This is a genomic window from Zeimonas sediminis (assembly GCF_023721795.1).
Taxonomy (GTDB): domain Bacteria; phylum Pseudomonadota; class Gammaproteobacteria; order Burkholderiales; family Burkholderiaceae_E; genus Zeimonas; species Zeimonas sediminis.
Map to the genome: position 1 here is coordinate 501366 of NZ_JAMQYE010000001.1, position 57671 is coordinate 559036.

47 protein-coding genes and 2 tRNA genes (1 of these 49 only partly in view) are annotated in these 57671 nt (G+C 71.0%); 13 read left to right on the forward strand and 36 right to left on the reverse strand.

The annotated features are described in order from the left end of the window. Positions 1-23: 23 nt before the first annotated feature. From infC to M6I34_RS02365, 4 genes are all read right to left on the reverse strand, one after another. Positions 24-545: a translation initiation factor IF-3 gene (infC, locus tag M6I34_RS02350; protein WP_272486580.1), complete on the reverse strand. Its 522-nt coding sequence runs from the start codon at positions 543-545 to the stop codon at positions 24-26. Positions 546-593: 48 nt separating this feature from the next. Next, positions 594-2513 (reverse strand): threonine--tRNA ligase, encoded by a 1920-nt coding sequence (gene thrS / locus M6I34_RS02355; protein ID WP_272484113.1) that lies wholly within the window; start codon positions 2511-2513, stop codon positions 594-596. 115 nt (positions 2514-2628) lie between these two features. After that, positions 2629-2705 (reverse strand) — tRNA-Val (locus M6I34_RS02360). 61 nt (positions 2706-2766) lie between these two features. Continuing rightward, entirely contained in the window at positions 2767-4419 is a 1653-nt protein-coding gene (locus tag M6I34_RS02365) for an ABC transporter permease (protein ID WP_336254361.1), read from the reverse strand. A 37-nt stretch (positions 4420-4456) separates the two neighbouring features. Here M6I34_RS02365 and M6I34_RS02370 point away from each other — a divergent pair, with 37 nt between their 5' ends. Further along, positions 4457-5605 carry an ABC transporter ATP-binding protein gene (locus M6I34_RS02370; protein ID WP_472926566.1) on the forward strand — a complete coding sequence of 383 codons (1149 nt, stop codon included), beginning with the start codon at positions 4457-4459 and terminating at the stop codon, positions 5603-5605. Between the two features lie 67 nt (positions 5606-5672). Here the strand turns inward: M6I34_RS02370 and M6I34_RS02375 are convergent, their stop codons facing one another. Beyond that, positions 5673-7955 carry a DUF1631 family protein gene (locus M6I34_RS02375; protein WP_272484114.1) on the reverse strand — a complete coding sequence of 761 codons (2283 nt, stop codon included), beginning with the start codon at positions 7953-7955 and terminating at the stop codon, positions 5673-5675. 43 nt (positions 7956-7998) lie between these two features. Further along, entirely contained in the window at positions 7999-9357 is a 1359-nt protein-coding gene (locus M6I34_RS02380; protein WP_272484115.1) for a cyclic 2,3-diphosphoglycerate synthase, read from the reverse strand. A gap of 108 nt (positions 9358-9465) precedes the next feature. Between M6I34_RS02380 and M6I34_RS02385 the strand changes: the two genes are divergently transcribed. From M6I34_RS02385 to katG, 3 genes are all read left to right on the forward strand, one after another. Continuing rightward, positions 9466-9825 carry a diacylglycerol kinase gene (locus tag M6I34_RS02385; protein ID WP_272484116.1) on the forward strand — a complete coding sequence of 120 codons (360 nt, stop codon included), beginning with the start codon at positions 9466-9468 and terminating at the stop codon, positions 9823-9825. A 44-nt stretch (positions 9826-9869) separates the two neighbouring features. Further along, positions 9870-10733 carry an alpha/beta hydrolase gene (locus M6I34_RS02390; RefSeq protein ID WP_272484117.1) on the forward strand — a complete coding sequence of 288 codons (864 nt, stop codon included), beginning with the start codon at positions 9870-9872 and terminating at the stop codon, positions 10731-10733. Positions 10734-10898: 165 nt separating this feature from the next. Continuing rightward, positions 10899-13070 carry a catalase/peroxidase HPI gene (katG, locus tag M6I34_RS02395; RefSeq protein ID WP_272484118.1) on the forward strand — a complete coding sequence of 724 codons (2172 nt, stop codon included), beginning with the start codon at positions 10899-10901 and terminating at the stop codon, positions 13068-13070. Positions 13071-13143: 73 nt separating this feature from the next. Here the strand turns inward: katG and M6I34_RS02400 are convergent, their stop codons facing one another. The 14 genes from M6I34_RS02400 to M6I34_RS02465 form a co-directional block, all read right to left on the reverse strand. Continuing rightward, positions 13144-13866, reverse strand: a complete 723-nt coding sequence (locus M6I34_RS02400; RefSeq protein WP_272484119.1) for a DUF4386 domain-containing protein — start codon at positions 13864-13866, stop codon at positions 13144-13146. Further along, the gene (locus M6I34_RS02405; RefSeq protein ID WP_272484120.1) at positions 13863-14768 is read right to left on the reverse strand and encodes an EamA family transporter; all 906 of its coding nucleotides are present in this window, start codon (positions 14766-14768) and stop codon (positions 13863-13865) included. The genes M6I34_RS02400 and M6I34_RS02405 overlap by 4 nt, the downstream gene beginning before the upstream one ends. Next, positions 14765-15466, reverse strand: coding sequence for a DsbA family oxidoreductase (locus tag M6I34_RS02410; protein ID WP_272484121.1), 702 nt, complete (start codon positions 15464-15466; stop codon positions 14765-14767). Before M6I34_RS02410 ends, M6I34_RS02405 begins: the two co-directional genes overlap by 4 nt. Continuing rightward, positions 15463-16095 carry an NAD(P)H:quinone oxidoreductase gene (gene wrbA / locus M6I34_RS02415; RefSeq protein ID WP_272484122.1) on the reverse strand — a complete coding sequence of 211 codons (633 nt, stop codon included), beginning with the start codon at positions 16093-16095 and terminating at the stop codon, positions 15463-15465. Before wrbA ends, M6I34_RS02410 begins: the two co-directional genes overlap by 4 nt. A gap of 97 nt (positions 16096-16192) precedes the next feature. Further along, a complete protein-coding gene (locus M6I34_RS02420) occupies positions 16193-17095 on the reverse strand; it encodes a LysR family transcriptional regulator (RefSeq protein WP_272484123.1) in 903 nt (300 codons plus the stop codon). Between the two features lie 297 nt (positions 17096-17392). Next, positions 17393-17482, reverse strand: a tRNA-Ser gene (locus M6I34_RS02425). A 120-nt stretch (positions 17483-17602) separates the two neighbouring features. Beyond that, complete coding sequence (serS, locus tag M6I34_RS02430; RefSeq protein ID WP_272484124.1) at positions 17603-18910, reverse strand: serine--tRNA ligase; 1308 nt, start codon at positions 18908-18910, stop codon at positions 17603-17605. Positions 18911-19070: 160 nt separating this feature from the next. Beyond that, positions 19071-20975, reverse strand: a complete 1905-nt coding sequence (locus tag M6I34_RS02435; protein ID WP_272484125.1) for a hypothetical protein — start codon at positions 20973-20975, stop codon at positions 19071-19073. Between the two features lie 208 nt (positions 20976-21183). Then, positions 21184-22590 carry a replication-associated recombination protein A gene (locus M6I34_RS02440; protein WP_272484126.1) on the reverse strand — a complete coding sequence of 469 codons (1407 nt, stop codon included), beginning with the start codon at positions 22588-22590 and terminating at the stop codon, positions 21184-21186. 89 nt (positions 22591-22679) lie between these two features. After that, positions 22680-24008, reverse strand: a complete 1329-nt coding sequence (locus tag M6I34_RS02445; RefSeq protein WP_272484127.1) for an MFS transporter — start codon at positions 24006-24008, stop codon at positions 22680-22682. Between the two features lie 25 nt (positions 24009-24033). Further along, positions 24034-25185: a DSD1 family PLP-dependent enzyme gene (locus M6I34_RS02450; RefSeq protein ID WP_272484128.1), complete on the reverse strand. Its 1152-nt coding sequence runs from the start codon at positions 25183-25185 to the stop codon at positions 24034-24036. Next, positions 25182-25871, reverse strand: coding sequence for an outer membrane lipoprotein chaperone LolA (gene lolA, locus M6I34_RS02455; RefSeq protein WP_272484129.1), 690 nt, complete (start codon positions 25869-25871; stop codon positions 25182-25184). Before lolA ends, M6I34_RS02450 begins: the two co-directional genes overlap by 4 nt. 48 nt (positions 25872-25919) lie before the next feature. After that, positions 25920-28313, reverse strand: a complete 2394-nt coding sequence (locus M6I34_RS02460; protein WP_272484130.1) for a DNA translocase FtsK — start codon at positions 28311-28313, stop codon at positions 25920-25922. A 7-nt stretch (positions 28314-28320) separates the two neighbouring features. Continuing rightward, the gene (locus M6I34_RS02465; RefSeq protein ID WP_272484131.1) at positions 28321-28995 is read right to left on the reverse strand and encodes a Crp/Fnr family transcriptional regulator; all 675 of its coding nucleotides are present in this window, start codon (positions 28993-28995) and stop codon (positions 28321-28323) included. 196 nt (positions 28996-29191) lie between these two features. Here M6I34_RS02465 and trxB point away from each other — a divergent pair, with 196 nt between their 5' ends. Genes trxB through M6I34_RS02480 form a run of 3 tightly spaced genes read left to right on the forward strand, consistent with a single transcriptional unit; the run spans position 29192 to position 31510 of the window. Beyond that, positions 29192-30151, forward strand: coding sequence for a thioredoxin-disulfide reductase (gene trxB, locus M6I34_RS02470; RefSeq protein WP_272484132.1), 960 nt, complete (start codon positions 29192-29194; stop codon positions 30149-30151). A 46-nt stretch (positions 30152-30197) separates the two neighbouring features. Further along, positions 30198-30881 carry a Smr/MutS family protein gene (locus M6I34_RS02475; protein ID WP_272484133.1) on the forward strand — a complete coding sequence of 228 codons (684 nt, stop codon included), beginning with the start codon at positions 30198-30200 and terminating at the stop codon, positions 30879-30881. Between the two features lie 26 nt (positions 30882-30907). Continuing rightward, positions 30908-31510, forward strand: a complete 603-nt coding sequence (locus M6I34_RS02480; protein ID WP_272484134.1) for a DUF4126 domain-containing protein — start codon at positions 30908-30910, stop codon at positions 31508-31510. A gap of 16 nt (positions 31511-31526) precedes the next feature. On the opposite strand, the gene M6I34_RS02485 is transcribed toward M6I34_RS02480, so the two are convergent. Further along, on the reverse strand, positions 31527-31865 hold the full coding sequence (locus M6I34_RS02485; protein ID WP_272484135.1) for a P-II family nitrogen regulator: 339 nt from the start codon (positions 31863-31865) through the stop codon (positions 31527-31529). 20 nt (positions 31866-31885) lie between these two features. After that, positions 31886-33514: an NAD+ synthase gene (locus tag M6I34_RS02490; RefSeq protein ID WP_272484136.1), complete on the reverse strand. Its 1629-nt coding sequence runs from the start codon at positions 33512-33514 to the stop codon at positions 31886-31888. Between the two features lie 12 nt (positions 33515-33526). On the opposite strand from M6I34_RS02490, the gene M6I34_RS02495 reads away from it, so the two are divergent. Further along, positions 33527-34696 (forward strand): GNAT family N-acetyltransferase, encoded by a 1170-nt coding sequence (locus M6I34_RS02495; protein WP_272484137.1) that lies wholly within the window; start codon positions 33527-33529, stop codon positions 34694-34696. On the opposite strand, the gene M6I34_RS02500 is transcribed toward M6I34_RS02495, so the two are convergent. Genes M6I34_RS02500 through M6I34_RS02510 form a run of 3 tightly spaced genes read right to left on the reverse strand, consistent with a single transcriptional unit; the run spans position 34639 to position 40463 of the window. Beyond that, complete coding sequence (locus M6I34_RS02500; protein WP_272484138.1) at positions 34639-36090, reverse strand: efflux transporter outer membrane subunit; 1452 nt, start codon at positions 36088-36090, stop codon at positions 34639-34641. The genes M6I34_RS02495 and M6I34_RS02500 overlap by 58 nt on opposite strands. Further along, a complete protein-coding gene (locus tag M6I34_RS02505) occupies positions 36087-39239 on the reverse strand; it encodes an efflux RND transporter permease subunit (RefSeq protein ID WP_272484139.1) in 3153 nt (1050 codons plus the stop codon). Before M6I34_RS02505 ends, M6I34_RS02500 begins: the two co-directional genes overlap by 4 nt. A gap of 12 nt (positions 39240-39251) precedes the next feature. Further along, positions 39252-40463 carry an efflux RND transporter periplasmic adaptor subunit gene (locus tag M6I34_RS02510; RefSeq protein WP_272484140.1) on the reverse strand — a complete coding sequence of 404 codons (1212 nt, stop codon included), beginning with the start codon at positions 40461-40463 and terminating at the stop codon, positions 39252-39254. 118 nt (positions 40464-40581) lie between these two features. Here M6I34_RS02510 and M6I34_RS02515 point away from each other — a divergent pair, with 118 nt between their 5' ends. Continuing rightward, entirely contained in the window at positions 40582-41262 is a 681-nt protein-coding gene (locus M6I34_RS02515; RefSeq protein WP_272484141.1) for a TetR family transcriptional regulator, read from the forward strand. Here M6I34_RS02515 and ppa read toward each other — a convergent pair. Beyond that, positions 41231-41779 carry an inorganic diphosphatase gene (gene ppa, locus M6I34_RS02520; RefSeq protein WP_272484142.1) on the reverse strand — a complete coding sequence of 183 codons (549 nt, stop codon included), beginning with the start codon at positions 41777-41779 and terminating at the stop codon, positions 41231-41233. The genes M6I34_RS02515 and ppa overlap by 32 nt on opposite strands. Positions 41780-42030: 251 nt before the next feature. Between ppa and M6I34_RS02525 the strand changes: the two genes are divergently transcribed. Then, complete coding sequence (locus M6I34_RS02525; RefSeq protein ID WP_272484143.1) at positions 42031-43506, forward strand: aldehyde dehydrogenase family protein; 1476 nt, start codon at positions 42031-42033, stop codon at positions 43504-43506. Between the two features lie 199 nt (positions 43507-43705). Here M6I34_RS02525 and M6I34_RS02530 read toward each other — a convergent pair whose 3' ends face one another. The 6 genes from M6I34_RS02530 to M6I34_RS02555 are packed head-to-tail and all read right to left on the reverse strand — an operon-like array spanning position 43706 to position 49840. Beyond that, the gene (locus M6I34_RS02530) at positions 43706-44974 is read right to left on the reverse strand and encodes a heme biosynthesis HemY N-terminal domain-containing protein (protein WP_272484144.1); all 1269 of its coding nucleotides are present in this window, start codon (positions 44972-44974) and stop codon (positions 43706-43708) included. Positions 44975-44986: 12 nt separating this feature from the next. Next, on the reverse strand, positions 44987-46222 hold the full coding sequence (locus tag M6I34_RS02535) for a uroporphyrinogen-III C-methyltransferase (RefSeq protein WP_272484145.1): 1236 nt from the start codon (positions 46220-46222) through the stop codon (positions 44987-44989). Beyond that, on the reverse strand, positions 46215-47036 hold the full coding sequence (locus M6I34_RS02540) for a uroporphyrinogen-III synthase (RefSeq protein ID WP_272484146.1): 822 nt from the start codon (positions 47034-47036) through the stop codon (positions 46215-46217). Before M6I34_RS02540 ends, M6I34_RS02535 begins: the two co-directional genes overlap by 8 nt. Next, positions 47018-47968: a hydroxymethylbilane synthase gene (hemC, locus tag M6I34_RS02545; RefSeq protein WP_272486583.1), complete on the reverse strand. Its 951-nt coding sequence runs from the start codon at positions 47966-47968 to the stop codon at positions 47018-47020. The genes M6I34_RS02540 and hemC overlap by 19 nt, the downstream gene beginning before the upstream one ends. Before the next feature lie 5 nt (positions 47969-47973). Continuing rightward, positions 47974-48774 carry a LytR/AlgR family response regulator transcription factor gene (locus M6I34_RS02550; protein ID WP_272484147.1) on the reverse strand — a complete coding sequence of 267 codons (801 nt, stop codon included), beginning with the start codon at positions 48772-48774 and terminating at the stop codon, positions 47974-47976. Continuing rightward, positions 48743-49840 (reverse strand): sensor histidine kinase, encoded by a 1098-nt coding sequence (locus M6I34_RS02555; RefSeq protein WP_272484148.1) that lies wholly within the window; start codon positions 49838-49840, stop codon positions 48743-48745. The genes M6I34_RS02550 and M6I34_RS02555 overlap by 32 nt, the downstream gene beginning before the upstream one ends. A gap of 141 nt (positions 49841-49981) precedes the next feature. Here M6I34_RS02555 and argH point away from each other — a divergent pair, with 141 nt between their 5' ends. The 3 genes from argH to M6I34_RS02570 all read left to right on the forward strand — a co-directional run bounded on the left by argH (position 49982) and on the right by M6I34_RS02570 (position 53205). Further along, a complete protein-coding gene (gene argH, locus M6I34_RS02560; protein ID WP_272484149.1) occupies positions 49982-51385 on the forward strand; it encodes an argininosuccinate lyase in 1404 nt (467 codons plus the stop codon). A gap of 181 nt (positions 51386-51566) precedes the next feature. Beyond that, on the forward strand, positions 51567-52886 hold the full coding sequence (locus M6I34_RS02565) for a hemolysin family protein (protein ID WP_272486584.1): 1320 nt from the start codon (positions 51567-51569) through the stop codon (positions 52884-52886). A gap of 31 nt (positions 52887-52917) precedes the next feature. After that, a complete protein-coding gene (locus tag M6I34_RS02570) occupies positions 52918-53205 on the forward strand; it encodes a DUF6479 family protein (protein ID WP_272484150.1) in 288 nt (95 codons plus the stop codon). A 52-nt stretch (positions 53206-53257) separates the two neighbouring features. On the opposite strand, the gene M6I34_RS02575 is transcribed toward M6I34_RS02570, so the two are convergent. The 4 genes from M6I34_RS02575 to lpdA form a co-directional block, all read right to left on the reverse strand. Continuing rightward, on the reverse strand, positions 53258-54649 hold the full coding sequence (locus M6I34_RS02575; protein WP_272484151.1) for a TRAP transporter large permease: 1392 nt from the start codon (positions 54647-54649) through the stop codon (positions 53258-53260). A 6-nt stretch (positions 54650-54655) separates the two neighbouring features. Continuing rightward, a complete protein-coding gene (locus M6I34_RS02580; RefSeq protein WP_272484152.1) occupies positions 54656-55201 on the reverse strand; it encodes a TRAP transporter small permease subunit in 546 nt (181 codons plus the stop codon). 131 nt (positions 55202-55332) lie between these two features. Next, a complete protein-coding gene (locus M6I34_RS02585; RefSeq protein WP_272484153.1) occupies positions 55333-56427 on the reverse strand; it encodes a TRAP transporter substrate-binding protein in 1095 nt (364 codons plus the stop codon). Positions 56428-56669: 242 nt separating this feature from the next. Next, a protein-coding gene (gene lpdA, locus M6I34_RS02590) for a dihydrolipoyl dehydrogenase (protein WP_272484154.1) crosses the window boundary here: on the reverse strand, positions 56670-57671 show its 3' portion. Its footprint extends 843 nt past the window's final position; the window shows 1002 of its 1845 coding nt (coding positions 844-1845); its start codon lies off the right edge, out of view; the stop codon is at positions 56670-56672.

Sequence of the window (57671 nt, forward strand, 5' to 3'; positions counted from 1 at the left end):
CCTTCATGCCCCGCGCAAGGGGTTCACTTCTTCTTGCGCGGCGCGATGACCATGATCATCTGCCTGCCCTCGAGCTTGGGCATCTGCTCGACGGTGGCGATGTCTTCGACATCCTGACGGACCCGCTCAAGCAGGCGCACCCCGAATTCCTGGTGGGCCATTTCGCGACCCCGGAAACGCAGCGTGATCTTCGCCTTGTCGCCGTCTTCGAGAAAGCGCTTCAGGTTGCGCATCTTGACCTGGTAATCGCCTTCGTCGGTGCCGGGCCGGAACTTGACTTCCTTGACCTGGATGATCTTCTGCTTGGCCTTGGCCTCCGCCTGCCGCTTCTGCTCCTGGTACTTGAACTTTCCGTAGTCCATCAGGCGGCAGACCGGCGGGGCGGCCTGGGGGGCGATCTCGACCAGGTCGAGATCGGCCTCTTCGGCCATGCGCAGGGCTTCCCTCAGGTGGACGATCCCGATCGGTTCGTTGTCGGGGCCGACCAGACGGATCTCCTGCGCGAAGATTTCACCGTTGATGCGATGCGAGCGTTCCGTAGCGATGCTGCGTTCTCCTTGTTCGGTTCGTCGGAAAAGAAGGAGCCGTGCGACTTACTGCGGATTCGATCGCTTGCTGGAGACGTCGTCGGACAGACGCTCGATGAAGCTTTCGACGCCGATGGCGCCGAGATCGATTCCGCCGCGCGCGCGCACGGCCACCTTGCCAGCTTGCCGCTCCTTGTCGCCGACGACGAGCAGGTACGGCACCTTTTGAAGGCTGTTTTCGCGGATTTTATAGTTGATCTTCTCGTTCCGCAAATCGGTTTCTACTCTAAATCCTTGTTTTCTCAACGTTTCTGCAACAGATCGGGCGTAATCGGCCTGCGCGTCGGTGATGTTCATCACGACCGCCTGCACCGGCGCCAGCCACATCGGCATCGCGCCGGCGTGGTTCTCGATCAGGATGCCGATGAAACGCTCGAGCGAACCCACGATCGCCCGGTGCAGCATCACCGGGTGGCGGCGCGAGTTGTCCTCGGCCACGTACTCGGCGCCCAGCCGCTCGGCGGTGTTGAAGTCGACCTGCATCGTGCCGCACTGCCACTGCCGGCCCAGCGCGTCCTTCAGCGTGTACTCGATCTTCGGGCCGTAGAAGGCGCCGTCGCCCTCGGCGATCGTGAACTCGCAACCCGAGCGGCGCAGCGACTCCATGACCGCCGCCTCGGCCTTGTCCCAGAGTTCGTCGGAGCCGACCCGCTTGTCGGGCCGCGTGGCGACCTTGTACAGGATGTCGGTGAAGCCGAAGTCGCGGTAGACCTCCTGCAGCTTCGCGGTGAACGCGACGCACTCGTCGAGGATCTGCTCCTCGGTGCAGAAGGCGTGGCCGTCGTCCTGCGTGAAGCCGCGCACCCGCAGGATGCCGTGCAGCGCGCCCGAGGGCTCGTTGCGGTGGCACTGGCCGAACTCGCCGTAGCGCAGCGGCAGCTCGCGGTAGGAGCGCAGGTCCGACTTGAAGATCTGCACGTGGCCCGGGCAGTTCATCGGCTTGAGCGCGTAGTGCCTGTTCTCCGACTCGGTCGTGAACATGTTCTCGCGGTAGTTCTGCCAGTGCCCGGTGCGTTCCCACAGGCTGCGGTCGAGGATCTGCGGGCCCTTGACCTCCTGGTAGCCGCTGTCGCGGTACACCCGCCGCATGTACTGCTCGACCTGCTGCCAGAGCGCCCAGCCCTTCGGGTGCCAGAACACCAGGCCCGGCGCCTCGTCCTGCATGTGGAACAGGTCGAGTTCGCGGCCGAGCCTGCGGTGGTCGCGCTTCTCGGCCTCTTCCAGCATGTGCAGGTAGGCGTCCTGCTCGTCCTTTTTCGCCCAGGCCGTGCCGTAGATGCGCTGGAGCATCTCGTTCTTCGAGTCGCCGCGCCAGTAGGCGCCCGCGACCTTCATCAGCTTGAAGACCTTCAGGCGGCCGGTGGACGGCACGTGCGGCCCGCGGCACAGGTCGATGAAGTCGCCCTCGCGATACAGCGAGATCTTCTCGTTCGACGGGATCGACCCGATGATCTCGGCCTTGTACTTCTCGCCGATCGACTCGAAGAATTTCACCGCCTCGTCGCGGTCCCATTCCTCGCGGACCACGGTCTCGTCCTGCTTCGCGAGCTCGGCCATCTTCGCCTCGATCGCGGCGAGGTCCTCGGGCGTGAACGGGCGCTTGTACGAGAAGTCGTAGTAGAAGCCGTTGTCGATCACCGGGCCGATCGTGACCTGGGCCTCCGGAAACAGCGACTTGACCGCGTAGGCGAGCAGGTGCGCGGTGGAGTGCCGGATGATCTCGAGGCCGTCGGGGTCGCGCTCGGTGACGATGGCCAGCGAGGCGTCGCGGTCGATCGTGAAGGAGGTGTCGACGAGCTGGCCGTCGACCCGGCCGGCCAGCGCAGCCTTGGCCAGGCCGGCGCCGATCGAGGCCGCGACCTGGGCGACCGTGACCGGGCCGTCGAAGCTGCGTTTCGAGCCGTCGGGCAGCGTAATCTGGATCATGGGCGTCGGGACCTGCACAGCGGAGCCTGTTCCACAGCGGGGCCAGCTCAGATCCGGGCGGCGAAAACAAAAAGGGGCGGTGTGACCGCCCCCCTGCCACCAGCCCGGGGAAGGCTGGTAGGCGCGATTGGACTCGAACCAACGACCCCCACCATGTCAAGGTGGTGCTCTAACCAGCTGAGCTACGCGCCTGAAAAACGAGAGTATACACAAATTTTCGGGGGCCCTTTCGGGGGCCGCCGACCGGCTCGGGTCAGTGTTTCGTTTCGCTCGACGCGACCCGCGACAGGAAGATGACCGGCGCCAGCCCGACCGCCACGATCAGCAGCGACGGCAGCGCGGCCGCGGCCAGGCGCTCGTCCGAGGCGAACTGGTAGGCGACGACCGCCAGCGTGTCGAAGTCGAAGGGCCGGAGCACCAGCGTGGCCGGCAGCTCCTTCAGGCAGTCGATGAAGACCAGCAGCGCGGCCGAGGCCAGGCCGCGGCGCATCAGCGGCCAGTGCACCTCGCGCAGCACCTCGACCGGCCGGCGGCCCAGGCTGCGGGCGCTCTGGTCCATCGACGGGCTGATCCGCTTGAGCGACGCGTCGATGCCCTGCCAGCCCACCGAGAAGAAGCGCACCGAGTACGCGTAGACGACCGCGAGCACGCTGCCGCCGGCCAGCACGGCCGGCATGCCGAGGCCGGCCAGGATCCGGTCGACCTGGCCGGACAGGATCAGCAGGCCGACGCCCAGCACGACGCCCGGCACCGCGTAGCCGCTGTTGGCCAGCGTGATGCCGGCGTGCAGCGCGCGTCCGCCGCCCAGCCGCGCCGCGTAGGCGGCGAACAGCGCGAGCGGCAGCACGGTCGCCGCGCCGGCGGCGGCCAGCAAGGCGGTGTTCAGGATCCAGTCGCCGAGCCGCGGGTCGATGCCCGCGCCGTCGGCCAGCCAGCCCCGCAGCAGCAACAGCGCCGGGAGCAGGAAGCCGAGCAGCGGCGGCAAGGCGCACCATAGCGTGGCCCGCCAGGCGCGCCATCCCTGCAGGGGAACCCTCGGGGCAGGCCGCGCGGCTCGAGCGTGAAAACGCATCCGGCTGCGCGAGCGGCGCTCGATCCACATCAGCGCGCCGACGAAGGCGAGCAGCATCAGCGCCAGTCGCGCCGCGCCGACCCGGTCGCCCATGCCCTGCCAGGCGCGATAGATGCCGGCGGTGAAGCTGTCGACCGCGAAGTAGCTGACCGTGCCGAAGTCGGCCAGCGTTTCCATCAGGGCGAGCGCGGTGCCGGCTGCCACCGCGGGCCGCGCCACCGGCCAGGTGACCCGCCACCAGACGGCGGTGCGGTTCATTCCCAGCGAACGGGCCGCCTCGGAGAGCGAGGGGCTGCGATCGGCGAAGGCGGCGCGCGCGAGCAGGTAGACGTACGGATAGAGCGCCAGGCCGAGGAACAGCCCTGCCCCGTTCGGCGAGTGGATCTCGGGAAACCAGTACTCGCCGACCTCGAGGCCGGTCAGCGCGCGTATCCAGGCCTGCAGCGGACCCCAGGTGGCCAGGAAGTCGGTGTAGGCGTAGGCCATCACGAAGGCCGGCGTGGACAGCGGCAGCACCAGCAGCCAGGCCAGAAGGCCGCGGCCGGGGAACTCGTAGGCGGCGACCAGCCAGCCCGTAGACACCCCGAGCAGCAGGACGATCGCCACGACGACGATCGCCAGGTGCGCGGTCGCCACCGTGTAGCGAGGCAGGACAGTGCCGAGCAGATGCCCGAGAGCCCCGGCGTCGGCAGCGCCCGGCGCGAAGGCCAGCCAGGCCAGCGCCACGATCGGCGCGGCCACCGCCAGCGCGAGCAGCATCGCGCCCAGGCTCAGCGGATCGGCCTTGCGTTCGCGCAAGACCCTGGGGGCGACGGCGTCGGCGGAAATGGACACGGTTCGATACAATGGCAGGAGTGAGAATTATAGTTATTTGCAGGTGAATCCCGATACAGCCAGCGTCAAGGGTGCGTCCTTGCAGGTCGAGGGCCTGACCGTCTCCTTCGGCAGCGGCAGCCAGCGGGTCACCGCGCTCGACGGCCTGGGCTTCTCGCTGCAACCCGGCGAGATCGGCTCGCTGCTCGGCGCGTCGGGATGCGGCAAGACGACCGCCCTGCGAGCGATCGCCGGCTTCGTCCGCCCGGCGCGCGGACGCATCGCGATCGGCGGACGCGAGGTCGTCTCGGCCGAGGCCTGGGTGGCGCCCGAGAAGCGCGGCGTCGGCGTCGTCTTCCAGGACTACGCGCTGTTCCCGCACCTGGACGTCGCGGGCAACGTCGCCTTCGGGTTGCGCGAACTGCCGGGCGCCGAGCGCGCCGAGCGCGTCGCGCGGATGCTCGAGCTGGTCGGCCTGCCCTCGATCGGCAAGCGCTTTCCGCACGAGCTGTCCGGCGGCCAGCAGCAGCGCGTCGCGCTCGCCCGCGCGCTGGCGCCCTCGCCTTCGGTGCTGCTGCTCGACGAACCGTTCTCGAACCTCGACCCCGACCTGCGCGAGCGCCTGGCGCTCGACCTGCGGGCGATCCTGAAGCGGCACGGCACCACGGCGCTGCTGGTCACCCACGACCAGTACGAGGCATTCGCGCTGGCCGACAGCATCGGGGTCATGGATGCCGGCCGCATCGCCCAGTGGGACAGCCCCTACCGGCTGTACCACGAACCGGAGACCCGGCAGGTGGCCGATTTCGTCGGACTGGGCGCCTTCCTGCCCGGCCGTGTCGAGCACCGCGACGGCCGCTCCTTCGTGCAGATCGAGCTGGGCACGCTGCCGATCCAGACCCGGGCCGACCAGGCGATGGCGGGCGCCACCGCCAACGCGCACGGCGAGGTGACCGTGCTGCTGCGCCCCGACGACGTGATCCACGACGACGCCAGCCCGCTGCAGGCCGAGGTCGTCAACAAGGCCTTCCGCGGCGCGGTGTTCCTGTACACGCTGCGGCTGCCGAGCGGCGCGACGCTGCTCGCGCTGGTGCCCAGCCACCACAATCACGCGATCGGCGAACGGATCGGGATCCGCTTCGGCGCCGATCACGTGGTGACCTTCCCTGCGTCCGAGGGCCCCGCGCCGGCGCTGGCCGGGCCCTGAGCGGATCCCGCGCGTAGCCCGATCCGACCCCGAGCGGAGCCTGATCGGATCCTCGAGCGTTCCGGGGCTACAGGCTGGAGGCGATCAGGAAGGCCCGCCCGCGGGCGAAGCGATCCCGCAGCTCCTCCATCCGGATCGAGATCGCGCGCCGGTCGTCGCGACGGACCAGCAGCGCCACGGTGCGGCGCTGGTTGATCCACGCCACCTTCGCGAAGCTCGGCTTGTCGTCGCGGCCGGTCAGCTCGACCCAGTCGCCTCGGCCCAGCTGCTCGAAGGCCTCGGCCGCCTCGAGCGGCAGCCGTCGCGGCTGCGGCGGAAGATCGTCCAGGTCCAGCGTGCCGAGGATCTCCAGCAGGCGGCGGTCCGGCGCCTCGCCGGGCGGGGCGGGTTCGGGCGGACGGGGCGCAACGGCCTGCGCGAGCGCGCGGCGGTGGCCGCGCTGCATCCGTCGCAGGTGGATCAGGAACAGCTCGTCGAAGAAGGCGCGGAACTCGTCGTCCTTCGCACCGATCTCGCTGACCCCCTGGCCGATCAGACGGATCAGCGGCGGGATGCGCTCGGCCAGCTCGCGCCGGCTGCCGCCGTCGCGAACATCGAGGCTCCAGACCAGGTCGTCGACGACCTGCATCGCGACGCGGAAGTCGGTGCTGTCCTCGCCGCTGCGCAGCGCGGCGGTCCGGGCGTGCCTGAGCCAGACCTTGTGCAGGAAGTCGCGGACCGACTCGGGGACCTCGCTGTCCGCCAGCTTCTGCTCGATCAGCTCGCGGATCCGTTCGGTGACCAGGCGCTCGCGGTCGGGGCCAGGACGGCGCGAGTAGTCGCGCCGGTTCCTGCGGTCGGGGGCTGCCTCCAGTGCCTGCCGCTCGCGCGCCACGCGCTCGATCAGCTGGCCCACGTGCTGGGCGGCCCGCGCGTACTCGCGCTCGACCTGGCGCGCGATCACCGAGGAGCGGGTCTGCAGCGCGCCGGTCACCACCTCGACCGCGCGAACGATGGTCTCCAGCCGGCGGTGCAGCTCGCTGCCGCGAGTCAGGTCGTCGGCGAAGGCGACCGAGATCGCGCCGACGTGCTCGACCAGCCGGCGCAACGAGCGCGGCTCGTCGCCGAGATAGCCCGGGTCCAGCAGCGACAGCGCGAGCGCCGGCTGCTGCAGGCGCCAGACCAGCGGCTTGGCCGGCTCGGGCATTCGTCGATCGTCGACGACGTAGTCGAACAGCGCGGCCACCACGTCGACGACCGCCAGTTGCGCGGGCGAGGCGCCGGCTCGCGACAGGCCGCCGCGCGCGCGCCCGAAGAACTCGCCTCGGGCCTCGCGGCTGTACGGCGCCAGGCCGGCTGCGTGCGCCAGCGCGACCGCATCGCGTTCGAGATCGACGACAGGTTGCAGCACCGAAAGGGCCGCGCCGGAAGGCGGAGCCCGGAGCGCGGGCAGCGGCGACGTGCCCAGTGCCGCCGCGTCGCGGTCGAGCGCGGCGACCCGGTCGGCGACGCCGACGGCCGGCTCCCCGGAACTCTCGGCCGCCGATTCCTCGGGCTTCCGCGGCGGTTGCGGCGCGGCCAAGGCCTGCCTGTCTTCGGCGCGCGCCCCGAGCGCGGGCGGCGGCGCGGCCGGGGGCAAGGACGTGGGCGGCGTCTCTCGCTCGGGAGATGTCTCGGGCTCCGGCCCCCAGTCGTCCTGCTCGAGCCCGGCAGCCTCTGCCGGCGGGCGCTCGGCCGCGCCGGATACCCCCTCGGCCTCGAGCATCGCGTCGGCCGAGGCGATCGCCGCGGCGACCGGGGGCGCCACGTGTCGCGCGAGCGCCTGCCTGAGCGCGAGCCGGGTGCCGGCAGTCTCGGCGACGCCGGCCACGGCGGACACCAGCGCCGATGCGATCGTTCGGGCGCCCAGCGGATTTGCGTCGTCCTCGGCCCACTGGCCGGCCGAGATCCGGCGCACCCGGTTCACATAGTCGTCGTACTGGGCGCCGGTTTCCTCGCGGATCGCCGCGGCCAGGGCGCCGGCCAGGATCTGCGCCTCGAGCGCGTCCTGGCCCAGCAGCGCGAGCGGCGCGCCCTCGGCCTTGCCGGCCTTGGCTGCCTCCAGGCAGCGCAGGACCCGGCGGGACAACTCGTCCGGGATTCGCGCCGCGCGGCCGAGCGGATCGCGGCCCAGCTGCACCGCGGCGGCCAGCATCGCCTGGCGCTCGCGCCCGTCGGCCAGCGCATCCGCGCCGTGCTCCAGGTCGTGAGCGATCGCGATCAGCGCCTCGCCGAGCGCGCGCGACGCCGCCGCGCCCAGCATCTCGCGGACGCGGGCGAACAGCAGCGGGCGCGACGGCTCCGCGGTGCGGAAGGTGTCGGGATCGTTCACGGTGCGGGCGATGCTACCCGAAGCCCCTTCCCCGACCCGTGAACTAATCGACGCCCTCGAGCCTGTCGCGCAGGAAGCCTGTCACGAGGTTCGCGAGCGAGCCGTTGCCTGGCGGCTCGCGGTAGTCGTAGCGGGCCCTGATGACCGGCATCGGCAGGTCCAGCAGCGCGCCGAGGTCGACCGGGGTGCCGGAGACGACCGCGTCGGCACGCGTCGCGACGATGCTCGCCCTCAGGTCGGCGGCCTCGCTCGCCGAGTAGCCCATCGCCGGAAGCACCTGGCCGATGTGCGGGTATCGGCGAAAGGCCTCGGCAAGCGAGCCGACCGCCGACGGTCGCGGATCGACGATCTCGAGCGCCCCGCCCTGCCGGGCGGCGAGCCAGCCGGCGCCGTTCGGCATTCCGCCGTGAGTGATCGTGGGGCCGTCCTCGACCACGACGACCCGCATGCCGGCCAGGGAGCCGGCCGGATCGAGCCGCACCGCCGACTCGCCGCGAACCAGCGCCGCGCGGGGGGCCAGCTCGCGCGCCGAGGCCTCGACCCGGGCGATCGCGTCGGGCGCGGCCGAGTTCGACTTGGCGACTACCACCACGTCGGCCATCCGCAGCACCGCCTCGCCGGGGTGCCAGTCGCGCTCGTGCCCGGCGCGCAGCGGGTCGACCAGCACGATGTGCAGGTCGGGCCGAACGAAGGGAAAGTCGTTGTTGCCGCCGTCCCACAGCACCAGGTCGGCCTGCGCTTGCGCCTCGGCGAGGATCCGCGCGTAGTCGACGCCGGCGAAGACGGTGCCGCCCACCGCGATGTGCGGCTCGTATTCCTCGCGTTCCTCGATCGTGCAATCGGCCGCGTCGAGATCGGCGCGCGAGGCGAAGCGCTGCACCGCCTGGCGCGCCAGCTCGCCGTAGGGCATCGGGTGGCGCATCACCGCCACCCGCAAGCCGAGCTGCCTGAGCAGGCCCGACAGCCAGCGCGAGACCTGCGACTTGCCTGCGCCGGTTCGCACCGCCGACACCGCGATCACCGGCAGGCGAGACTCGAGCATCGTGCGCCGCGGCCCGAGCATCGTGAAGTCGGCGCCGGCCGCGAGCGCGATCGACGCCCGGTGCATGACCTCGACGTGGGCGATGTCCGAGTACGCGAACACCACCTCGTCGATCCGCTCCGCTGCGACCAGGCCGGCCAGCTCCGCCTCGTCGACGATCGGGATGCCCTGCGGATAGCGCGGACCGGCGAGCGAGGCCGGGTAGCGCCGACCGGCGATGCCGGGGATCTGCGCGGCCGTGAACGCGATCACCCGCACTGCGGGATCGTCGCGATACACGACGTTGAAGTTGTGGAAGTCGCGCCCGGCCGCGCCCATGATGACGATGCGGCGATGCGGCGAGGCGGTTGCGTGGTTCATCTGCGGCGGGCTCCGTGATCGGCGCGGCGTTCGGTCGCGAGTGCTAGTACTGTAGCGGCACGCGCGACCGTCGCGTTCGACGAATCCAGGGGAACCGGGAGCAAGGACTTGGAAAGGGACAAGGGTCAGGGCTTCGCCAGGCGGGCCGGCTTCGCGCTGAACGGCATCAGGCTCGCGGTCGGCCGCGAGCGCAGCATGCGGACTCACCTGCTTGCCGCGGCGGCCGTTCTGGCGGCACTGGCCGTCACGCGGCCCCCTGCCCTGTGGTGGGCGATCCTCGCGCTGGCGGTCGGCCTGGTGCTGGTGGCCGAGCTGGCGAACAGCGCGCTCGAGACGCTGATCGATCGCGTGCACCCCGAGCGGCATCCCGAGATCGGCGCGGCGAAGGACATCGCGGCGGGCGCGGTGCTGGTCGCGAGCGGGATCGCGCTCGTCGTGGGCGTCGCCTTCCTCTTCGCCGTCCTCTGAGCGGGCTCGGCGGGCCCGCCGGGCCGGTATGATTCAGCCCGCCCATGAGCGCCAGATCCCCCCTGATCGTCTTCTCGCACGCCAACAGCTTTCCGGCCGGAACCTACGGACTGCTGTTCCGCTCGCTGCGGGCGCGCGGCATCGCGGTCAAGGCGATCGAGAAGTTCGGTCACGACCCTCGCTATCCGGTCACCAGCAACTGGCCGCACCTGGTCCGGCAGCTCGCCGACTTCGCGGCACCCGAGATCGAGGCCCACGCGGGCCCCGCCTTCCTGGTCGGGCACTCGCTGGGCGGCTTCCTGAGCCTGATGTGCGCGGCGCGCAATCCGCTGCTCGGCGGCCGTGGCGCGCGCGGCGTTCTGCTTCTCGACTCGCCCTTGCTGGGGGGCTGGCGAGCGCGCACCCTGGGCCTGGTCAAGCTCACGCAACTGGTGGGTTCGGTGTCGCCGGGGCGGGTGAGCCGCAGGCGCCGGTACCAGTGGCCGAGCGCCGACGCCGCGCTCGAGCACTTCATGCACAAGCGCGCGTTCGCGGACTGGCATCCGCAGGTGCTGCGCGACTACGTCGAGCACGCGATGCACGACGAGGTCGCGCCCGACGGCACGGTTCGCCGTGTGCTCGACTTCGATCGCGACATCGAGACCCGCATCTACAACACCCTGCCGCACAACCTCGACAGGCTGTTGCGCAGGCATCCGCTGCAGTGCCCGGTCGGCTTCATCGGCGGCACCCGGTCGCTGGAGATGCGGCAGATCGGGTTCGCGATGACGCGCAAGGTGGTCGGCAACGATCGTCCCGAACGCCTTCGCATGATCGAGGGCAGCCACCTGTTCCCGATGGAGAGGCCGCTCGAGACCGCTGCCGCGATCGAGGCGATGCTGGCCGGGCTGCAAGGCCTGGCCCGGTAGCCCGACCGCCTTCGAGTCGCATGCCCCCGCGCTTGCCGCGATCGGCTGGGCACGATACCGGCCATCCCTATCGCGCCGGTTGATCCAATTCATTGGACGCAGTCCGAGCTGCGCTCCTAGACTGGCCTTGCGTTCTTTCCGAACACTGCAACCAGGGAGGTGACCATGAGCGACTCGATCAAACCCGCGGGCAAGTGCCCGGTGATGCACGGCGGAGCCACGTCGGCTGGCCAGTCGAACATGGCGTGGTGGCCCAAGGCGCTGAACCTCGACATCCTGCACCAGCACGACAGGAAGACCGACCCGATGGGACCCGGCTTCGACTATCGCGAGGAACTGAAGAAGCTCGACGTCGAGGGGCTGAAGAAGGACCTGAAGGCCCTGATTACCGACAGCCAGGACTGGTGGCCGGCCGACTGGGGCCACTACGGCGGCCTGATGATCCGGATGGCCTGGCACTCGGCGGGCAGCTACCGGGTCGCCGACGGTCGCGGTGGCGGCGGCACCGGCAACCAGCGCTTCGCCCCGCTCAATTCGTGGCCCGACAACGCGAACCTCGACAAGGCCCGCCGCCTGCTTTGGCCGATCAAGAAGAGGTACGGCAACAGGATCAGCTGGGCAGACCTGATGATCCTGGCCGGCAACATGGCCTACGAATCGATGGGCCTGAAGACCTTCGGCTTCGCCTTCGGTCGCGAGGACATCTGGCACCCCGAGAAGGACACCTACTGGGGTTCGGAGAAGGAATGGCTGGCGCCTACGGGCAGCGAGGGCAGCCGCTACTCGGGCGAGCGCGAGCTGGAGAACCCGCTCGCGGCCGTGATGATGGGCCTGATCTACGTGAACCCGGAAGGCGTAGACGGCAAGCCCGACCCGCTGAAGACCGCCCGCGACGTGCGCGTGACATTCGCCCGCATGGCGATGAACGACGAGGAAACCGTGGCCCTGACCGCCGGCGGCCACACCGTGGGCAAGGCGCACGGCAACGGCAGCGCCGCCAACCTGGGGCCGGCTCCGGAGGCGGCCGACCTGGAGGAACAGGGCCTCGGGTGGAACAACCACAAGACCCGCGGCATCGGCCGCGACACCGTGACCAGCGGCATCGAGGGCGCCTGGACCACCCACCCCACCCAATGGGACAACGGCTACTTCGACCTGCTGCTCGGCTACGAGTGGGAGCTGAAGAAGTCCCCGGCCGGCGCCTGGCAATGGGAGCCGATCGGCATCGAGGAAGAGGACATGCCGGTCGACGTCGAGGATCCGTCGATCCGCTGCAAGCCGATCATGACCGACGCCGACATGGCGATGAAGATGGACCCGGAGTACCGCAAGATCTCCGAGCGCTTCCACAAGGACCCGGCCTACTTCTCCGAGACCTTCGCCCGTGCCTGGTTCAAGCTGACCCACCGCGACATGGGCCCGAAATCGCGGTACTTCGGCCCGGACGTCCCGCAGGAAGACCTGCTCTGGCAGGACCCGGTTCCCGCGGGCCGCAGCGACTACGACGTCGCCGCGGTGAAGGCGAAGATCTCGGCCGCCGGCCTGTCGATCGGCGACATGGTCGCCACCGCCTGGGACAGCGCCCGCACCTTCCGCGGCTCGGACTTCCGTGGCGGCGCCAACGGCGCGCGCATCCGCCTTGCGCCGCAGAAGGACTGGGAAGGGAACGAGCCGGACCGTTTGGCCAGGGTGCTGGCGGTCTACGAGAAGATCGCCGCCGAGACCGGCGCCAGTGTGGCCGACGTGATCGTGCTGGCCGGCAACCTTGGTGTCGAGCAGGCGGCGAAGGCCGCGGGTTTCGACGCGAGCGTGCCCTTCGCGCCGGGCCGCGGCGATGCCACCCGGGAGATGACCGACGTCGAGTCCTTCGACGTGCTGGAGCCGCTGGCCGACGGCTTCCGCAACTGGCTGAAGAAGGACTACGTGGTCACCCCCGAGGAGCTGCTGCTCGACCGGGCGCAACTGATGCGGCTGACCGCCTGCGAGATGACGGTCCTGGTCGGCGGAATGCGCGTGCTGGGCACCAACCACGGCGGCACGAAGCACGGCGTGTTCACCGACCGAGAAGGCGCGCTGACCAACGACTTCTTCGTGAACCTGACCGACATGGCCTGCACGTGGAAGCCGGCCGGCAGAAACCTGTACGAGATCCGCGACCGCAAGACCGGCAAGCTCAAGTGGACAGCGACGCGTGTCGACCTGGTGTTCGGCTCGAACTCGATCCTTCGGGCCTACGCCGAGGTCTACGCGCAGGACGACGGCAAGGAGAAGCTCGTGAACGACTTCGTCGCGGCCTGGACGAAGGTGATGAACGCCGACCGGTTCGATCTGGCCTGAGAACTGCCAGACCGTCCGGGCAGGAGAACGGCCCCTCGAGGGGCCGTCCCTTCATCCTTCATCGTCACCGGATTCAGCGCGAGGGCAGCACTCGAGCCGGAGGCGCGCCGCGGCGCAGGCTCACCCACAACAGCCACAGGCAGAACGCCGACTCGGCCAGCAACGGGAGGGCATAGGCCGGCCCAAATGTCGCGGACAGCCCCGGCGCGAGCAGGCGCACGCCGCTGCCGGCGAGGTAGACCCCGCCGGCGGCCGTCACCAACAGGCCGAGCGCGCGCGGCGCCCAGCGCGAGCGCAGCAGCAGGACGCCGGTGAGCACGGCGTTGACGCCGAAGAACGCCAGCCCCAGGTCGTAGCCGTGGGCGTGCGCCTGCAGTCGCAAGGTCGCGAGAGCGGCCGCGCCGTCACCGAGCATGACAGCTGCCCGGCCGTCCTCGGCAAGCAGCACGGCGGCTTGCAGGTTCAGGAGGTTGGCGCCGAGCACGGCCGCCTGCATCAGGCGAAAGGCCATGGCTGCGAGCGCCAGCGCCGGGCCGTGAGTCCGCAGCAGTCGAAACAGCAGCACGGCCAGTGCGACGTCAGCGATCAGCATCACGGTGTCGGCTGCGATGCTGGCCCGCACCATGCCCAGCGAGGTCTGCAGGCCCGCGAAAACGCTCGCAGGATCGTCCGGCGCCAGGAGCGGAGCGCGCACGGCCGCCTCGCTCCAGACCCCCGCGACGATGATGACGAGATAGAGGGCGCCGGCCAGTCCGGCGGCTGGGCGGAAACCGGGAGCGGTGGCGGGATCGGTCATCGCAAGAGGGTGACGGGGCGCGCGCCAGGAATTCGCCGGGCGAAGGGAACCTCGGGCCGTGACGCAGCCCATTGTCCCACGCCCACCGAGAGAAGCACCACGAGCACGCCGATGCACTGCATCGCCGTCAGGCGCTGGTCCAGCGCGACCCATCCGATGCCGACCGCGGTCACCGGGCTCAGGAGTGCGAGCAGCGACACGGTCGCTGGCCCCAGCCGCGCAATCCCGCGGAACCACAGGAAGTAGGTCAGCGCTGCGCCGATCAGGCCGAGGTAGACGAGACCGCCGACATGTACGGCGTCGAGGGCGGGCAGTCGCCCCTCGGAGAGCAGCGCCATCGGCAGCAGGACCATTCCGCCTGCCGTCAACTGCCAGGCGGTGAACGTCAATGGCCCGACCCCGGATTGCCACTTGCGGCTCAGCACGGTTCCCGCGGCCATCGCCGCCGCGCTGCCGGCGCCAGCGGCGAGCCCGAGCGGATCGAGTGTCGCCGCCGGGCCCATGACCAGCAGTCCCACGCCCAGCGCGCCTGCGACGGCCGCAGCCACCGATGCCGCGCGCACCGGCGTACCCAGCAGGCCGCGGGCGAACAGCAGGACCAGCAGCGCCTGCGCAGACCCGAGCGTGGCGGCAACTCCGCCCGGCAGGCGTTGGGCCGCGACGAACAGCAGCGTCCAGAAGACGGCGAAGTTGAGCGTGCCCAGAACGAGCACCTGCGGGAGACGCTCTCGCAACGGCAAGCGCCTCACGATCGCCAGCAACAGCAGGCCCGCTGGCAGCGCACGCAGCATGGCCAGCGTCATCGGCCGCCCCTCGGGCAGCCACGCGGTGGCGACGAAATAGGTGCTGCCCCACACGGCAGGCGCCAGCGCGGTCAGCAAGAGGTCGGGCGTCCGCTTCATGGCCTCGTCTCCGACGCAGGCGTGCGTGCCGCACCGGTCGCTGGCGATCGGCCGGCCCATCGCAGCTGCTTCTGCAGTTGTGCGCGAAGGTCGTTCAGCGGGCCGTTGCGCAGCCGGGCGCCCGTTTCGGCGACGATCACCGTTGGCACCGAGCGCACGCCGAGATGCCGTGCCATGGCGCGGTCGGCTTCTACCGCCATGCGCGTGCGTCCATCCATCAGACAGTACCGAAAGGTGGCGCCATCGAAGCCGACGCTGCGCGCCACGTCCACGAGCACCTCGGTGTCGGCGACGTTGCGCGCCTGCGAGAGGTGTGCATCCTGCAAGGCATCGAACAGTCGCCAGTGGCCGTCCTGTCCGCCGAGCCGCTGGGCCGCCTGACAGGCGAGCGCACCCGGCAGGCCGTGCGGGTAGTCGAAGGCTGCGGCGCGCATGCGATCGATGGCGAAGCGTTCCGGAGCGTCGCTGGCCGCTGCGCAGGCCGCCCAGTGTCCGAGGATCGTCTCCTTGGCCGCTGCCGGCGAGCCGAACACCTCGGCCATTCGGGCGGGGCTGTCCTGCAGGACGAAGGTGCGATGCCGGATGTCGAGATCGAAGTCGCGGGCCAGCGCGCGCAGCCGCGGCGACAGGTTGAAGCACCAGCCGCAGACGACGTCGTGGAAAAATTCCAGTGTCAGCGTGGGGGCGCGGCGCATCATGCGGCCTCCGCAAGAACAGCGCCTTGCGACGCCCCTGCGAGTGCGGCGGCGACCCGAGCCACGTGCTGGCCCTGGAACCGGGCGCCGGCCAGGTCTGTGGTGGTCGGTCGCCGCGATCCGTCGGGGCCGGCGATCGTGCCCGCGCCATAGGGTGAGCCGCCGACGATCTCGTCGTGGCGCGTTTGAGCCGCGAAGGTGTAGGGCATGCCGACGATGACCATGCCGAAGTGCAGCAGCGGGACATGCGTCGACAGGACCGTCATCTCGTGCCCGCCATGCTGGCTGCCGGTGGAAGTGAACACCGCGCCGACCTTCCCCGCCAGCGCGTTGCGAGCCCAGAGTCCGCCGGCCTGGTCGATGAATTGCTTGACCGCACCGGCCATGGTGCCGAAGTGCGTCGGCGTTCCCAGGATGATCGCGTCGTACTGCGTCAGCTCGGCGACGGTCATCTCGGGCGTCTCGTCAGGCTGGAAGCCGGCGCGCTCGCGCACCGGCAGCGGCACTGTCTCGGGCACGCGACGCAGGTCGACCTGCACGCCGTCCACGCTGCGCGCGCCTTCGGCCTCGGCCTCGGCGAGCGCGCGCACATGGCCGTAGCTGGAGTAGTAGAGAACGAGAATGCGGGTCATGATGTCCCTTCGTGTCTGGTGAGGTCAGGCCACGAAGGATGAAAGACCGGGCCCCCGCGAAAAAGAGGCGTGCCGCACATTCACTCTTCACGCTCGTTCAAGAATCGTGGCGCGGCCTCGCCAGTGCGGCCTGCAGATGGTCGACGAAAGCCAGCGCCTTCGCGTCCACGCTCCGGCGAGAGGCCGAGACCGCATACACGTGCCGGCTCGGCAGCGCATGCCGCGGCAGCACGCGGACCAGGCGCCCTTCGCGCTCGGCAGGATCGGAAAGGAAGTCCGGCAGCGCGCCGATGCCGTTACCGGCGATCAGCAGGTCGCGCAGCACCAGGCTGCTGCCCACCTTCAGGCGCGCTCGGTGCGGCAGCGTCACCGCTCCCTCGGGGCCGTGCAAGATCCACGCCGTTGCATCGTCCGCGTGCAGGTAGCCGACGACAGGGTGGGACGCGAGATCCTGCGTCCGCTGCGGCGTGCCGTGCCGAGCCAGGTGCGCCGGGGACGCGAAGAGTGCCTGCCGCACTGGCGCTATCCCGCGAGCGACCAGGCCCGAATCGGGCAGACCGGCCCGGATGCGGATCGTCAGGTCGTACCCGCCCTCGATCATGTCGATCACGCGGTCGTCGAAGCTCACGCTCAAATCGACCTCGGGATGCCGGGCCAGGAACGAAGGCAGCAGAGACGCCAGCACGGTCACGCCGAACGAATGGGGGGCGTTGACGCTCAGCCGCCCGCGGACCTGGCCCGCCGCCTGGCGCACCGCCTCCTCGGAGCGATCGATGTCGGCCAGGATGCGCTTTGCCTCCTCGTAGTAGAGCCGTCCGTGCTCGGTCAGCGACATGCGGCGCGTGGTTCGCGCCAGCAGGGCGCAGCCCAGCTGCTGCTCGAGTCGCTTCAGGTCGCTGCTCAGCAGAGCCGGCGACACCTGCAGGTCCTCCGCCGCCTTCGCGAAGCTGCCTCGCTCCACGATTCGGCAAAATGCCCGCATGACCGAAAGTTTGTCCACGTGATCCCTCCGGGGAGCCGGTCGGCGTTGGCGGCGGCGCCACGGCAAGGGAATCGAATGACTCGCCGGGCGGCGTCATTGTCGTGACACGGCGTCACTGACGGTGGTTCGCGGAGGACGCGATCGAGACGGAACGCGCCCGTGGTGCCGTTCAGTATAGGTGCCAGGCCAACGGAAAAGCCTGGATGGCAAGACCCGTTGCAGGCCGACCAGAGACAGGAAAGCCCCGTATCGCAATGGAATACGGGGCTCTCGGGGGGCTCGCGACGCGTTCCGTGACGCTCGGAGACTGGATCTTGGCGGAGAGGGTGGGATTCGAACCCACGATACGCTTGCACGTATACCGGATTTCGAGTCCGGCGCATTCGACCACTCTGCCACCTCTCCGGAGTACCTTGCCCGATCGCCTGAATTCCGTGGAGCTCAGGCAATCGACAATGCGTGGTGCGAAGCCAGAAAGTATAGCAAAAAGTGCGGGGCAGTCTGCCACTCGGCAGCGAAGCCGCGTCAGTCCGCCGGTTCCAGTTTCGCCAACCCGCCCATGTAGGGCCGCAACGCCGGCGGCACGACGATGCTGCCGTCCGCCTGCTGGAAGTTCTCCAGCACCGCGACCAGGGTGCGGCCGACCGCCAGGCCGGAGCCGTTCAGCGTGTGGACCAGTTCGGGCTTGCCCTGCGCGTTGCGGAAGCGCGCCTGCATCCGCCGGGCCTGGAAGGCCTCGCAGTTCGACACCGACGAGATCTCGCGATACGCGTTCTGCGCCGGCAGCCAGACTTCCAGGTCGTAGGTCTTGGCCGCGCCGAAGCCCATGTCTCCGGTGCACAGCGCCATGACCCGGTACGGCAAGTCGAGCCGGCGCAGGATCGCCTCGGCGTGGCCGACCATTTCCTCGAGCGCCTCGTAGGACCTCTCCGGGTGCACGATCTGCACCATCTCGACCTTGTCGAACTGGTGCTGCCGGATCATGCCGCGGGTGTCGCGGCCGTAGGACCCGGCCTCGGAGCGGAAGCACGGCGTGTGCGCGGTGAGCCGCATCGGCAGCGCGTCGGCCTGAAGAATCTCGCCGGCCACCAGGTTGGTCAGCGACACCTCCGAGGTCGGGATCAGGTAGAGCGCCTCGCCCTCGCCTTCCTGGCCGCCCTTCTTGACCGCGAACAGGTCCTGCTCGAACTTCGGCAGCTGGCCGGTGCCGCGCAGCGTGGCGGCATTCACGATGTAGGGCGTGTAGCACTCGGTGTAGCCGTGCTCGCCGGTCTGCACGTCGAGCATCAGCTGGGCGAGCGCGCGGTGCAGGCGGGCGATCTGGCCCTTCATGACCGCGAAGCGCGAGCCCGACAGCTTGGCAGCGGCCTCGAAGTCCAGCCCGAGCGGCGCGCCCAGGTCCACGTGGTCGCGCGGCGCGAAGCCCAGCGGCTTCGGGTCGCGGCCTTCGGGGCTCCAGCGGCGGATCTCCTTGTTGCCGTGCTCGTCGCGGCCGACCGGCACCGACTCGTGCGGCAGGTTGGGAACCTGCGCGAGCCAGTCGTTCAGCCGCTCGCGCACCAGGTCGCTCTGCTCGGTGGCAGTCTTCAGTTCGTCGCCGAGCCCGGCGACCTCGGCCATCACGGCCGAGGTGTCCTCGCCGCGCGCCTTGAGCTGCCCGATCGACTTCGACAGCGCGTTGCGCTTCGCCTGCAGCTCCTCGGCGCGCACCTGCAGCGCCTTGCGCTCGGACTCGAGCTCGCGGAACGCGTCGAGGTCGAGCCGGTAGCCGCGCGACGCGAGCCGGGCGGCGACGGTTTCGGGATCCTTGCGGAGCTGGGCGATGTCGAGCATGGGAGGAAGCGGCGGAAAACGCTCGCCGGAAAGGTGATGTCGCTGGCCAAGGGGCGCGAGAGCGCCAAAGGGGGCGAGTTTATCAAGCTCGCCCCCTCGAACCCCTTCCCTTCGTGGCTACCGGTCGTTTCTCTGCCGCGGCCTTCGGGCCGCCCTGCCCTCAGCGCGCCGTGGGCGGATGCACGATCGTCGCCACCACGCGATCCGACGGGGTCGCCGCCGACTGGAGGTTCTCCAGCCAGGCCATCACGTAGCGGTCGCCGGCGGCGACGGCCACCGGGTACGCGTCGGGAGGCGGTTGCAGCGCCGGCGTGGTGTACCAGTAGGAACCCGGCGTGCCGAAGACCGGCGCGCCGGAAGCCCACGGCGCCCGGGCGACGCGCGCGCGGTCGGCCGTCTGCATCGGATCGAGCGTGAGGTCCTTGACCCAGCCCGCGAAGAGGCCCTGCCCGGATCCGGTGAGCGCGAAGCCGAAGCGACCGGAGATCGGGTTGGCGTCGATCGCCACGTCGGCGGCATCCAGCACGTTTCCGTCGAAGGCGATTCGGCGCGACAGGATCGTGTTCGTGATGCCGGCGTTCGGCGACGAAGCCCAGGACGTCCATCCGACCAGGAAGCCGTCGGGATGAGCAGTCACCCGCGGATCGGTCGCGAAGGGCCCGGAACCGGCGAGTTCCTGCCAGTCGGCGTCGAGCAAGACGCCGGTATCGCTGACCCGGACGAAGCCCACCGTGCCGCCTTGCGGGCTCGCCCGCGCGATCAGGTAGCCGGCCCCGGAGCGCGCCACGCTGACGTCGGCCTCGCCGGTTGCCAGGCTGAACGAGGTGGCGGGAATGGCCTGTCCGTTGCGATCGATGAGTTGCCCCTCGGTCACCCAGGTGGTCCCGTTCGCGAAACGTTGCCAGACCAGCAGCACGTTGCTGCCGTCGCTTGCCGCCGCCAACCGGGCGCTGGTGCCGATCGGCGCGCCAACCGGCGTTCCGGCGAGCGGGCCGAGGACCGTTCCCGAGGGCGACAGCCGTTGCCCGACCAGGACCCCGTCCGACGGGCGCACCCAGAAGACCTGGTAATTCAGCCCGTCGAAGCTTGCCGCCGCATACAGCGAGTTGAAGTTGGAGCTGCCGTCGTCGACCAGCGTGCCCTGCCAGAGTCGGGTGCCATCGGGCGCCATGATCGCGCCGACCAGCGTGTCGGACGCTCCGGCTTCCTTGTTCGACACGATGAGGACGTTGCTGCCGTCGCTGGCCATGGCGGGAATGCCGGCGATGCCGCTGTCGGTGCCGGCGCCGATCGCATCGAGCACGACGAAGCCCGGCACCGTGCCGGCCTTGACCGCAGCCAGCGAGACCCCCGACAACTCCTCATAGGCGACGTTGTTCGGCGCGCTGAAGAGCGGGTCGACGTACTCGCGGCGGATCGGCCCGACGCCCGGCGCATACCAGGTGGTCAGCGAGGAGGTGACCGAGTCCGAGTAGGCCAATGCCGGCACCGTGACGCTGACCGTGATCTCGGTCCGCGCGCGCAGCACGTTCGAGAAGCTCCCCGCGGGCACCGTCCTGCTCGCCTCGGTCGCGAGCGCGACCGTGACGAGCAGGCGGAGCGTGCCGTCGGTCACGCCGTCGCCGTCGAAGTCGATCGCCTCGCTGTCGTCGTAGATGGTGGTCTTGACGTCGGCGAGCAGAGGCGCCGGGACCTCGGGATAGGCCTCGCCGGTCGCCAGGTCGACGACCGCCTGGATCGCGCTGCCGTCGAAGAAGCGCGGCTCCTCCATCCGCTCGCCGTCCACCAGGCCGGTGCTGTGCACGAAGTTGACGATGCCGGGCGCCGAGCCGGCCGGGGCGGGCTCTATCGTGACCAGGTTGACCCGCGAGCCGGCAAGCCCGGGACGGGTGTCGGTGACCGTGAAAGCCCAGCGCCCTGCGGCTTCCTGGTTCCACCAGGCTTCGGCCGTGTCTGCGATCGGGACTGCGGGCGTGCTGTCGCCGCCCCCTCCCCCGCAGGCGCCGAGCAAGCCTGCGAAAAGGCCTGCGATGGCCAGCACACGCAGCGATCTGGTCTCGATCATTTGGCTTTGCCCTTCTTCCTTTCTGTTTTCAGGAGGCTCGCCCGCCGACGCGGCGGCCATGCGTGATTAACACGCTTTGACCGCCCGTCAGTATTGACCGCGCGCAATCACTCCGCATGCGCCGCGGCATGCACGCGGCCGCCGCCCTCAGGCCCTCCGTTCCAGCCGGCGGATCGCGCGCCGATGCGCCGGCTCGCACGCGTCGTGTTCAGTCGTCTCGCGGGTTCTCCGCCTTCGCATCCCGCGCCCGAAGCCACTCCAGCTTCTCGCGGATCCTGATCTCGAGCCCGCGCTCCACCGGCTGGTAGAAGACCGGCGATTCGACGCCGTCCGGGAAGTAGCGTTCCCCGGCCGCGTAGCCGCCATCCTCGTCGTGCGCGTAGCGGTAGCCCTTGCCGTGGCCCAGGCCCTTCATCAGCTTCGTGGGCGCGTTGCGCAGGTGCATCGGCACCGGCGCCGAGCCGTGCTCCGCCACGAAGGCGCGGGCGCGCTTGTAGGCCATGTAGACCGCGTTGGACTTCGCGGCGCAGGCAAGGTAGACCACCGCCTGCGCCAGCGCGAGCTCGCCCTCGGGCGAGCCGAGGCGCTCGTAGACCTCGGCGGCCTCCAGCGCCAGCGTCAGCGCGCGCGGGTCGGCAAGGCCGACGTCCTCGTTGGCCATCCGCACGATGCGGCGCGCCAGGTAGCGCGGGTCGGCGCCGCCGTCGAGCATCCGGCACAGCCAGTAAAGCGACGCGTCGGGGTCGGAGCCGCGCACCGACTTGTGCAGCGCGCTGATCTGGTCGTAGAACGCGTCGCCGCCCTTGTCGAAGCGGCGCAGGTTCTGCGACAGCGCCTGCTCGAGGAAGTCGCCGTCGACCCGGTTGCGGCGCAGGCCGCGCGCGGCGTCGGCCACGATCTCGATCGCGTTCAGCAGCCGCCGGCCGTCGCCGTCGGCCCAGCCGGTCAGGCGCTCGCGGGCGACCTCGTCGAAGGCGATCCGCGCCGGCGCCTCGTCGGCTGCCGGCGTCTCGCCCGGGGCTCGCCCTTCGCCCGGGGCCTCGGTGTCGCCAAGCGCCACGACCGCCCGGTCGAACAGCTCGACCAGCTCCTCCTGCGACAGCGGCTGCAGCACGTAGACCCTCGCCCGCGACAGCAGCGCGCCATTCACCTCGAACGACGGGTTCTCGGTGGTGGCGCCGATGAACGTGAACAGTCCGCTCTCGACGTGCGGCAGGAAGGCGTCCTGCTGCGCCTTGTTGAACCGGTGGACCTCGTCGACGAACAGGATCGTGCGGCGACCGGCGGCGCGCTGCTGCTCGGCCACTGCCACCGCCTCGCGAATCTCCTTGACCCCGCCGAGCACCGCCGAGATCGCGATGAAGTGGGCGTCGAAAGCGTCGGCCATCAGCCGCGCGAGTGTCGTCTTGCCGACGCCGGGCGGGCCCCAGAAGATCATCGAGTGCGGCTTGCCCGACTCGAAGGCCACCCGCAGCGGCTTGCCCGCCCCGAGCAGGTGGCGCTGGCCGATCACCTCGTCGAGCGTGCGGGGCCGAAGCCGCTCGGCGAGCGGCACCGTTGCGCCTTCGTGTCCCGTGCGAGCGTTCGAGCCTGCCCGCGCCGGTTCTGCGCGCATGTCCGGGCTCGCCGCCGCGCCTGTTGGCGTGTCGCCGAACAGATCGGGTCCGGGGGGCGTCACGATGCTCGTTCCCCGCTCATGGCCGGTCAGGCCGCGCGCTCCGCCTGCGCGGCAGCCGCCTGGGCGCGCGCCGCGCCGCCGGCCCGGAACGCGCCGGCGATCATCAGCAACTGCGCGATCGCGATGCCGATCCATACGCCGGCGGGCGCGCTCCGGTCGAGCATCAGGCCGAAGATCGGCGGCGCGATCGACATGCCGAGGTCGAGGCCCGAGTAGACGACACCGTAGACCCGGCCGGTAGCGCCGGGCGGCGCGGCCCTGCGAATCAGCAGGTCGCGCGACGGATTCGCGATGCCTGCGGCGAAGCCCATCAGCGCGAACGGCACCGGCATCGCCGCGCCGGGCCAAGGCACGAATGGCAGCGTGACCGCGACCACCGCGGCCAGACCGAACGCGATCGCGATCGTGCGCTCGGCGCGCGAGGGGTCGGTGGCCGCGAATCCGCCGGCGATCATTCCGGCCGCGCTGGACAGCATGTAGGCGGTCAGGCAGACGGCGACGATGCCCAGCGGCACGTCGTGCAGCAGGCGCGCCGACTCCGGGCCGAAGCTCTGCACGCCGCCGAGCGCGAAGGCGCTCGCGAAGAAGAACGCGAAGCTGAACCAGACGGCCGGCAGCCGCATGAAGTCCAGCGCGCTGCCGGCGGGCGATCGTGCGGGGCCGGAAGCGCCGCTGGCCGTCGTCGAGGGGTCGCCGTGGGCTGCGGACACGCCGCCGGCACCCGCATCGGCCCTGCCCCGTGCGCCGCCCCGGCGCGCCGACGCCTCGTTGTCGGTCGCGAGCAGGTCGCGGCGAAGGCTGGCCGCAGCGAGCATTGCGGCGGCCACGACGGCCGCGCCGAGGAAGGCCGACTGCCAGCCGGCAACTTGCGCGATGCCGACCATGAAGACCGGCGCGCTCGCCCAGCCCAGGCTGCCCGCCACGCCATGCATCGCGTAGGCGTGGCCGAGCCGGGGCGTGGCGACCCGCGCGTTCAGGATCGAGTAGTCGACCGGATGGAAGGGCGCGTTGCCCAGCCCGATCAGGACCGCGCCGGCGGCCAGCCACTCCCACGACGATGCCAGCCCGATCAGCACGGCGCCGGCGGCGAACAGCGCCAACGCGCCCTGCATGACCGGCGCCGGCCCGACCCTGTCGACCAGGAAGCCGGCCAGCGCCTGGCCGAGGCCCGACACGGTGAACAGCAGCGTCATCAGCAGGCCGAGCTCGGCGTAGCTCAGGCCGAAGGCCTCGCGCAGCCACGGGAACATCGGCGGCAGGACCAGGTGGAAGAAGTGCGAGACCCCGTGCGCCGACGCGACCAGCGCGATCACCCCGACTTCGCCGCCGCCGTGCCTGAGGGTCGCGGTGCTCACGATCGGTTCCCCGGCTCGCGCGCGTTCAGCGCGACGCGCTGCGCGGCAGGATCGGCCAGACCGCCTCGACCCGGTCGCCGCGGTAGCCGACGATCCAGTCGTGCAGGTTGACCGTCGGGTCGCAGTGCCCCGGGTCGAGGATCAGCCGCTGGCCGAGCTCGAGCGGCTGCGCCCCGGCGAGCGGCTCGACGACGGTGTGCTCGTCCGACAGGCTCACGACCCGCCAGCGCGGATCGCGCATCGCAGGCAGGCCCGAGTCGACCGCGAAGCTCTTCAGGCCGCCGTCGAGCACCGCGTGGGATGCGCGGCGGCTGATCACGGCGGTCATCACGCCCAGCGCCTGGCGAAGCTGCGGCGCCGCCGGATCCGCCGCGTTGGCCCGGTAGTCGAGGTCCATCAGCGCGTAGGAACCGGCCTGGATCTCGGTCCAGATGCCCGCGCCCGCCTCGTTCGGAAAGCTGCCGGTCCCGCCGCCGCTGATCTCGCGGATCGCGAATCCGCCTCGTTCCAGTGCGGCGCGAAACTCGCCCGCCACGCCGGCGGCCCGCGCGATCGCGTCGGCGCGCTCGGCGACGCCGCGCAGGTGCTGGGCGCGGCCGTGGTAGGCCTGCAGGCCGCGCAGCGCGAGCCGCGGCGCGGCCCGCTGTATCGCGGCCGCGATGGCCAGCGCCTGCTCGACGGTCTCGACGCCGCAGCGCTTCTGGCCGACGTCGATCTCGATCAGGACCTCCAGCCGGGTGTCCGCCCGGGCGCAGGCCTCGGCGAGCCGCTGCACCTGAAGCGGGTCGTCGACGCAGGCCGCGAGCCGCAGCCCCGGTTGCCCGGCCAGCCGGGCGAGCCGCTGGCACTTCGAGGGGTCGACCAGCTCGTTGGTGACGAGGATGTCGCGCACGCCGGCCGCGGCGAAGCCCTCGGCCTCGCCGACCTTCTGCACGCAGACGCCGATCGCGCCCGCGGCCACCTGGCGCAGCGCGAGCGCCGGGCAGCGATGGGCCTTGCCGTGCGCGCGCACCGCGAGCCCGGCCGCGGCGGCCTGCCGGTGCAGCGCCGCGACGTTCGCGTCGCTCGCGTCGAGATCGAGGACCAGCGCCGGGGTGTCGACCGCATCGAGCGGATCGCCGGGGCGCGCCGGCGGCGGAAAGGCGGGCTGCTGCAGCGGGGCGGCTTCGATCTTCATTTCTGCTCGATGACGTCGGCGCCGGCGGGCGGCGAGAAGCGGAACAGCGATGCCGCGAGCTCCGGGTTTCGCTCGATCGCGGCGAACGCGAATACCGAGGTGCGGCCGAAGGCGTCGCGCACCTCCATCGCCTCGGGAAGGCCGTTGCGCAAGCCGATCGCGATCCGGTCGAAGCCCTGGTCGGCGTTCTTCGGCAGGGCCTCGATCCACTCGAGGCCTTCGCGCTCGCCCAGCTCGGAAAGCGTGAACGCCTTGTCGATCTCGGCGGTGCCGAACAGGATCGCTGCGGGCGTCGCGCCCATCGCCGCGCCCAGCTTCTGGATCGTGACCTGGTTCAGGTCCTTGTCGTGGAACCAGAGCCGCTCGCCGTCGGCGACCATCAGCTGCTCGAAGGGCTTGCGGACCTCCCAGCGGAACTTGCCGGGCCGCGCGAAGGCGAACGCGCCCTGCGTGGACTCTAGCGCCTGCCCGTTGGCCCGCAGCACCTTCTGCGTGAACACGCCGCGGGCGCTGCGGGTCTCGGTCAGGAAGAGCCGCAACTGGTCGAGGCCGGCCGCCGAGGCTGGCGAGGCGGCGAAGCCCTGGACGACGGCGGCGAGGCCGCCGATCGCGAGCGCCGCGCACAGGCTGCGGCGCCGGTCGGACCGGCGCCCGCCCGCCGAGCGTCTGAATGCGGTCTTGATCATGGCCGAGAAATTAGCACGCCGCGCCGGGGCACCGGCATGCGCGGCGGGTCAGTCCTCGCCCTTCTGCTGCGGCACCAGCAACTCGCGGTTGCCGTTGGAGGCCATCGCCGACACCAGCCCGGACTTCTCCATCTGCTCGAGCAGGCGGGCGGCGCGGTTGTAGCCGATGCGCAGGTGGCGCTGCACCAGCGAGATCGACGCGCGCTTGTGCTTGACCACCACCGCCACCGCCTGGTCGTACATCGGGTCGGCTTCGCCGTCGACGCCGGCCTCGGCCAGCGTCTGCGACAGGCCGCCGAAGCCGACCGCGCTGCCCGCGTCGACCTCGTCGGGCACGCCACCTTCGAGGATGCCCTCGACGTACTGCGGCTCGCCGCCGAGCTCGCGCCAGTGCTGGACGACCGCGTGAACTTCGTCGTCGGCCACGTAGGCGCCGTGCACCCGCATCGGCAGGCCGGTGCCGGGCGGCATGTACAGCATGTCGCCCTGTCCGAGCAGCGACTCGGCGCCCATCTGGTCGAGGATGGTGCGCGAGTCGATCTTGCTCGACACCTGGAAGGCGATCCGCGTGGGGATGTTTGCCTTGATCAGGCCGGTGATCACGTCGACCGACGGCCGCTGGGTGGCGAGGATCAGGTGGATGCCCGCTGCCCGCGCCTTCTGGGCCAGCCGTGCGATCAGCTCCTCGACCTTCTTGCCGACGACCATCATCAGGTCGGCCAGCTCGTCGATGACCACCACGATCTGCGGCAGACGGCCGAGCGGCTCGGGCGCGTCCGGGGTCAGCGAGAACGGGTTCGGAATCAGCTCCTCGCGCTTCTCGGCGTCGGCGATCTTCGCGTTGTAGCCCGACAGGTTGCGCACGCCCAGCTTGCTCATCAGCCGGTAGCGGCGCTCCATCTCGGCCACGCACCAGTTCAGCGCGTTGCCGGCGTGGCGCATGTCGGTGACCACCGGCGCCAGCAGGTGCGGGATGCCCTCGTAGGTGCTCATCTCGAGCATCTTCGGGTCGATCAGGATCAGCCTCACCTGGCTCGGGTCGGCCTTGTAGAGCAGCGACAGCAGCATCGCGTTGATGCCGACCGACTTGCCCGAGCCGGTGGTGCCGGCCACCAGCAGGTGCGGCATCTTGGCCAGGTCGGCCACCACCGCGTTGCCGGCGATGTCCTTGCCCAGCGCCAGCGTGAGCGGCGAGGCGCTGTTCGCGTAGACCTGCGAGCCGAGGATCTCGGACAGGCGAACCGTTTGCCGGCGGGCATTCGGCAGCTCCAGCCCCATCAGGTTCTTGCCGGGGATGGTCTCGACCACCCGGATCGACACCAGCGACAGCGCGCGCGCCAGGTCCTTCGACAGGTTGACGATCTGGCTGCCCTTCACGCCGGTGGCCGGCTCGATCTCGTAGCGGGTGATGACCGGCCCGGGCTGCGCGGCGACGACGTTGGCCGCCACGTTGAAGTCGGACAGCTTCTTCTCGATCAGCCGCGACGTGTACTCGAGGGTCTCGGCCGAGACGGTCTCCTGCTGGGCGGGCGGCTCGTCGAGCAGCGACAGCGGCGGCAGCTCGGTGTCGGCCGGCAGGTCCATGAACAGCGTGGACTGCCGCTCGGCGACCGCGCGCTCGGACGGCTGGATCCGCGCCACCGGCGGCTCGATGCGAACCGGAGCGGGGTCTTCCTCGAAGATCTTGCGCTTCTCCTGGACCTGCTCTTCGCGCGCGCTGGCGGCGACCTCGCCGATCCGCCGGTCCTTGCGGGCCGAGACGACCTCGACCGCGCGCAGCGCCGCCCACTCCAGCGCGGTGCCGACACGCTCGAAGATCGTCAGCCACGACCAGCCCGACCACAGGCTGAAGCCCGCCGCGACCAGCGCAAGCAGCGCCAGCGTGCCGCCGACCGCGCCCAGCGCGTCGAGCAGCGGCGTGGCCACGATGCTGCCCAGCACGCCGCCCGGCGCGAACGGCAGGTCGGCATCCAGGGTGTGGAGGCGGGCGGATTCGAGCGCCACGCAGCCGAGCAGCAGCATCCCGAAACCGAGCCAGCGCTCCCAGGCGAAGCGGCTCTCGGGCCCCTCGGTCTCGGCCTTGGCGCCGCGCCTGGGGCTTGCGTTCGCGCGCGCCGCGGCGCGCAGCCGGGCCATGCCGCGCACGACCGAAACGCCCATCGCGAGCGCCAGCAGGTAGGCGCTCAAGCCGAACAGATAGAGCAGCAGGTCGGCGAACCATGCGCCGACCCGCCCGCCGGCGTTCTGGACGAGGCGATCGGGCGCGGCGTGCGACCAGCCGGGGTCGGCCGGCTCGTAGGTCGCGAGGATCAGCAGCAGGAACAGCGCCAGCACGGCCAGCGCGAGCCAGCGGGTCTCGTGGATCAGGCGCACCGCCCGGTCGGGCAGCACGAAGGCGGAAGTGCGGCTGGCGCCGCCGGACAGCGTGGAACTGCGGGACATCGGTGGTTCAGTGGGTGAAGGAGCCGAGCTTCTCGCGCAGCAGCATCCGCCCCTCGGGCAACGGCACGACGAAGCCCTCGGTTTCGAGTCCCTTCATGACCCGGGAGACCATCTCGCGCGACGCCCCGATCATCTTCGCGATCTCCTGGCGCGGCAGCCGGTTGCGCACGATCCTCTCGCCGTTGATCTCCTCGGAGAAATCGAGCAGCACCCGGGCCACCCGGCCGTAGACGTCGAGCAGCGCCAGCGTCTCGATCTTGCGGTCGGCCTCGCGCAGGCGTCCGACCAGCTGGCGCATCACCGCCATGCTGACGTCGGGGCTCTCCCTGAGCAGGTTGCGGAAGCTGGTCTTCTCGATCGCCATGAACTCGCAGGGCTCGAGCGTGATCACGCTGGCCGAGCGCGGCGCGTCGTCGATCATGCTCATCTCGCCGAACCAGTCGCCCGAGCCGAGCACCGCGAGGATCACTTCCTTGCCCTCGGAGTCGGATCGCTGCACCTTGGCCCTGCCGGACAGCAGCACGTACAGCGACTGGGAGGGCTCGCCTTCCGAGACGATCGTGCGCCCGCGCGGGAAGCTGCGGCGGGTGCTGCCTGCCGCCAGGGCGTCGAGTTGCTGCTCGCTCAGGCCGGCCAGCAACGGGATCCGGCGAAGGAAAAGCTTGTTTTCTTCCTGACGCATACCCACCTCGGATTTCAGGGCTCGACCGTATTGCATACGGCCGGAATCCCTATAATTCTGCCCTACTCGCGCAAGATTTAACAAAGCGCTCAAAAAACCTCGCGCTAAGCCGATGATTTTTTGAGTTTTTTGCAACGCCTCCGGCGGGCGGGCACGCTGTGTGCCCGCGAGCCGGAACGAAACGGATTCTCCGATCATGTCCGCACCTCGCCACGCCCGCCTGCTGATCCTGGGTTCCGGCCCGGCCGGCTACACCGCCGCCGTCTATGCCGCCCGCGCCAACCTGCAGCCAGTGCTGATCACCGGCATGGCCCAGGGCGGGCAACTGATGACGACCACCGACGTCGACAACTGGCCCGCCGACGCCGACGGCGTCCAGGGGCCCGACCTGATGGCGCGCTTCCAGAAGCACGCCGAGCGCTTCGGCACCGAGATGATCTTCGACCACATCCACACGGCGAAGCTCGACGAGCGCCCGGTCCGGCTGATCGGCGACGCCGGCGAGTACACCTGCGACGCTCTGATAATCGCCACCGGCGCGTCGGCCAAGTACCTGGGCCTGCCCTCCGAACAGGCCTTCATGGGCAAGGGCGTGTCGGCCTGCGCGACCTGCGACGGTTTCTTCTACCGCAACCAGGACGTCTGCGTGATCGGCGGCGGCAACACGGCCGTCGAGGAGGCGCTGTACCTGACGAACATCGCGCGCAAGGTCACCGTGATCCACCGCCGCGACCGCTTCCGCGCCGAGCCGATCCTGATCGACAAGCTGATGGACAAGGTGCGCGACGGCAAGGCCGAGGTGCGCTGGTTCCACGAGCTCGACGAGGTGCTCGGCGACGCGACCGGCGTGACCGGCGTGCGGATCCGCGACAACCGCAGCGGCGAGACCACCGACCTGCCGCTGACCGGCGTGTTCGTGGCGATCGGCCACTCGCCGAACACCGAGCTGTTCCAGGGACAGCTCGAGATGGCCAACGGCTACATCGTCACGAAGAGCGGGCTGAGCGGCCAGGCCACGGCCACCAGCGTGCCCGGCGTGTTCGCCGCCGGCGACGTGCAGGACCACGTGTACCGGCAGGCGATCACCAGCGCCGCGACCGGCTGCATGGCGGCGCTCGACGCCCAGCGCTACCTGGAGGCGCAAGAGGGGCACTGAGGCCGGCTCCCGAGCCGCTCCAGGCCCGTCGTCGCGCAGCGGACCGATGCGCCGTCAGCCGCCCGCCGCTCGCCGCGGCAAGCCGATCGAGGACCTGTCCGGCCTCGCGAGCCTGCGCGACGCGCTCGCCGAGAGGGCGCGGCTGGCCCGCGAGGCCGGGCGCCGCGAGCGCGAGGCCGCCGCGCGCGCCGCCCGCGAAGCCAACCTCTTCCGTTCCGAGCTCGCCGACGTCGTTCCGCTCGAGCCGACCGGGCGCGTCGAGCCGAAGCCGCCCGCGCCGCCGGCGGTGCCGGTCCAGCGGATGCGCGACGAGCAGGCGGTGCTCGCCGAGTCGCTGTCCGACGAGATCGACATCGACCGCTGGCTCGACACCGACGACGCGCTGTCGTGGCGGCGCAGCGGCATCGGCGCGGACGTCGTGCGCCGGCTGCGCCGCGGCGAATGGGTGGTGCGCGCCCAGATCGACCTGCACGGGCTCAGGGTCGACGAGGCCCGCGAGGCGCTGGTCGCCTTCCTGGGCAAGGCGGTTCGCGACGAGGTCCGCTGCGTGCGGATCATTCACGGCAAGGGCCTGGGCTCGATCGGCCGCGAGCCGGTGCTCAAGCGAAAGGTGCCGCGCTGGCTGGTCCAGCGCGAAGAGGTGCTCGCGTTCTGCGAGGCGCGGCCCAACGACGGCGGCGCCGGCGTGCTGATCGCCCTGCTGCGCGTGACCCGGGCCGGCCCGGGCTGAAGGCCGTGGACGGGGCGATCGACCGGATGCTGCCCCTCCTGCCCGAGGTGGCGCTCGCGGCGGCCCTGGCCTGGGGGGCCGGAATCCGGCTCTACGCGGTCGTGTTCCTCCTCGGGCTCGCGCACACGCTGGGCTGGTGGAGCCTGCCGGCCCACCTGGAGGTGCTGGCGCACCCGCTGGTCATCGGGGCGGCGGCCTTCATGGCGGCGGTCGAGCTGTTCGCCGACAAGCTGCCGCTGCTCGACACGATCTGGGACGGCCTGCACACCTTCGTGCGCATCCCGGCGGGCGCGGCGCTGGCCGCCGCGGTGTTCGGCGACGCCGGTACGGCAGCCGCCGTGGCAGCGGCGCTGCTCGGGGGCTCGCTGACCGCCACCACGCACCTGGCCAAGTCCGGTACGCGCGCCGCGGTCAACACCTCGCCCGAGCCCTTCTCCAACCTGCTGGTGTCGTCGGCCGAGGACCTGCTGGTGCCTGCCGGGCTGTGGCTCGCGCTCGGCTCGCCGCTGGTCTTCCTGGGCGTGCTGCTCGTCTTCCTGGCGCTGGCGTTCTTCGCGATCCGGCTGCTGGTGCGCGGCCTTCGCCGCCTGGCGCGGCCCGCGTCGCGCGCCGGCCCGCCTGCCGCCTGATCCGGACGCGCGCGGCTCAGATCGCGCTGTCGTCGGTCTCGCCGGTGCGGATGCGGATCGCCTGCTCGACGTTGGCCACGAAGATCTTGCCGTCGCCGATCCGGCCGGTGCGCGCGGCGGTCGTGATCGCCTCGATCGCCTGCTCGGCGGATTCGTCGTTCAGGACGACCTCGACCTTGATCTTGGGCAGGAAGTCGACCACGTACTCGGCGCCGCGGTAGAGCTCGGTGTGCCCCTTCTGGCGGCCGAAGCCCTTGACCTCGGTGACGGTGAGGCCCGAAACGCCGACCTCGGCGAGCGCCTCGCGGACCTCGTCGAGCTTGAACGGCTTGATGATCGCGGTGATCTGTTTCATGTCATCTCCGGAAGGTCGTTTCAGTCCCTGAACTTCGACGTGATCGGGTAGCGCCAGTCGCGCCCGAACGCGCGATGCGTGACGCGAATGCCGACCGGCGCCTGGCGGCGCTTGTACTCGTTGACCTGGATCAGCCGCACGACCCTGGCGACCGCGTCGGCCGGATGGCCCGCGGCGACGATCTCGTCGACGCTGCGGTCCTCCTCCATGTACATCCGCACGATCGCGTCGAGCGTCTCGTAGGGCGGCAGCGAGTCCTGGTCGGTCTGGCCGGGCTTGAGCTCGGCCGAGGGCGGCCGGGTGATGATCCGCTCGGGGATCACGTCCGACACCGTGTTGCGCCAGCGGCAGAGGCGCCACACGAGCGTCTTGGCGATGTCCTTGATCACCGCGAAGCCGCCCGCCATGTCGCCGTAGAGCGTGGCGTAGCCGACCGCCATCTCGCTCTTGTTGCCGGTGGTGAGCACGATGGAGCCGTACTTGTTCGACAGCGCCATCAGCAGCGTGCCGCGGATGCGCGCCTGCAGGTTCTCCTCGGTGGTGTCCTCGGGCAGGCCGTGGAACTCCTGCGCGAGCGTGGCGCGGAAGGCGTCGAAGCAGGCGCCGATCGGCAGTTCGTCGTAGCGCACGCCCAGCCGGTGCGCCATGTCGCGCGCGTCGATCCAGGAGATCTCGGCCGTGTACGGCGAAGGCATCATCACCGCACGCACCTTGTCGGCGCCCAGCGCGTCGACCGCGATCGCCAGCACCAGCGCCGAATCGACCCCGCCCGACAGGCCGATGATCGCGCCGGGAAAGCCGTTCTTGCCGATGTAGTCGCGAACGCCGAGCACCAGTGCGCCGTAGACCTGGGCCTCGAGCTGCGGCAGCTCGGCCACGGCCTGCCTGGCGATGTCGGCGCGACCGCCTTCGGCCGCCAGCTCGACGACCAGCAGGTCGGGCTCGAACGCCCTGCCCTGCGCGGCCAGCTCGCCTGCCGCGCTCAGCGCGAAGGACAGCCCGTCGAAGACCAGTTCGTCCTGCCCGCCGGCCAGGTTCGCCGCGAGCATCGGCAGGCCCAGCGCGCACACGTTGGCGCGCGCGGTGTCGAGCCGCTGGTGCTGCTTGCCCAGATGGTAGGGCGAGGCGTTCAGCACCAGCACCGCCTGCGCGCCAGCGTCGCGAAGCGCCTTCGGCGCGGTCGGGAACCAGAAGTCCTCGCAGATCGCGACGCCGAGCCGGATGCCGTCCACGTCGAAGACGAAGGGGGTGTCGCCGCGCGCGAAGTAGCGCGCCTCGTCGAAGACCGCGTAGTTCGGCAGCTCGCGCTTGTGGCAGATGCCCGCGATGCGCCCGGCGTGGAGCAGCGACGCCGCGTTGAAGCGCCGGCGCGCGGCGCCTTCGCCCTCGACCAGCGGATGGCCGACCAGCAAATACAGGTCGAGGTCGGCCGTGGCCTCGCGGATCCGCGCCAGTGCCTCGTCGCTGCGCCGCTGGAAGGCGTCGCGCAGCAGCAGGTCTTCGGGCGGATAGCCGGTCAGCGACAGCTCGGGCGTCAGCAATACCCGCACCCCGAGCGCGGCCGCCTCGCGCGCCGCCTCGATAATGCGATCGGCGTTGCCCCGGAAATCACCGACGGTCTGGTTGAGCTGGGCAGCGGCGATTCGCATGGAGGAAAGGGGTTGTTCGAAGCGGCCGATTATCGCACGCGAGTGGTCGAGGGGCTCTCCGGGGTGTCCTGCGCCGACTGGAACGCGCTGGCCGGCGCGGCCTGCGGCGGCGTCCCGCAGCCCTTCCTGAGGCACGAGTTCCTGGCGGCGCTCGAATCGACCGGATGCGTCGGCGACGAGGCCGGCTGGTCGCCGCGCCACCTTCTGCTGGAGGACTCCGGCGGCCGGCTTCTCGCCGCGGTGCCGCTGTACCTGAAGTCGCACTCGTACGGCGAGTACGTGTTCGACTGGGCCTGGGCCGACGCCTACCGGCGGCACGGGCTGCGCTACTACCCGAAGCTGCTGTCGGCGGTGCCCTTCACGCCGGTGGCGGGCCCCAGGCTGCTCGCGGCCGATCCGGCCTCGCGCGCGGGGGCCGCCCGGGCGTTGATGGCGCTGGCGCGCGACAGCGGCCTGTCGTCGCTGCACGTGCTGTTCCCCGCCGACGGCGACGCGACGCTGCTCGAGGACGAAGGCGCGATGCGCCGGCGCGGCGTGCAGTTCCACTGGCGCAATCGCGGCTGGGCGTCGTTCGAAGACTTCCTCGCCGACCTGTCGCAGCCCAAGCGAAAGAAGATCCGCGCCGAGCGGCGCAAGGTCGCCGAGGCCGGACTGCGGATCGAGCGGCTGCAGGGCGAGGCGATCCGGCCCGCCGACTGGGCCTTCTTCGCGCGCTGCTACGAGAACACCTACGCGGCGCACGGCTCGACCCCCTACCTGAACCTCGCCTTCTTCGAGCGGATCGGCGAGGCGCTGCCCCGCAACCTGGTGCTGGTCGTGGCCCGCGACGGCGGGCGTCCGGTCGCTGCCAGCCTGCTGGTCGTCGACGACGAGCGCTGCTACGGCCGCTACTGGGGCGCGCTGGCCCACGTGCCCTGCCTGCACTTCGAGCTGTGCTACTACCAGGCGATCGAGCTCGCGATCGATCGGAGGCTGGCGGTCATCGAGGGCGGCGCCCAGGGCGAGCACAAGATGGCGCGCGGCTTCGAGCCGGTCGAGACCTGCTCGGCGCACTGGCTGGCCGAGCCGGCTTTCGCCGAGGCGGTCGACCGGTTCCTGGCGCGCGAAGGCGGCCTGGTCGGCGCCTACCTCGACGAACTCGACGAGCGCTCGCCGTTCCGCGCGGCCGGTGCCCCGGCCTGAAGCGGGTCGGTCCAGCCGCCGCCCAGCGCCTTCATCAGGTCGACGCTGTAGGCCAGCATCGCCTGGCGGTTCCGGACCATCGCGAGCCCTGCGTCGTTGGCGACCCGCTGGGCGTCGATCACCTCGAGGAAGCTCGAGTAGCCGGCCTCGTAGCGCAGCGTGGCCAGCCTGACCGTGTTGCGCGCGGCCCGCAGGCGCGCCTCCAGGTCCGACTCGGCGCGGCGCGCTCGCGCGAGGTTCTCGAGGCCGTCGGCCACTTCGCGATAGGCGGTCTCCGCGGTCTTCTGGTAGGCGGCCAGCGCCTGCCGCTGCCGCGCCTCGGCCTGGTCGACCCGGGCCTCGAGGCGGCCCGCATCGAAGATCGGCAACGTGAGGCCGAAGCCCAGCGACCAGATCCGCGCGCCCGAGGACAGCAGGTCGGAAAGATCCCGGCTCTGGCCTCCCAGCGAGCCGGTCAGCGAGATCGTCGGGCGCAGCGCGGCCTTCGCCACGCCGATCCGGGCGTTCGCGGCCACCAGGTTCTCCTCGGCCTGGCGTAGGTCGGGGCGACGGTCGAGCAGCGAAGCGGGCAGCCCCGCGGGCGGCGCCGGGGGGACCGGCATGCGATTCAGGTCGCCGGCCTCGACGCGCAGCTCGGGGCGTCCGGACAGGGCGCCGAGCTGGCGCTCGAGCGCGGCCCGCTGCCGCTGCAGTTCGTTGAGCTGGATCGCCGCTTCGGCCCTCGCCGACTCGGCCTGGTTCAGGTCGAGGTCGGACGCGATGCCGCCGCGCGCGCGCGCCCTGACCAGCTCGAGCGACTCGTCGCGCAGGGCCAGCGTCTCGCGGGTCAGCGCCATCTGCGAGTCGACCGAGCGAAGCGCGAACCAGGCCTGGGTCGCGGCGCCGGCCAGCGCCAGCTCGACCACGTCGCGGGCGTAGCGGGTGGCGAAGGTCTGGGCCTCGGCCGCTTCGGCGCCACGGCGCAGGCGGCCCCAGAAGTCGAGCTCGAACGAGGTCGACAGCGCGATCCGGTTGTCGGTTCGAATGCGCGGGAAGCCCGACGGCAGCGGCGTGGCACCGCGGGTCGTGACCTGCGATCGCGACACGCCGCCGTCGAGCGTGACCTGGGGCGAGAGCACGGCCCAGGCCTCGCGCAGCACCGCCTCGGCCTCGTCGACCTGCGCGATCGCGAGCCGCAGGTCCGCGTTGCGCGCGAGCGCGTCGCCCAGCAGCGCGTCGAGCCCGGGATCGCGGTACAGCGTCCACCAGTCGCGCGGGATCGAAGGCGCGGGCGAGGCGGCCTCGTCGAAACTCGCGGGCAGCGTCGTCGCCGGGCGCTGGTAGTCGGGTCCGGACAGCGCGCAGCCCGCGGACAGCGCGGCCGCGGCGAGCGCCGCGAGGAGTGCGCGTCTCATTGCTGCTCTCCCTGATCGCCGTGCGGCCCGGCCACGCCCGCTGCGCTCGATCCGCCCGGAGAGCCCTGCCCGCGGCGCCTGCGCGCCGTCACGGTGAAGAAGAGCGGCACGAAGATCGGCGCGACGAAGGTCGCCAGCAGCATGCCGCCGACCACGCCGGTGCCCATCGACTGACGGGCGGCGGCGCCGGCGCCGGAGGCGATCGCCAGCGGCAGCACGCCGAGCACGAAGGCCAGCGAGGTCATCACGATCGGGCGGAAGCGCAGCCGCGCCGCCTGCAACGCCGACTCCAGCGGCGTCTTGCCGGCCAGGAAGGCCTGCTGCGCGAATTCCACGATCAGGATCGCGTTCTTCGCGGCCAGGCCGATCAGCACGACCAGGCCGATCTGGAAGTAGATGTCGTTCTCCATCCCGCGCAGGAAGACGAGCCCCAGCGCGCCGGCGATCGCGAAGGGCACCGCCAGCAGCACCGCGACCGGCAGGCCCCAGCGCTCGTAGAGCGCGGCGAGGATCAGGTAGACCATCACGATCGCGAAGCCGAAGGCGAACACCGACGCGCTGCCGGTGCGTTTCTCCTGGAAGGCCTGGCCGGTCCAGGCGATCGAGTAGCCGGCCGGCAGCGTGCGCGCGGCGACCTCCTCGACCGCGCGAATCGCGTCGCCCGAGCTCACGCCGGGCTTGCCGCTGCCGAGCACCTTGGCCGCCACGTAGCCGTTGAAGCGCTCGAGCTGCTCGGGGCCGACGATGCCGCGCACCGCCACCAGCGCATCGAGCGGGATCATCTCGCCGCTGGCCGCCGATCGCACCCAGACGCGGCCCAGGTCGTCGGGCTGCATCCGGAACGGCGCGTCGGCCTGCAGCTGCACCCGGTAGGTGCGCCCGAACTTGTTGAAGTCGTTCACGTACAGCGTGCCCATCGTGGCCTGCAGCGCCTCGAACACCTCCGGCACCGACACGCCCAGCGACAGCGCCTTCTCGCGGTCGACGTCGACCTGCAGCTGCGGCACGCTGGGCCGGAAGAAGGTGTTGATGCCCTGCAGCTGCGGATTCGCGCGCAGCTCGGCCATGAACAACTGGACCACCTCGGCGAGCCGCTTCGGGTCGGCGTCTCCCCTGCCCTGCACGTAGACCTCGAAGCCGCCGGCGGTGCCCAGGCCCCGGATCGCGGGGGGGTTGAACGCGAGCGCCATGCCGTCGGTGAGCGCCATGCCCTTCATGAAGATCTCGCCGGCGACCTGCGGCGCGCTCTGGGTCCGCTCCTTCCAGTCCTTCAGCGGCACGAAGATCGTGGCCGCGTTGCTCTTGTTTCCGCCGCCGATCAGGTCGAAGCCGTTCACGACGAACATGTTCTGGATCGCCGGGTGCCCCTCGAACATCTTCTGGATCTGGGCGCCGGAGCGGCCGGTTCGCTCCAGCGTCGCGCCGTCGGGCAGCACGATGGCGCCGATCACGTAGCCCTGGTCCTCGGCAGGCACGAAGCTGCCGGGGATGCGGACGAACAGCGTGGCCGCCAGCGCGAGCACGCCGCCGAAGGCCAGCAGCGACAGCACCTTGTGGCCGGCGGCGAAACGCACCGCCGCCATGAACAGCCGGGTCACCGCGTCGAAGCCCCGGTTGAACGGCCTGAACAGCCTGGACTCGTGGTGGACCGACTTGAGCATCAGCGCGCACATGACCGGCGTGAGCGTCAGGGCGACGAAGCCCGACAGCACCACCGCGATCGCCACGGTGACCGCGAACTGGCGGTACAGCTGGCCTGCGATGCCGCCGAGGAAGGCGACCGGCACGAACACCGCGCACAGCACCAGCACGATCGCGACCACCGCGCCGGACACCTCGCGCATCGCCTCGATCGCGGCGTCGCGCGCGCCGAGCTTCTCCTCGCGCATCAGCCGCTCGACGTTCTCGAGCACGACGATCGCGTCGTCGACGACGATGCCGATCGCGAGCACCATCGCGAACAGCGTCAGCGTGTTGATCGAGAAGCCGAAGACCCACAGGCCGGCGAAAGTGCCGATCAGCGACACCGGCACCGCCACCATCGGGATGATCGTCGCGCGCCAGCTCTGCAGGAACAGGAACACGACCAGGACCACCAGCACGGCCGCCTCGACGATCGTCTTGACGACCTCGTCGATCGACGACGAAACGTAGCGCGTCGTGTCGAACGGGATCACGTAGTCCAGGCCCTCGGGGAAGGCGCCCTTCAGCTCGTTCATCCGCGCGCGCACCGCATCGGCCACGTCGAGCGCGTTGGCGCCCGACTGCAGGAAGACCGCGGTGCCGATCGTCGGCTTGCCGTCCAGCGTGTTGAAGGCGTCGTAGCTCTGGGCGCCGAGCTCGATCCGCGCGACGTCCTTCAGCCTGAGGATGCCCTGCGGGCCGCCGGCGCGGACCACGATCTCGCCGAACTCCTCGGGCTCGACCAGGCGCCCGCGCGCGGTGACCGTGTAGACCAGGCTCTGGCCGGGCACGGCCGGCTCGGCGCCGATCTTGCCGGCCGCGTACTGGGCGTTCTGGGCGCGGATCGCGGCGGCGATCTCCGAGGTCGTGATCCCCAGCGAGGCCATCCGGTCGGGCCGCAGCCACACCCGCATCGAGTAGTCGCGCGCGCCGAAGATCGTGACGTCGGCCACGCCCGGCAGGCGCTTGAGCTCGTCGACGATGTTCAGCGACGAGTAGTTGGACAGGTACAGCGTGTCGAAGCGGCCGTCGGGCGACGTGAGCGCGACGACCAGCAGGATGTCGTTCGAGCGCTTCTGGACCGTGACGCCGTTGCGGCGTACCTCGTCGGGCAGCCGCGGCAGCGCGAGCTGCACCCGGTTGTTGACGTTGAAGGTGGCCTGGTCGATGTCGGTCCCGACCTCGAAGGTGGTGGTGATCGTGACCTGGCCGTTCGACGACGAGCTGGAGTTGAAGTAGAGCAGGTTCTCGACGCCCGAGAGCTGCTCCTCGATCGGCGCGGCAACCGTGCGCGCGAGCGTCTCGGCGCTGGCGCCGGGATAGCTCGCGTTGACCGTCACGGTGGGCGGCGCGATCTGCGGATACTGGGCGACCGGCAGGATCTGCGAGGCGACCAGACCCGCCAGCGTGATGACGATCGACAGGACGGCCGCGAAGATCGGGCGGTCGATGAAGAAGCGCGACATGCCGGGCGACCGTCAGTTGGCAGCCGGCGCGGCCGGCTTGTCGCCGCTTCCCGGCGCGGCGCCCGCCGGCGCCTGCGCCGGCTTCGGCTGCACTTTCGCGCCGGGCCGCAGCCGGATCAGGTTGTCGATCGCGACGCGCTCGCCGGCCTTCAGGCCTTCGCGCACGATCCAGTCGCGGCCGACCCACTCGCCGGTCTGCACCGGCCGCGGCGAGACCGTGTCGTCGGCGCCGATCACCCAGACGAAGGGGCCGCGGTCGCCCTGAGCGACCGCCGACTGCGGCACCAGGATCGAGTCGGCCTCGCCGATCGCCACCCGCAGCCTGACGAACTGTCCGGGCAGCAGCGCGAGGGACGGGTTCGGGAACTCCGCGCGCAGCTGCACGGTGCCCAGCCGGGGATCGACCGTCGACGCGGTGAAGTTGAGGCGCCCGGTCGGCAGCGGCGCGCCGGCCGCCTGCGCGGCGGCACCGTTCGCACCGCCCGTCGCCGGCGATTCCAGCGTGACCGGCGACGCGTCGCCGCGGCCTGCCCGCAGGCGGGCGTACTCGCCCTCGGAAAGCGAGAAGCGCACCCACAGCGGGTCGGTGCGGGTCAGCGTGGTCAGCAGGCCGGCTTCGGTCGCCCCGCTCACCAGGCTCCCCTCGGAGCGCTGCGAGCGGCCGGCAACCCCGGAGATCGGCGCCTTGACCGTCGTGTACGAAAGGTTGAGTTCAGCCTGCCGGACCCCGGCACGCGCGGCCTGCAGCGAGGCGTCGAGCTGCCTGAGGCTGGCGGCCGCGTCGTCGTATTCGCGCTGGCTGATCGCGCGACTCGCGAGCAGGCCCTGCAGTCGCTTCGCCTCGCCGGCCGCCCGGTCGCGGCGGGCCTGCTCCTGCGCGAGCACGGCCCGGGCCTGCTGCAGCGCGATCTCGAAGGGGGCTCGCTCGATCCGGTACATCGGCGTGCCGGCCTTGATCGGCTCGCCCTCGCGGAACAGCTGTCTCTCGAGGATGCCGGTGACCCGCGCCCTGACCTCGACCTCGCGCGAGCCCTCGGTGCGCCCCACTGCCTCGATCGTGACCGGAACACGCTTCGGCTCGACGCTCAGCGCGGTGACCGACACCGGCGGGGGCGCGGCGGGCGCGGCGCCCTGCTTGCCGTCGCCGGCCTTGTCGCCGCAAGCGGCCAGCACGAGAGCCACCGACAGCGAAGCGGCGACGCGAGGCAGGCGGGAGTTCGGCATGGTCCTGGAATCCGCTGGAGGGAGAACCGGCGATTATATACAATCAAGAATGTATGTTCGATGGCGCGGGCTTGTCAGTCACGACGATCGCGACATTCCCCTTCCCTCCAAGGACGAGATGGCCCGACGAACCAAGGAAGCCTCCGACCAGACCCGCCGGGACATCATCGCGGCGGCGCGTCGCGAGTTCGCCCGCCGGGGTGTCTCCCGCACCTCGCTGGAGCAGATCGCCCGCGCGGCCGGCGTGACGCGGGGCGCGGTCTACTGGCATTTCGCAGACAAGCAGGCGCTGTTCGACGCGATGCGCGACGAGGTCAGGCTGCCGATCGTCGACTTCCTCGACATCGGCGGCGCCGGCGCTCCGGCCGCCCAGGGGAAGGATCCGCTCGACTGGATCGCGATCCTGCTCGAGGGGGTGATGACGCAACTCGAGTCCGACCCGCTCACTCGCGAGACCTGGGACATCCTGAGCTTTCGCTGCGAGTACGTCGAGGCGTTGCTGGAGGAACTCGACGCGCAGCGCAGGTCGCACGCCGAGTTCCGCGACCTGCTGCTGCCGGCCTACCGACGCGCGGCCGAGGCCGGCCTGCTGCGACCCGACCTCGAGCCTGCGGTCGCGGCGACCGAGACCATGGTCTTCATGACCGGACTGGTCCGCGTGTGGCTGGTCGACGACGGCAGCACGCTGGTTCGCCAGGGGTGGCGGCCGCTGATCGAAGGCCACCTGCGGGCGATGCGGGCAACGCCGCCCTCGCCCGAGCCGCCGTTCAGAAGTGCGGCTTGTCCTTCATCGACTTGAAGCGCCGGACGCCGTCCATGATCTCGGCGGCAGCCTCTTCCGGCCCGCCCCAGCCGACCACCTTGACCCACTTTCCGGGCTCCAGGTCCTTGTAGTGCTCGAAGAAGTGCTGGATGGTCGCGAGCCTTTCCGGCGCGATGTCGGTGACCTTCCGCCAGTGCTTGTAGATCGGCAGGATCTTGTCGACCGGCACGGCCAGCAGCTTCGCGTCGCCGCCGGCCTCGTCCTCCATCTTCAGCACGCCGAGCGGCCGGCAGCGCACGACCGCGCCGGTGGTCACCGGGAAGGGCGTGATCACCAGCACGTCGACCGGATCGCCGTCGTCGGCCACCGTGTGCGGGATGTAGCCGTAATTGCACGGGTAGTGCATGGCGGTCATCATGAAGCGGTCGACGAACAGCGCGCCGGTCTCCTTGTCGACCTCGTACTTGATCGGGTCGGCGGCCATCGGAATTTCGATGATGACGTTGAAGTCGTTCGGCAGGTCGCGTCCGGAGTCGACTCGGTCGAGGTTCATGGCGGTATCGTCGGAAGAGGTTCGGAGGGGTCTTGTGCCTGTCGTGCCGCGCGGGCTGGACCCTTTGAGGCCGCTTCGTGGCCGGCGCGCGAGTCCGTTATTGTAACGATTTTGTGCGGCGCACAATCGGGCGTTTCCCGGCCCGGCGGCGCGGCGGGCGCCGCCGCGAGCGATAATCTCGCGAAACCGCGGCGCCGCGCGGCCCGCCGCATCCCGCACCCGAACCCCGAACGCCAAGAACGGATCCAGACATGCTCCAGAGCCCTGCCCGCCACCTGCACTTCATCGACAACCGTGCCGTGCCCGCGGCGAGCGGCGAGAGCCTGCCGGTCGTCGACCCGTCCGACGGGTCGACCTTCGCGGCGATCGCCAGGGGAGACGCGCGCGACGTCGACGCCGCGGTTCGCGCCGCGCGCCGCGCCTTCGACGGCGACGCCGGCGAGCCGGCCGGCGGCGCGTGGGGCCGCAGCAACGCGGTGGAGCGCGGCCGCCTGCTGCGGCGCTGGTCCGACCTGGTCCTGGCCCACCAGGAGGAGCTCGCCGCGATCGAGTCGCGCGACACCGGCAAGCCGATCTCGCAGGCCCGCGCCGATGCCGCCGCGCTGGCCCGCTACTTCGAGTTCTACGCCGGCGCGGCCGACAAGCTGCACGGACAGACCATCCCGTACCAGCACGGCTACACCGTGCTCACGGTTCGCGAGCCCCACGGCGTGACCGGGCACATCGTTCCGTGGAACTATCCGATGCAGATCTTCGGCCGCACGGTCGGCGCCGCGCTGGCCGCCGGCAACGCCTGCGTCGTCAAGCCGGCCGAGGACGCCTGCCTGTCGCTGCTTCGCGCGGCCGAGCTCGCCGCCGAGGCGGGTTTCCCGGCCGGCGCGCTGAACATCGTGACCGGGCTCGGCTCCGAGGCGGGCCAGGCGCTCAGCGAGCACCCAGGCATCGACCACATCTCGTTCACCGGCTCCACCGGCACCGGCCGGCGCGTCGCGGCCGCGGCGGCCGCTCGCCACTGCCCGGTCACGCTGGAGCTCGGCGGCAAGTCCCCGCAGCTGGTGTTCGCCGACGCCGACCTCGACGCCGCGCTGCCGGTGCTGGTGGGCGCGATCATCCAGAACGCGGGCCAGACCTGCTCGGCGGGCAGCCGGGTGCTGATCGAGGCCTCGATCTACGACGCGCTGATGGCACGGCTGGCCGAGCGCTTCGCGGCCTTGCGCGCCGGGCCCGGCGCCGCCGACCTGGACCTCGGCCCGCTGGTGTCGAAGCGACAGCTGGGCCGGGTCCGCGAGTTCCTCGACGGCGGCCGGGCGAGCGGGCTGCGGATCGCCGCACAGGGCCGGGTGGTCGACGATGCGCCGGCCGAAGGCTTCTACCAGGCGCCGGTGCTGTTCGCCGACGTGCCGGCCGGCGACACCCTGTTCCAGGAGGAGGTCTTCGGGCCGGTGCTGGCCGCCACCCCGTTCCGCGACGAGGCCCACGCGGTCGCGCTCGCGAACGGCACGCCCTACGGCCTGGTCGCCGGCGTCTGGACCCGCGACGGCGCGCGCCAGATGCGGCTGGCCCGGTCGCTGCGCGCCGGCCAGGTCTTCGTGAACAACTACGGCGCCGGCGGCGGTGTCGAGCTGCCCTTCGGCGGCGTGGGCCACAGCGGCTACGGGCGCGAGAAAGGCTTCGAGGCGCTGTACGGGTTCACGGCGCTGAAGACGATCGCGGTGCGGCACGGCTGACCGTCGGGCGAATCGCCCGGCGCGGCGGGGCGCCCGCCTCGCTTCGTGTCGTTCGCGCCCGGCACGAGGCGCCTGAGCCCTTTCCGGGACACGAGGCTGCGCCCCGTGCCTCGAGTCAGTGCCAGGGTCGCAGCTCCTGATGTCCCGGGGAGGGTCGAGCTGCCTCGCGGCCGAAACCCGGTGCCTCGAGACCTGTCGACTACGGCCCCGGCAGGGGCAGCACCGGCGGCTGTTCGTCCTCGGTTTCGGGGGGCGGGAGTTCGGCGCGGCGCTCGGGCGCCAGGCGGACCCCCTCGTCGCCGAAGGCGGTCAGCGCGGACTCGCGGTACCAGCGGGCCGCGTCTTCCGGGCGGCCGAGCTGCTCGCACATCTGGCCGAGCAGCGCCCGGACCATCGCGTCGGGCGCCTTTCGCTCGGCACGCAGCAGGAATTCCTCGGCCTTGCCCCAGAGCTCCTCGCCTACGCAGAGCCGGCCGAGCGCCAGCAGCAGCGGCTGCTGCTCGCCCCAGCGTTGCAGCCAGGCTTCCGCGTGCGCGATCCGCTTGCGTCCGGCAATGCCGGTCAGGTCGGGCCACAGCGCGACCAGCTCTGGATCGAAGCGCGCGGCGAGCGCCCGTTCGACGATCTTCGCTGCGGCTTCGTGCAGGCCCGCGCGCAGCAGCGCGCGCACCGAGGCCAGCGCGACCTCCTCGATCTCGCGCTCGGGCGCGGGGATCTCGTCGAGCACGCGGCGCACCGATTCGGGATCGTCGCCGGCGCCGTCGAGCAGCGCGCGCAACGCCCTGACCCGCGACACGCGGGCTGCCGGCGCCTCGATCGCGTTGCGGCGCTCGAGCTGGCGAACGTGCTCGAGCACCTCGGTCCAGTTGCCGAGCCGTTCGTGGGCGCGCAGCGCGAGCCGCAAGGCGTGGATGTGGCGCGTGCCCCGGACCCGGACCTCGGCGATCGCCGCCAGAGCATCTTCGGGGCGCTTGTCCTCGAGCGCGATCTCGGCCTCGGTCATCCGGCGCGCGCCCTCGACCGCGGCCACCGCGCGAGCCGACTCGAGCCAGCGGTCGCGCCGCTCCGGCTCGCTCATCCGCTGCGCGGATCGCGCCGCGACCAGGGATGCCGTGCCGGCCAGCGCCTCGTCGGAAAGGGCGCCGCGCGCGAGCCGCTCGGCTCGTCCGAACCGGCCCTCGAGGTAGGCGAGCAGGCTGTCGCGCAGGCCCTGCAGGGCCTTCTCGCGCTGCCGCCTCTCGCGGTATTCCCGCACTCTTCCGGGCAGGTTCAGCGCGCCGGACAGGATTCCGAACAGAAGGTGCAGCAGCAGGAAGACGGCGAGCAGGATCAGCACGGCAAGGTTGACCGACAGGTCGACCCGGTAAGGCGGCCACAGGATCGCGACATTGCCGTGGCTGCCGCGCATCAGCAGTGCGATGCCGACCGCGGCGGAAACGACGATCAGGAGCCAGACGACGCGGCGCATCGGCGGCCCCGCTCAGCGAGTGGCAGTGCGCGCCAGGCGCACCGCAGCGACGCTGTCGTCGATGCGAGGCGGCTCGAGCACGAGCTTCGCGCCGAGCATCTGGCGCAACTGGTTCTGCACCGCGATCACGTTGCGGTGCTCGCCGTCGTAGTAGGACTCGATCCAGCGGCGCGCGCGCTCGAGATCGGAGCGGTAGACCGACGCGTTGCGCGAGAGCAGCGCGAGCCGTGCGTTGAGCAGGGTCAGGCGAAGGTTCTGGCGCAGGAAATAGGCTTCGGACGGCGCGACCAGCACCGCCTCGGGAGAATCGATGCGGCGGACCCGGAAGAGCTCGCGCAGCTCGTTGCCGAATGCGCCCAGGGTTGCGCCGAGCCGGTCGGCAGCGGACGGCGCCTGGGAAGCGGCGGCCTGGGCCTCGGGGGCAGCGGCCTGACCGTCGGCGCCGGTCTCGCCCGGCTGCCGCGCTTCTGGCCCGGCCACCCGGCGCGCCGCGCCGGCGGGCTCGCGGACGGTCGACAGCAGCGGCAACTGGTCGAGCGCGGCGACCAACGCGTCGATGCGCAGCGCCAGGCGCCCGACGTCGCTGGCCGGGTGCACCCGCAGCTTCTCGATGTCGCGGGCCAGCGCCACGCGCACCGGCGCGAGCCGGGCGTCGCTCTGTCGCGCGAGGCGCGCGTCGATGTCCTGCAGCGCGGCCAGCACCGACTCGGTCTCGGCGCCCAGCGCGAGCTGCTGCGCGGCGAGCGTGAGGCCGGACTCGGCTTCGGCCAGCGTCACGTCGAGCGAGTCCTCGGCGCGGTCGCGGAACAGCTTCTCGACCTGCGCCTGCAGGCCGGCAGTCTCGGCCAGCTTGCTCTCGAGGACCGCGTTGCGGTTCTGCAGGTCGCGCAGCAGGTCGCGCGACTGCGCGAGGGTCGCGTCGAGCGAGATCACCTTCTGCTCGGCAGACTGCAGCCTGCGCGCGACCTCGCCCTCGATCCGGTCGAAGCGCTGCATCGACCACGCGCCCACCGCCAGCGCGATGAGGATTCCGATCGCACCGACGACGATGCCGGCGCGCCCGCCTCGCGAGTCGCCACGCGCCGGGCCGACCGCCCTGCCCTCGTCGGCGGACGCGCCGGCCGCTCCGGCGACGCCGGAGGCCACCCGGCCGGCATCCGCAGCGGAGCTTTCCCGCGCCGCTACGGTGTCGACCGTGTCGGCACCGCTGGTGCTGTCGGAGGGTGGCTTCTGATCGTTCTCAGTCACGTTCGGTTCCACTGCGCTGCGCACGGGCTGCAGGAGATTCTGTCGCGCCGTCCGCCGATTCTATCGCGGCACGGCATGCGTCGAAGCCGGGGCCGATCGTGGCCACCGATCGCCAGCCGGTTTCGCGCAGCTTCGCGGCGATCCTCGGGTGGATCGCCAGCGCATCCAGCGCGCGCAGGCCCGCCAGGCGAGCCGATCCGTCGGCAAGCTCGGCCAGGCGCTCGGCGGCATCGGTGGTGGTGACCAGCAGGCGCGGCCAGGCCGCTGCCGGCTCGGCCAGCCAGCCAGCCAGCCTCGCCAGCGCCTCGGGCGCCGCTTCGAGCCGCTCGCGCCGATAGGCCTCGAGGACCTCGATCCGGGCGCCCCGCGCGGCAAGTTCGCGTTCCAGGCGCGGGTTGCCCGCCTGAGCGCGCACGACCAGGATCGCCGCGTCGAGCGGCGCGGCGAGCTCCGGCAGCGCGAGCAGCGCGTCGGCGTCGAACTCCGGCCCGGGCGGGACCAGCAGGCCCGGATGCCGGTCGAGGCCGCGCGCGGCCAGTGCCGCGAGGCTGCCCGGACCGACGACCGCGGGCGCGAGGCCTGCGGGCCAGCCGTCCGGAAGCGAGTCGGCGAAGACCTCGACCGCGGTGGGACTGACCAGCACGACCCGATCGAAACCTTCCGCGCGAGCCAGCAGCGCGGCGGCCGACGGTTCCGAAGACGCGGGCCGCAGCGCGACGAAGGAAAGCACCAGCGCTTCGTGCCCCAGCGCGCGCAGCGCAGTCGCCCAGGCGCTCGCGCGCGGCTCGGGAAGGGTCAGGACGATCCGAGCCACCGGGCGGCGCCCTGGTCGAGCAGGCTGCGGGCGGCCGCCTCTCCGATCCGCTCGGCCGACGCGAGGTCGGCGCCGGCGCTTCGCTCGACCGCCTCGGCCATGCCGCTGCCGTCCTCGGCGGCGACCCTTGCCACCAGCTTGAGGCCGCCGCCGGCTTCGCTGACGCACCAGGCCGCGAGCGGCACGCGGCAGCTGCCTCCGAGCACCCGCGAGACCGCGCGTTCGGCCGCGACTTCGGCGGCGGTCGTCGGGTCGGCCAGCGGCGCCAGCCAGGCCGCGAGCTCGTTGCGCCCGGCGAGGGTCTCGATGCCGAGCGCTCCCTGCCCTGCCGCGGGAAGGCTGAGGTCGGGCGGGATGATCGCGCGGATCCGCTCGGCCAGCCCGAGCCGCTTGAGCCCCGCGGCGGCCAGGATGATCGCGTCGTACTGTCCGGCATCGAGCTTGGCCAGGCGCGTGTTGACGTTGCCGCGAAGCGGCAGCACCTCGAGGCCCGGGAAGCGATGGCGGACCTGGGCCGCCCGGCGCAGGCTCGAGGTGCCGACCCGCGCCCCCGCCGGCATCGACTCGAGCGAGGCGAAGCGCCCGGACACGAAGGCGTCGCGCGGATCCTCGCGCGGCATGATCACCGGCAGCGCGAACTGCGGCGCCAGCTCCATCGGCACGTCCTTCAGCGAGTGCACCGCGAGGTCGGCCCGGCCCTCGAGCAGGGCCACCTCGAGCTCCTTGATGAACAGCCCCTTGCCGCCGATCTCGTTGAGCGCCCGGTCGAGCACCCGGTCGCCGAGCGTGGTCATGCCGAGGATCGAGACCTCGCAGTCCGGGTACAGCGCCAGCAGCCGGTCGCGCACGTGCTCGGCCTGCCACATCGCCAGGCGGCTCTCGCGCGACGCGATGACCAGCCGCTTCGGCGAGCCGTGCGGGATGCCGGACATCGCGCTCAACCGACCAGGCTCTTGACGATCGACCACTGCCTGCGGCTCACCGGAAGGCGCTCGGTCACGTCGCGCAGCACGACCTGCCAGTACGGGTCGCCGCCTTCGGCCTCGCCCTGCGGCTGGACCCGCTCGAAACCGGCGATGGAGGGGCGCGCGACCAGCGCGTTGCGGTGGATGCGCACGAAGCGGTCGCTGAACTCCTCCTCCAGGCCGGTCAGCGACTCCTCGATCAGGTACTCGCGCTCCTTCGTGCGCACCGTGATGTACTTCAGCTCGGCCTTCAGGTAGATGACCTGCTCGAGCGGCACGAGGATCACGCGGCCGCGCTCGTGCACCGACAGGTGGCGGCGGCGGGTGTTGGTGGCGGCCGCCAGCTCGTCGATCTGCTGCGCGTGCTCGCTCGGCAGGCGAGTGAGCGCGCGGCGAAGCGCCTGGCCGAGCCGCTCGGCGCGCACGGGCTTGAGCAGGTAGTCGATCGCCCGCACCTCGAAGGCGTCGACCGCGAACTCGTCGTAGGCGGTCACGAAGATGATCAGCGGCATCTGCCTGGGCGACTCGGCCGACTGCGCGCGCGCCGAGATGTGGCGAGCCAGCTCGATCCCGGTCATGCCCGGCATCTGGATGTCGAGCAGCACGATCTGGGGCTGCGCGACCTCGATCTGCGAGAGCGCCTCGGGCGCGTTGGGCGCCTCGCCGACGATCCGGTGCGGGAATTCGGGGGCCAGGTCGGCCAGCAGCTCGCGAAGCCGCGAGCGGGCGACCGGTTCGTCGTCAACGATCAGGATCGAAGGTGCGTCTGACATCTCGGCGTCTTCTCTCTTTGCGGTAGGGGAACTGGACGACGACCCGGAATTGCCCGTCGTCCTCCTGGGTCTCGAGCTGCCCCTCGACGTCGAAGGTCAGCGCGAGGCGTTCGCGCACGTTGGACAGCGCCATGTGGTTGCCGGAACGGACCGGCGGCGCTTCGGCCAGCGGATTGGCGATCTCGACGCGCACCCGGTCGCCGCTCCTGGAGATCGCGATGCGGACCTCGCCGGGCGAGGTGCGCGGCTCGATGCCGTGGTGGACCGCGTTCTCGACCAGCGGCTGCAGCAGCAGCGACGGCAGCAGCGCATCGCCGGGCATCTCGCCGAGGTCCCAGCGGACCTCGAGGCGGTCGGTGAGCCGCAGCTTCTCGATCGTCAGGTACTCCTTGCACAGGAGCACCTCGTCGTCGAGCGGCACCAGCTCGCGGCTGTCCTTCATGAAGACGCGGAACAGGTCGGCGAGGTTCTCCAGCGTGCGCTCGGCCTGGCGCGCATCGCTGCGCATCAGGCCGATGACCGTGTTCAGGCTGTTGAACAGGAAGTGCGGCCGGATCCTCGCCTGGAGCGCCTGGAGGCGCCCCTCGGCCTGCGAGGGCTGCAGCGAAACCAGCCGCAGCCGCAGGAACTCGGCGATCAGCCAGGTGGCCGCCGCAGCGAGCGGCACCGCGAAGAGCGCGCGCTCGAGCAGGGACGAGGCCATCGGAGTGCTCGAGTAGATCCAGCCGACCAGCAGCGCGACCAGGAAGGCCAGCACCGAAGGCACCGACAGCGCGGCCGCCCACTGCGCGGGGCGCGGCCAGCCGTTGACGATGCGGCGCGCGACACAGAAGACGAGCAGCGACAGCAACGCGACCGGGTTGACCACCGATGCGGCGCGCAGCGCGACGTCGGGCGCCGAGCCGGGATCCTGGGCGATCAGCGGGGCCGCCAGCACCACCGCGACGTTCAGCGGCAGCAGCACCCGCGCCACGGTGCCGAGGTTGCAGCAGTCCGGCAGGACCGGCAAGGCGGCGCCGTCGGTCAGTCGCCGGCGTCGTGGGGCCGGCGGCTGCGCATCGTTCATCGATCGTCCCTTATCGTGCTGGCCGGGGCTCGTGCCGCGGCGCTCCTGCCGGGGCGCCGCGGGTCGAACCGTATAATCGGGGGCGTTCCGGCGCGCCGAGGACGCCGCGCAGCCGCTCCTTCCCCCTTATTCCGACCGATTATGACAGATCAATTCGCCAGGAAATCCGAGGCCTGGTCCGCGCGCTTTTCCGAGCCGGTCAGCGAGCTCGTCAAGCGCTACACCGCGTCGGTCGGCTTCGACAAGCGGCTCGCGATGGCCGACATCGACGGATCGCTCGCCCATGCGGCGATGCTCGAATCGGCGGGCCTGCTGTCGGCGGACGACCTGGCGGCGATCCGCGGCGGCATGGAGAAGATCCGCGGCGAGATCGCCTCCGGCGCCTTCGAATGGTCGATCGACCTGGAAGACGTCCACCTGAACATCGAGAAGCGGCTGACCGAGCTGGTCGGCGACGCGGGCAAGCGGCTGCACACCGCCCGCTCGCGCAACGACCAGGTGGCCACCGACATCCGGCTCTGGTTGCGCGGCACGATCGACGACATCGTGGCGGCGCTCGAGGCGCTGCAGCGGGCGCTGCTCGCGAAGGCCGGCGAGCACGCCGACACGATCATGCCGGGCTTCACCCACCTGCAGGTCGCGCAACCCGTCACCTTCGGTCACCACCTGCTCGCCTACGTCGAGATGTTCGCGCGCGACGCCGAGCGCATGCTCGACTGCCGCAAGCGGGTCAACCGGCTGCCGCTGGGCGCGGCCGCGCTGGCCGGCACCAGCTATCCGATCGACCGCGAGTTCGTCGCTCGCCAGCTCGGTTTCGACGGCCTGTGCGAGAACTCGCTCGACGCCGTTTCCGACCGCGACTTCGCGATCGAGTTCTGCGCCGCCGCGGCGCTGGTCATGACCCACGTCTCCCGGCTCTCCGAGGAGCTGATCCTCTGGATGTCGCCGCGGGTGGGCTTCATCGACCTGGCCGACCGCTTCTGCACCGGCTCCTCGATCATGCCGCAGAAGAAGAACCCCGACGTGCCCGAGCTCGCGCGCGGAAAGACCGGCCGGGTCAACGGCCACCTGGTCGGCCTGCTCACCTTGATGAAGGGGCAGCCGCTCGCCTACAACAAGGACAACCAGGAAGACAAGGAACCGCTGTTCGACACGGCCGACACGCTGCTCGAGACGCTGCGCATCTTCGCCGACATGAGCGGCGGGATCACGGTGCGGGCCGAGCGCATGCGGCAGGCGGCCGCGGAGGGTTTTTCCACGGCCACCGACCTGGCCGACTACCTGGTCCGCAAGGGCCTGCCCTTTCGCGACGCGCACGAAGCGGTCGCCCGCGCGGTGCGTGCGGCGGCCGACCGGGGCGTGGACCTCGCCGACCTGTCGCTCGACGAGTTGCGCGCGTTCTCGCCGCTGGTCGCCGGCGACGTCTTCGACGCGCTCACGCTCGAGGGCTCGGTCGGGGCGCGGAACCACCGCGGCGGCACCGCGCCGGAACAGGTCCGGGCGGCGATCGCACGCCATCTCGCACGCCTCGGGGCGCCGCTATAATCGTTCGCTCCAAAACCATTTCGGGGGCAGTCCCGGCCGACCGGCCCGTGCCGGCCCCCACCACGATGCAAGACTCGGAGCCTGAACCGCGCCACCGGCGCGAAACCTCCCGCCATTTCCGTCGAAGCCCCCTCGCCCGCGTGGTGACATGCGGTGCGGCTCGCCGGCGAGGCCTCCGATGATCGAGATCCTGATCCTTCTCGGGCTCATCGTCCTGAACGGCCTGTTCGCGATGTCCGAGATCGCGCTGGTCACGGCGCGCAAGGCGCGGCTCCAGAAGCTCGCCGACGACGGCGACCGCTCCGCCGTCCTGGCCATGTCGCTGGGCGAGGACCCCAACCGATTCCTGTCGACGATCCAGATCGGGATCACCTCGATCGGCATCCTGAACGGCATCGTCGGCGAGGCCGCCCTGGCCGCGCCTTTCGCCGACTGGATGGAAACGCTCGGCGCCAGCCAACCGTGGTCCGACTATGCCGCCACTGCCCTGGTGGTGATCGTCGTCACCTACGTGTCGATCGTGGTGGGCGAACTGGTCCCGAAGCGGCTCGGCCAGTTCAGCCCCGAGGGCATTGCCCGGGTCGTCGCGCGCCCGATGACATTGCTGGCGATCGCATCGCAGCCTTTCGTGCGCCTGCTGTCGGTCTCGACCGAGCTGCTGCTCAAGCTGATGGGCGCGAACCGCGTGGCCGGCCCCTCGGTCACCGAGGAGGAGATCCACGCGATGCTGGCCGAGGGCTCGCAGAGCGGCGTGATCGAGCAGAGCGAGCACGCGATGGTGCGCAACGTGTTCCGGCTCGACGACCGCCAGATCTCCTCGCTGATGGTGCCCAGGCCGGACATCGTGTGGCTCGATGTGACCGACCCGATCGAGGAGAACCTGGCCAAGGTCGCCGACACGGTGCACTCGCGCTTCCCGGTCTGCGAAGGCGGCATGCACGAGGTGCTCGGCTTCATCCACACCAAGCAGCTGCTGTCGCGCTCGCTGACCGGCCAGCCCTTCGACCTGAAGGCCGGCCTGCAGCCGCCGCTCTTCGTGCCGGAGACCCTGACCGGCATGGAGCTGCTCGAGAACTTCCGCAGCTCGAACGCGCACATCGCGCTGGTGATCGACGAGTTCGGCGAGATCCAGGGCCTGATCACGCTGCAGGACCTGCTCGAGGCGATCACCGGCGAATTCGGCGCGCCCGACGAGGAAACCAGCTGGGCGGTGCGCCGCGAGGACGGCTCCTGGCTGCTCGACGGGCTGATCCCGATTCCCGAGCTGAAGGACCGCCTCGAACTGCGCAGCGTGCCCGACGAGGACCGCGCGCGCTACCAGGCGCTCAGCGGCATGATGATGCTGATGCTGGGCCGGATGCCGCAGACCGGCGACACGGTCGTCTGGGAGAACTGGCGCTTCGAGATCGTCGACATGGACGGCAAGCGGATCGACAAGGTCCTGGCCACGCCGGTCGCCGTCGAGCCGGCCGAACTTCCCGCCGGGGCCGAAGGCGAATGAAGCCGCGGCCCGCCGCCCTGGAGATCAATCGATGCTGGCTTCGTTGCAGCGGCTGATCGCGCGCATCGCCGCGATCGCCGCGATCGTTCTCGGCGCCGCGGTGGCCGTCGTGCTCGCGCTCGTCACGCTGGTGTCGGGCCTGCTGATCGGCTCCGTCGTCGCGGTGGCGGCCTGGTTCGGCGCCCGCTCGCGACGCCGGGACGGGCGCGGGCCCTTCGACCGGGGCGGGCCGGGCGGGCAGCCGCCACGCGAGGGCGGCACGGTGATCGACGTCGAGATGCGCGAGCTCGACCGCGACGAGCCGCCCCGCCGCGACTGATCGCGGCGAACTTCCCCGCCGCGACTGTTCGGGTCGGCCCGTCGGCCCCCTTCTACTGGTAGATCACCCTCGGCAGCCAGGTGGCCAGCGCCGGAAAGCTGAGCAGGATCGCGATCGCGATCACCTGCAGGGCCACGAAGGGCACCGCGCCCTTGTAGATCTGCCCGGTGCTGACCTCGGGCGGCGCCACGCCGCGCAGGTAGAACAGCGCGAAGCCGAAGGGCGGCGTCAGGAAGCTGGTCTGCAGGTTCACGCCGACCAGCACGCCCAGCCACACCGGGTCCACGCCAAGGTTCAGCAGCACCGGCGCGGTGATCGGGATCACGATGAAGATGATCTCGAAGGTGTCGAGGATGAAGCCGAGCACGAACATGACGGCCATCACGACGATCAGCGCGCCGATCTCCCCGCCGGGCAGGTCGGACAGGAACTCGTGGACCAGGTTGTCGCCGCCCATCATCCGGAACACGATCGAGAAGACCGCGGCGCCGAGCAGGATCACGAACACCATCGACGTGACCGTTGCGGTGCCGATCGTCGCCTCGCGCAGCATCGTGAGGCTGAAGCGGCGCTTGACGATCGCGAGCACGACCGCCCCGACCGCGCCAACCGACGCCGACTCGGTCGGCGTGGCGATGCCGCCCAGGATCGAGCCCAGCACGGCAATGATCAGCAGCAGCGGCGGCAGCAGCGCGGTCAGCACGTCGCGGCCGAGGGCGGCCTTTTCCTCCGCCGACACGACCATCGCCGGGCAGGACTTCGGGTCGAAGACCGCCTTCCAGATCGTGAAGAGAAAATATAGGCCGACCAGCAGCAGGCCGGGGATCATCGCGCCGGCGAACAGGTCGCCGACCGACACCGGGGTGGGCGCGAAATTGCCCTTGGCCATCTGCACCTGGGCGTTGATGCCGGCCAGCATGTCGCCCATGAAGATCAGCACGGTGGACGGCGGGATGATCTGGCCGAGCGTGCCCGACGCGCAGATCACGCCGCAGGCGAGCTTCGGGTCGTAGCCGGCGCGCATCATCGCAGGCAGGCTGATCAGGCCCATCGTGACGACCGTGGCGCCGACGACGCCGGTGGACGCGGCGAGCAGCGCGCCGACCGCGATCACCGAGAACGCGAGGCCGCCGCGCAGGCTGCCGAACACCCTGCCCATCGTGGTGAGCAGTTCCTCGGCGATCTGCGAGCGTTCGAGCACGGTGCCCATGAAGATGAACAAGGGCACCGCGACCAGCACCTCGTTCGTCATGAAGCCGACGTAGCGCGACGCGAGCGCGCCGAAGTTCGACGGATCGAAGACGCCGAGCGTCCAGCCGACCAGCGAGAAGATCAGCGAGACGCCGGCCAGCGAGAAGGCGACCGGGAAGCCGATCAGCAGCGTCGCGATGACGCCGAGGAACATCAGGACGGCGAGGATCTCGCCGAGCAGGACCGGATCCATGAGCGCCTATCCCCGCGCGTAGCGGAATTCCTCGGGCAGCAGGTCGTCGCGACCGCCGAGGACGAGGATGCTGCGGGCCAGCATCGAGAGCCCCTGCAGCCCGACCAGCACGACGAAGCCCAGGATGAAGGTCTTGAGGACGAACAGGCCGGGCATGCCGCCGGGATTGGGCGAGCCTTCCTTGAGCATCCAGGAGCGCTGGACGTACTCGAAGCCCCACAGCCAGACGACCACGCAGAACGGCAGCAGGAACAGGACGACGCCGATCATGTCGAGCACCGCCTTCTTCCGCGCAGGCGCTGGCCGATAGAAGATGTCCACGCGGACGTGGCTGTCGGTGAGCAGCCCGTAGCCGGCCACCGCCATGAACATGGCGCCGTTCAGCCACACGTAGAGATCCTGCATCCAGATCTGCGTCGTCGAGAACACGTAGCGCTGGACGACGACGACGAAGCAGACGAGGACCGCGCCGAGCGCGAGCCAGGAAAAGGTCTTGCCGACGAAGCCGTTCAGGCGCCCGACGGCGGTGACGAAAGTGGCGAGTGCCTTCATGGAGCGGGCTCCCCGGCGGTGGTGTCCCGGGACTGGCCTTTCAGGAAACGCCCCCGCGGCCGCAAGCAGCCGCGGGAGGCGGGTGTCCCGGCAGCGCCCCGAAGGGCGGCCGCCGGCGATGCCCCTGGCGATTACAGCTTGTAGTACTTCTGGCGCGCGTTCATGTACGGCAGGTCGGTCACCTCGGAGCGCGTGCGCAGCAGCTTGAGCGCCGACACGAAGCTATCGGCGGTCTTCTTGGCGAGCGCGTTGTCGCTGCTGCGAATGCCGTTGATCACGTCGGCCGACGCCTTCGCGGCCGCCTCGAGGATGTCCTCGGGGAACTGGCGGACCACGACGCCGTGCTTGCTCACCAGCGTTTCCAGCGCGCGCGGGTCGTTGGCGTAGAAATCCGAGGCCACCTGGTCGTACTCGGCCTGGCAGGCAGTGCGGACGATCTCCTGCAGGTCGGCCGGCAGCGCCTTGAACTTCGACTTGTTGACGACAGCCTCGGTGGCGAGGCCCGCCTCGACGAAGCTCGACAGGTAGTAGTTCTTGGCGACCTGGTGGAAGCCCAGCGCCAGGTCGTTGTACGGGCCGACGAACTCGGCCGCGTCCAGCGCGCCGCTCTGCAGGGCCTGGAAGATCTCGCCGGCGGCCATGTTGGTGACCGAGGCGCCCAGCGCCTGCCACACCCGGCCGCCGAGGCCCGGCGTGCGGAAGCGGATGCCCTTGATGTCGGCCAGGCTCTTCAGCTCCTTGCGGAACCAGCCGCCGGCCTGCGTGCCGGTGTCGCCGGACAGGAAGCCCTGCACGCCGAACTGGTCGTAGATCTCGTCCCAGATCTGCTGGCCGCCGAGGTAGCGCACCCAGGCCGCCAGCTCGCGGGAGGTCATGCCGTAGGGCACGCCGGTGAAGAAAGCGAGGCCGGGGTTCTTGTTCTGCCAGTAGTAGGCGGCGCCGTGGCTCATTTCGGCGGTGCCGTTGATGACCGCGTCGAGCGCCTGCAGCGGCGGGACCATCTCGCCCGCCGCGAAGACCTTGATCGTCAGGCGGCCGCCCGACATCGTGTTGATGCGCTTGGCCAGGTTCTCGGCGCCGACGCCCAGGCCCGGGAAGTTCTTCGGCCAGGTGGTGACCATCCGCCACTCGATCTTGCCCTGCGAGATCGCGGGGGCCGCGAGCGTGGCGGCACCGGCGGCGGCGCCGGCGGTCAGGGTCTTCTTCAGTGCTGAACGACGATCCATCGATTGTCTCCTTGGGACGATTCGTTGCGGACCGGGCGAATGGAGTCCGAACTCGCTTCCGCTGGTGGCGGATACGCCCGATCGACGGAGCCGGATTGTAAACCCCTCCGCGCCGGCGATCCTACCCGGGATGCCCTCCCCCTGCCAACGGAAGGTCATCCGCTAACAATTGTCAGCGAAGGGGGCGTCGCCGCGGGCGAAGGGGAGACGCCGCCGTCAGCGACGGAGCGCCGCCTCCCGCTTCAACGCTTCTTCGGCGCAGGCAGGTCGGTGCAGGTGCCCTCGAAGACTTCCGCGGCCATGCCGATCGACTCGCCCAGCGTGGGGTGCGGGTGGATCGTGCGGCCGATGTCGGTCGCATCGGCGCCCATCTCGATCGCGAGCGCCACCTCGCCGATCATGTCGCCGGCGTGGGTGCCGACGATGCCGCCGCCGACCACGCGATGCGTCTGCTCGTCGAACAGCAGCTTGGTGAAGCCCTCGTCCCGGCCGTTGGCGATCGCCCGGCCCGAGGCCGCCCAGGGGAACACCGCCTTGCCGACCTTCAGCCCCTGTTTCTTCGCGTCGTCTTCGGTCAGCCCGACCCAGGCGACCTCCGGGTCGGTGTAGGCCACCGACGGGATCACGTGCGCGTCGAAGAATGCCTTGTGGCCGGCGGCGACCTCGGCCGCGACGTGTCCCTCGTGCACGGCCTTGTGCGCCAGCATCGGCTGGCCGACGATGTCGCCGATCGCGAAGATGTGCGGGACGCTGGTGCGCATCTGGCGGTCGACCGCGATGAAGCCGCGCTCGTTCACCTCGATGCCCGCGCGATCCGCGCCGATCTTGCGCCCGTTCGGGCTGCGGCCCACCGCGCTGAGCACCAGGTCGTAGACCTGCGGCGCCCCGCCCTCGGGCGCGTTCTCGCCCTCGAACCAGACGTGGATCCCGTCGTCGCGCGCCTCGGCCTTGACCGTTTTCGTGCGCAGCATGATCCGGTCGAAGCGCTTCTCGTTGTGCTTCTGCCAGACCCGGACCAGGTCGCGGTCGGCGCCGGTCATCAGGCCGTCGAGCATCTCCACCACGTCGATGCGCGCGCCCAGCGTCGAGTACACCGAGGCCATCTCCAGGCCGATGATGCCGCCGCCGATGACCAGCATGCGCTTAGGCACCTTGGGCAGTTGCAGCGCGCCGGTCGAATCGACGATGCGCGGGTCGTCGGGCAGGAAGGGCAGCCTCACGGCAGCCGAGCCGGCGGCGACGAT

Excerpts from the sequence above, each read along its gene's own strand:
- M6I34_RS02580 (WP_272484152.1), bottom strand. The coding sequence starts at position 55,201 with ATGAAGGCACTCGCCACTTTCGTCACCGCCGTCGGGCGCCTGAACGGC.
- M6I34_RS02575 (WP_272484151.1), bottom strand. The coding sequence starts at position 54,649 with ATGGATCCGGTCCTGCTCGGCGAGATCCTCGCCGTCCTGATGTTCCTC.
- M6I34_RS02510 (WP_272484140.1), bottom strand. The coding sequence starts at position 40,463 with ATGCCGAACTCCCGCCTGCCTCGCGTCGCCGCTTCGCTGTCGGTGGCT.
- M6I34_RS02450 (WP_272484128.1), bottom strand. The coding sequence starts at position 25,185 with ATGAAGATCGAAGCCGCCCCGCTGCAGCAGCCCGCCTTTCCGCCGCCG.
- M6I34_RS02405 (WP_272484120.1), bottom strand. The coding sequence starts at position 14,768 with ATGAAGCGGACGCCCGACCTCTTGCTGACCGCGCTGGCGCCTGCCGTG.
- M6I34_RS02585 (WP_272484153.1), bottom strand. The coding sequence starts at position 56,427 with ATGGATCGTCGTTCAGCACTGAAGAAGACCCTGACCGCCGGCGCCGCC.
- thrS (WP_272484113.1), bottom strand. The coding sequence starts at position 2,513 with ATGATCCAGATTACGCTGCCCGACGGCTCGAAACGCAGCTTCGACGGC.
- M6I34_RS02435 (WP_272484125.1), bottom strand. The coding sequence starts at position 20,975 with ATGATCGAGACCAGATCGCTGCGTGTGCTGGCCATCGCAGGCCTTTTC.
- wrbA (WP_272484122.1), bottom strand. The coding sequence starts at position 16,095 with ATGACCCGCATTCTCGTTCTCTACTACTCCAGCTACGGCCATGTGCGC.
- M6I34_RS02570 (WP_272484150.1), top strand. The coding sequence starts at position 52,918 with ATGCTGGCTTCGTTGCAGCGGCTGATCGCGCGCATCGCCGCGATCGCC.
- M6I34_RS02550 (WP_272484147.1), bottom strand. The coding sequence starts at position 48,774 with ATGTCAGACGCACCTTCGATCCTGATCGTTGACGACGAACCGGTCGCC.
- M6I34_RS02480 (WP_272484134.1), top strand. The coding sequence starts at position 30,908 with ATGCTGCCCCTCCTGCCCGAGGTGGCGCTCGCGGCGGCCCTGGCCTGG.
- trxB (WP_272484132.1), top strand. The coding sequence starts at position 29,192 with ATGTCCGCACCTCGCCACGCCCGCCTGCTGATCCTGGGTTCCGGCCCG.
- M6I34_RS02440 (WP_272484126.1), bottom strand. The coding sequence starts at position 22,590 with ATGCGCGCAGAACCGGCGCGGGCAGGCTCGAACGCTCGCACGGGACAC.
- argH (WP_272484149.1), top strand. The coding sequence starts at position 49,982 with ATGACAGATCAATTCGCCAGGAAATCCGAGGCCTGGTCCGCGCGCTTT.
- M6I34_RS02485 (WP_272484135.1), bottom strand. The coding sequence starts at position 31,865 with ATGAAACAGATCACCGCGATCATCAAGCCGTTCAAGCTCGACGAGGTC.
- serS (WP_272484124.1), bottom strand. The coding sequence starts at position 18,910 with ATGCTCGACATCGCCCAGCTCCGCAAGGATCCCGAAACCGTCGCCGCC.
- M6I34_RS02515 (WP_272484141.1), top strand. The coding sequence starts at position 40,582 with ATGGCCCGACGAACCAAGGAAGCCTCCGACCAGACCCGCCGGGACATC.
- M6I34_RS02380 (WP_272484115.1), bottom strand. The coding sequence starts at position 9,357 with ATGAACCACGCAACCGCCTCGCCGCATCGCCGCATCGTCATCATGGGC.
- M6I34_RS02525 (WP_272484143.1), top strand. The coding sequence starts at position 42,031 with ATGCTCCAGAGCCCTGCCCGCCACCTGCACTTCATCGACAACCGTGCC.
- ppa (WP_272484142.1), bottom strand. The coding sequence starts at position 41,779 with ATGAACCTCGACCGAGTCGACTCCGGACGCGACCTGCCGAACGACTTC.
- M6I34_RS02500 (WP_272484138.1), bottom strand. The coding sequence starts at position 36,090 with ATGAGACGCGCACTCCTCGCGGCGCTCGCCGCGGCCGCGCTGTCCGCG.
- M6I34_RS02390 (WP_272484117.1), top strand. The coding sequence starts at position 9,870 with ATGAGCGCCAGATCCCCCCTGATCGTCTTCTCGCACGCCAACAGCTTT.
- M6I34_RS02555 (WP_272484148.1), bottom strand. The coding sequence starts at position 49,840 with ATGAACGATGCGCAGCCGCCGGCCCCACGACGCCGGCGACTGACCGAC.
- hemC (WP_272486583.1), bottom strand. The coding sequence starts at position 47,968 with ATGTCCGGCATCCCGCACGGCTCGCCGAAGCGGCTGGTCATCGCGTCG.
- M6I34_RS02530 (WP_272484144.1), bottom strand. The coding sequence starts at position 44,974 with ATGCGCCGCGTCGTCTGGCTCCTGATCGTCGTTTCCGCCGCGGTCGGC.
- katG (WP_272484118.1), top strand. The coding sequence starts at position 10,899 with ATGAGCGACTCGATCAAACCCGCGGGCAAGTGCCCGGTGATGCACGGC.
- M6I34_RS02490 (WP_272484136.1), bottom strand. The coding sequence starts at position 33,514 with ATGCGAATCGCCGCTGCCCAGCTCAACCAGACCGTCGGTGATTTCCGG.
- lolA (WP_272484129.1), bottom strand. The coding sequence starts at position 25,871 with ATGATCAAGACCGCATTCAGACGCTCGGCGGGCGGGCGCCGGTCCGAC.
- M6I34_RS02475 (WP_272484133.1), top strand. The coding sequence starts at position 30,198 with ATGCGCCGTCAGCCGCCCGCCGCTCGCCGCGGCAAGCCGATCGAGGAC.
- M6I34_RS02505 (WP_272484139.1), bottom strand. The coding sequence starts at position 39,239 with ATGTCGCGCTTCTTCATCGACCGCCCGATCTTCGCGGCCGTCCTGTCG.
- M6I34_RS02460 (WP_272484130.1), bottom strand. The coding sequence starts at position 28,313 with ATGTCCCGCAGTTCCACGCTGTCCGGCGGCGCCAGCCGCACTTCCGCC.
- M6I34_RS02400 (WP_272484119.1), bottom strand. The coding sequence starts at position 13,866 with ATGACCGATCCCGCCACCGCTCCCGGTTTCCGCCCAGCCGCCGGACTG.
- M6I34_RS02410 (WP_272484121.1), bottom strand. The coding sequence starts at position 15,466 with ATGATGCGCCGCGCCCCCACGCTGACACTGGAATTTTTCCACGACGTC.
- M6I34_RS02465 (WP_272484131.1), bottom strand. The coding sequence starts at position 28,995 with ATGCGTCAGGAAGAAAACAAGCTTTTCCTTCGCCGGATCCCGTTGCTG.